The organism is Roseibium marinum, assembly GCF_002906165.1.
Taxonomy (GTDB): Bacteria; Pseudomonadota; Alphaproteobacteria; order Rhizobiales; family Stappiaceae; genus Roseibium; species Roseibium marinum.
Genome location: NZ_PPCN01000012.1, coordinates 1 through 57010 on the forward strand (window position 1 = coordinate 1; position 57010 = coordinate 57010).

Sequence of the window (57010 nt, forward strand, 5' to 3'; positions counted from 1 at the left end):
GATCGGTGGGGACAAGCTGATCGAGCGTCACCATCTCGAGAGCTGTCTGATCCGGGCCGGGTTTCTTCAACATGAAACCAGTGAATCAAAAACCCACGGCTAACGCCAGGGGTTTGTCAGCAGTCTGAAGGCCGGGACAACCGTCCCGGCCTTTATTCTTGGACTGGCAGAGGGTCGCCCTGGTCAGAACTTGTAACGCAGCGCGGCGGAGATGATGTTGACCTGACTGTCGACGTCGCCCTTATAGGTGCCGACGTTGCTGTTGTAGTCCTGATGGTTTCCGGAAATGTCGATTTTCGTATCGGCCGGAATGAGATGCGAATACCCCAGATCGAACGCCAGATGCTTTGTCGGCGCCCAGGAAAGCCCCGCCGACAGCCACAGCCGGTCATTGTCCGGCAGGCGGGTGGAGCGGATCTTCTCGTCGATGGGCGACAGCTCGTAGCCGATGCCGGCACGTAGCGTCACCTGATCGTTCCAGGCATATTCCCCGCCGACGGAGAAGAACCAGCCATCGTCATAGTTGAACTCAAGGGCCGGAAGGCCCGTCGGGTTGGTGGTGGATGTCCCCGTGCCGGAAGGATGCACGGTCTTCAACCGGCTCCAGTTGGTCCACTCGACCGTACCCGCAAGGCGGATCTTCTCGTTGACGCGATGGCTGGCGGAAAAGGTAACGGTTTCGGGCGTGACGACGGTTGCGTCGATGCCCGCGCTGTTTCCGCCAAAGTTCACGAGCCCGACACCCGCCACAAAGAAGCGTCCACCCGGATTGATGTAGGAGCCGTCGAGATCGTTCGCGACGGCCGAGCGGAAACCGAGCCCGAATTCGGTGCTTTCCCAGGGCTTGAAAGTCAATCCGGCGGTCACGCCGAAACCATAACCCTCACCCTTGAATTCGGTCGTTGCCGCGGTGGTCGAGAAAGCATAGGCGGACTTCAGCCGCACCTGCATGTACTGTAGCTGGGCCCCGATGCCCACCGCGAACATGTCGTTCACCTGATAGGCGACTGCCGGGTTAACGTTGACGGTAAACACTTCCGACGACCGTGAATAATACTGCCCCGCCCAGTTCTGCTCAGGCTTGGTGCTGAGACCGAATGGAGCGTTGATGCCCAGACCGAACACCACCTGATCGTTGAACCGGTACGCGGCATAGCTTGCCGGAATCCAGGCGTCGGACGCGACGTCCCCGCTGGGCGCCGTGCTGGTGGTCGCGCCATTCAGTGTGGTCAGCGCCCCAGGCGTAAACGTTCCGTCGATATCCGAAACAGGCGCGATGAAAGAACTATGGGATTCGACCGTCAGTCCCTGACCCGCACCGACCAGCGTCGCCGGGTTCCAGAACATCGAGGAGATCGTGTCTCCGGTCGTCGCGTTTCCGGCGAACGACATTCCCTGATAATAAGCGCTCTGTTCGCGAAGCGCGAACCCACCGGCATGTGCCGCGCCGGCAACCATAGAGAGAGCGATTGCTGTGGACGTAAATAGAACCGTTTTTTTCTTTGCGCTCGGCATGTGGTTTCCTCCCATCCTCTAGCCTCCGGATGAATCCAGATGTCTGATGAGAGAGTTTTCGAAGATCCGGTTTTGGTTTCAACCCAATAATAAAAGCAGACTGCTTGCGCCACCCTCATACTGCGCCGCAATATGCCCTGGAATTCCCGGCACCGAAGGGCCCGGCGCACACGGAAAACTGCATATTTCTGCTGTTAGGAGACATTGCGTCACGCCGCTGGCTCACTTTCATTCATTTGCCTAGGAAATAGGCAGATTAAAAAGGTGTTTCCGTTAACGGAATTAAATCGCGTGTCGTTGCGCCTTTGTCACACATTTCCTAAGGGAACATGCCAAGTTATCTACATAAGTATTTGACAAAACATTGGAAATTTTACCAAGCCCTTGACAGCCAGCGTCCAGGGTCATCCGGAAATACACCTGTCTCCACACGCGTTTTTTTCAGGAATCGCCGCGCATGGCGTTGTGTTTCCGCTGGAGCCCATCGCGTCAAAACAGAAACCCCACGACCAATCCAGGTCATCGAAAAAGCAGCTTCGAACAAACCGGAAAACTTGCCGCGTAGGGTCGTCGGCTTGCGATTTGACAGGCGATGGCACGAGTGCAAATCGCCCTGGTCAAACGGTGCAAAATATACGCAAACCGCATCAGCCGTCGCGGGCGGCCATGAAGCGGCGCATGGCAACATCGCTCCACGGCGCCAGACGGACCAGCGCGGCGGTATAACTCTCCTGAATGCGCGAGCTGAGCGGGTCTTTTTCGGCAAATTCAGCCAGAACCACAGCCGAGGTTTCCCGCAGGGCGGTCAGAACATCCTCCGGATAGGGCCTGACGGTTACGCCGTCCTCTTCCTGAAGCAGTTGCAGGCTGCCGGCGTTCTGCCAGTCGCTTTCGGCAAGGGCACGGCCGTTTTCCGCCCGGCAGGCCTCCAGAACGATTGCCCGCAGCTCACCGGGCAGACCGTCAAGAGCCACCTGGTTGAAGATCGCCTCCCCTGTGCCGTTCGGTTCGTGAAAGCCCGGTGTGTAATAGGATTTGGCGGCCTTGTGAAAGCCCATGGCCCGGTCGGACCAGGGCCCGAGAAACTCGGTCGCATCCAGAACGCCGGTCTGCAGCGCCTGGAACAATTCGCCCGGCGGCAGGCTGACCGGTGTCGCGCCGAGACGGCGCATCACCTCGCCCCCAAGTCCCGGCATCCGGATCTTGAGCCCCTTGAGATCGGCGAGGCTGTTGATCTCCCTCTTGTACCAGCCTCCCATCTGCACGCCGGTATTGCCCGCCATCACCGGTTTCAGGCCGAAGGGTGCATACAGCTCGTCCCATAGCGCCTGCCCGCCGCCCTGCTCGATCCAGGCGATATGTTCATGGGGTAGAAGGCCGAAAGGGATCGCGGTGAAATAGACCGACGCGGGGATCTTGCCCTGCCAGAAGAACGAGGCCGTGTGGGCCATCTGGGCCGTTCCGGCAGCAACTGCCTCGAACACGCCGAGCGCCGGAACCAGTTCGCCCGCCGCATAAAGCCGGATGCGCAACCGGCCGCCGGACATTTCGCCGACCCGGTCGACGATCCGCTGCGCGGTCACGCCGGGTCCCGGCAGGTTCTTCGGCCAGGAGGTCACCATCTTCCATTCGACGGTGACCATTTCCTGCGCGAGGGCGGGCGCGGCCAGGACCGCCGTTCCGGCCGCGGCGGAAGCCCCGAGCAGCGCCCTGCGGTTCATCAGCTTGGTTGCGTGTGAAGGTGTGTCGGACATGTCATTTGCTCCAGACGTCGTGAAAATGATGGACTGGCCCGTGCCCCGCGCCGATGCCGAGCCGGTCGGCGGCGGCGATAGCGGCGTGGATATAGTTTTTCGCGTCCCTGATCGCGGTTTCCAGGTCTTTTCCCAGCGCCAGTCCGGCGGCGATGGCGGACGACAGGGTGCAGCCCGTTCCGTGGGTGTTGTTCGTGGCGATCCGCTTTTGCCGCAGCCAGATTTCGGTTCCGCTCCGGTTGAGGAAAAGGTCCGCGCTTTCGTCGCTCGTGCCGTGTCCGCCTTTCAGCAATACGGACCTCGCCCCGCGCTCAAGCAGCCGTTCGGCCTGGGCGCGCATGGCGGTCTCGCTGTCCGCCACCCCAGTTTCCAGCATACGGGCGGCTTCATGGAGGTTCGGCGTGATCACATCGGCGCGCGGCACGAGCACGCTCATCAGGCCGTCGACGGCACTGTCGGCAAGCAGCGGATCTCCGGAAGCGGCCACCATCACCGGATCCAGAACCACCGGTCCGGTCTCATGGGCCGCCAGACCTTCGGCGACCGTCTCGATGACATCGACACGCGACAGCATGCCGATCTTGGTCGCGTTCACCTTCAGGTCCGAATAGACCGCATCCATCTGTGCCCGCACGAAATCGGGCGGCACCTCGTGAATGGCGGTCACGCCGAGCGTATTTTGCGCGGTCAGGGCCGTCAGAATGCTGGCGCCGTAGACACCGATTGCGGAAAAGGTCTTCAGGTCGGCCTGTATGCCGGCTCCTCCGCCGGAATCCGACCCTGCAATTGTCACCGCGATCGCGGTCATGGGCGTCTCCTCACTGTACTGAATTGGAAATTGTCGTCAGGCGGCTTTGAGCCGGGCCTCGATATCGGTAAGGCTCATCGCATAGAGCGCATCGAGCAACTCGGGTACCAAGGTGCCCGGCCCGCAGGCGCGCGCGGCCGCGATTTCCCCGGCGATATTGAACACCGACAGGCCACAGGCGGCGGCAAGCGCCCTATCGGTCTCGACACTCGCGAAGGCGGCAAGAACCGCACCGCCCGCGCATCCCGTCGCCGTGACGCGCGCCATCAGCGGATGTCCGTTCGAGAGCCGGAAATCCCCGCTTCTGCTTTCGATCTTGTCTTCTTCTCCGGTCACCGCGAAAACCGTTCCCGCCGCGATCAATTCTTCCACGCCGGCCCTTCCGGGAAACAGCGCCTCCATTTCCGCTGCGTTCAGACGCACCAGATCCGGTCCACAGGCAAGAAGTTCTGTCGCATAGGCACAGCGAACCGGCGACCGGTTGACGAAGACGGGATCGATACTGACCGGATGTCCGCCGGCCCTGGCCGCCTCGATGGCGAGCGGGATGGCAGCGCGCCGTGTCTCGTCGAGCGTGCCGAGATTGATCAAAAGCGCGTCCGCGCTCCCGGCAAAGCCGGCGACTTCCTCTTCGGCGATTGTCATCGACGGGACCGCGCCGAGCGCCAGCAGCACATTGGCGGTGAAGTTCTGGGCGACCGCATTGGTGATCGTATGGACGCGCGGCGTCTTCTCGCGCACCCGCAGCAAAAGTTCGTGAACCGTTCCGGCGGAAAGAAGCTCGGTGGACGCAGCGACAGTGAGGCTCATGAGGCACCTCCTGGAAGGGCCGCGAATGTGCCGGAATCACGATTAAAATGAAGTGGACGAACTGCCCTGAATGTCATCATCTCAAATCCCTCCGCCGGTACAAGCCGGATCAGGTTCAAGGAGTTGGCCAGCCGCCTCTCAGCCCGAAGCACTATTGCCGGGCACCCCCATGAGATATCTGACAGCTAACAAGGCTCGCCCGAATTTGCAAGTCCCCGCTCGTCACCAGGCATTGCCAATTGAAGGCGGAGACGATTGACTGGACTAGCGAGATGGGCGATGTCCTTGTGCAGAAATTTACTTGGATCAGCGGTCGTTCGATCGAAACCGAATGAACGACCGCTGATCGATCTTGAAATGGTAGAGCATCGTGCGTTCACATGAACGCACGATGCTCTACTCCCAATGTCCGGAGCGCCGCATGACCCCGTTTTTCGTGATGATCAAATGCCAGCTTGGCAAGACCTACCAGGTCGCCAACGCGATCGCCGACGCGGAGATTGCATCCGAGGTCTATTCCACCAGCGGCGATTATGATCTTCTGGTAAAGTTCTACATTGAGGACGGTGCCGATATCGGCCATTTCGTCAATGAAAAGGTGCATCCCATCGACGGCATTCAGGACACGAAAACGATCATTACGTTCAAGGCTTTTTGAGACATCCCGCCGGGCTGAGAAGACAGACCGCCAGGATGATTTTTGCAACGCTCCCTTCATCAGGAGACATCCCATGCGCATTTTGAAATCCGCCGCCCTCATATTGGGCCTCACTTTCCTGCCGCTTCCGGCAACCGCCCAGGGCATGCCGCCGGAGCAGATCAAGCAGATCCTCGATCTGACAAAGGCCAACTGGGTCGCCTTCCGCGACTGGCAGGGCCAGGAGCTGATCTATTTCACCCATCTGGAAGCGTGGAAATGCGGCATCGACTACGTATTCTACGGCCTGAACGGCGGCCCGATGGACCAGGTCTGGGAACTGGATTCCTGCGACCCGGACAGCCCGAACGCCGTCCTCAAGGAAAAGCCCTATCTGGAACGGCCCGATGGATCGACCCAGTCCATCAGCGTGCAGCTGATCTTCCCGGACGGCACCAAAAGCGCCGTCGAAACTTTCCTGTACAAGCCGTAGTAGACAAGGAATTCAAAGCATCAGGTGCCCCGGCCTTGCGCCGGGGCCTGTTCGGGAAAGGCCCCGGCTCAAGGCCGGGACAGCGCTTGCGGATTGAAGTCTTTCCGAACGGGAAAAATCAGGATTTCGACGGTGACGACGCCCGGCGGGCCTTGGTGCGGTCGATGCCGAGTTTGTGTTCGCGGTAGATGACGAACACGCCGGCGGCGATGACGATGAGTGCGCCGATCACCACTTCGGGAACCGGCATCTCGGAAAAGATCAGCCAGCCGACGATGATCGCCCACAGCATGTTGACATAGTCGAAGGGGGCGATGGTCGAGGCATCCGCGAACCGGTAGCTCTGGGTGAGCAGGATCTGGCCGACGCCCCCGGCGAGCCCGATCAGGAGCAGCAGGCCGGCCGTCGCCGCATCGGGGACGACCCAGGCAAGATCCGGCAGGACAAGACCCAGCGGCAGGGTCAGCAGCGACAGGACGGTCGCCGACCCGGCGAACCAGGTGACGATGGTCGAGGTCCGTTCCGTCTCGCACAGTTTGCGCACGGTGATCATGGCAAGCGCGCCAAATCCGGCGCCCGCCGTCCCCAGCAGCGCGCCGAGCGTGGAGGCATTGTCCAGTTCCTTCTCGCCCAGATGCGGCGACAGCACCACAAGAATGCCGAGAAACCCGACGACGACGGCGCTCCAGCGATAGATCCGCACCGGTTCCCCCAGCAGGAAAAACGCCAGCACAACCACGAAAAGCGGCGTGGCGAAGCCGATGGCCGTGGCGTCCGGCAACGGCAGCAGGTAAAGAGCGGTGAACGAGCACACCATCGCGGAAAGGCCGACGGTCGCGCGGGTCAAATGCCCTTTCGGGTTTTTCGTCTGAAAGGCCAGCACCAGTTCCCCGCGCATGGCGACCATCAGCAGAACCGGAAACAGGCCGAAGAAGTTGCGCGCGAAGACCAGTTCGCCGATGGGCACGGTTTCGGCGGCAATCTTCAGGGCGGTCGCCATCGTGAAAAAGGCGATGGTCGAGGCCAGTTTCAGGGTGATACCGATCAGGGGGGCGTGCCGGGTCATGCCGGCCTGCGCGGGCGGGCCCGAAAAGCGGGACAATACGCTCCTAAGCGTCATGCAGATCTTCCGCGGCCCGGCGCAGACAGAAGTCTCACGCGGTGCGTCGGACCGCAGAACCGCGAGGATCAGGTGGGGTAACGCCGGATCGGCGTCCCTGGTTTATGCCCCGTCCACCGGCCCGGAAACCGGGCCATCCGCACCGCGTGAAAACAGGCTTTCCCGTTCGGCGATGGAGACCTCGAAGCCTTTCAGGCGTTTGTAGATGGAGAGCAATTCGATGATCGTTGTCCAGGAATTGACCAGATATTGAAACGAGGAGGACACCTGCCCGAAAGCGGTCAGGATCTGCTGGACGATGCCATAGGTGATGGTACCGGCTACCATGGTTGGAACGAGAAGGAAATAGGTGAACAGGTTATCGGCCTGAAGGTAGACGCTGCGGGTGAGGTTGAAATAAAGATAATGGAAATAAAGGCGGAAATAGTTCCGCCGCACATTGGAGAACAGCTGCGCGAGCGTCGCGGGCTGCGCCCGGTCCTCGTGATCCTCGCCATAGACGAGTTCCTTGCGGTAGGCCGCCTCGACGCGCTGGTTGTGGAACTCCAGCCCCGGCAGCTTGATACCGACCACCGCCAGAAGAACCGTGCCGAACAGCGACCACAAGATAGCCATCGTGAACAGCGGCGCCGGAATTACCCCGATGATCGGCAGGGTCTGCACATAGCCGGACAGGGCGAACAGGACCGGCAGGAAGGCGATCAGGGTCATGACCGCATCGATCATGGAGACGCCCAGCCCTTCCATGATCAGCGCGAAGCGCATCGTATCTTCCTGAATACGCTGCGAGGCCCCTTCGATGTGGCGCACATTGGACCATTTGCTGACGTAATAATCGTTCATCGCGGTGCGCCAGCGGAAGATGTAGTGACTGACGAAAAACCGCGTCACGATATAAAGCGTCACGCTCAGCGAAACGATTTCCGCGAAGCTCAGCATCAGCGAGTAGAAATCTCCCGCGGTAACGCCCTTGTCCCCCTGCAGGGCATTTTGCAGCGTGTCGCCGAACGGCCGCCGCCAGTTGTTGATCGCCACCGAGACCTGCACGGAAAAATAGGTCGTGAAGATGATCAGCGCGGATCCCCAGACCGACCACAGCCGCCAGGGGTGGTTCCGCGCCAGGAGCGACCAGACCCCGCAAAAGATCCCCGTACAAACCGCGTAATAGACGTAAAACCACAGGAAGCCCGGCGTGATGAAGAACCTCAGGCCGACCGGCGGCAATACGTCCTCCGGCATGGTGCCGAAACCGAGCGGTCCGCCGAGGTCGTCGGCAAAGCCGTACCATGCAAGAACGGCGGCCAGGGACCAGATGACGGCGGAGGTAAAAAACAGGTGGGGTCTTGGAAAGAAGGACTTGAACACAGGGAGGATCCTGTTTCTGGAAAGAGGTGAATCGCGCCACACACGACAGGGATAGCTCAGATTGCGGCAAGAACCCGCCATTTCAAACGTATAATTGAAACAAACCACAGACACATTCGCGCGAGTCTATTCACGCGCGGATAAACACCCGGGCGACTGGCAGGAGTACCCGGTCAGGACTTGCTCGCGGGCGGATCTTCTCCTTTCGCCAAACGTTTCTCAGCGCAGAAAAAGGCCGGCGTCCAGCGCCGGCCTCGGATTGCTGACAAAAGTTTGTTCTCATCGTTGTCGCCCCGGCCAGGCGAAGCACGAGCCCAGAGGACAAACGGGTAAACCTAGCCTGCCCCCTGGATCGCGTCCCAGACCCGAAGCGGGGTCGCGGGCATGTCGATCACTTCGGTAACGCCGGCTCCCTCCTTGAGGGCCATCTGAACCGCATTCATCACGGAGGCGCAGCCGCCGATGGATCCGGCTTCTCCAGCCCCCTTGATGCCCATGGCGTTGGTCGTGGAGGGAATATTGCGGGTCTCGAAATGGATGTCCGGCAGATCGCCCGCGCGGATCATCTGATAATCCAGCAAAGACGCCGTCAGGAGCTGACCCTCGTCATCGTAGACCGTGTGTTCGCAAAGCGCCTGACTGATCGCCGAGACTGTGCCGCCGTAAACCTGACCGGCGAGCAGGATCGGGTTCACGGTGACCCCGAAATCGTCGACGATGACATAGTTCTCAACCAAGACATCGCCGGTCTCCGGATCGATCTCCACCTCGCAGATATGCGTGCCGTTGGGATAGGTGGCTTCGTTCTGGCGGACCTCTTCGCTGGCCTTCAGCGTTTCGCCAGCCGACGCCACGATCTCGGCCAGCGTCACCTGCTGGTCGGTTCCCACGACCCGCACGACACCGCTTTCCAGTTCAAGATCCTCGATCCCGGCTTCCAGCTTGTCGGCGGCCAGTTCCTTGACCTTCTTGACCAGTGCCACGCTGGCGTCGCGCACCGACGGCAGGCCGATCGGGATCGAACGCGAGCCCCCCGTGCCGCCGCCCTTGCGCACCCGGTCGGTATCGCCCTGAATGACCTCGATATCGTCGATGGAAACGCCGAACTGCTCCGCGACGACCTGACTGTAGGCCGTTGCGTGCCCCTGGCCGTTGGTCTGGGTGCCGATCAGCAGTGTCAGGCTGCCTCCCGCGTCGAGTTCAAGCGTCGCTTCCTCGCTGCCGGGAAAGGCGCAGGCCTCGACATAGGAGCAGATTCCGATGCCGCGGTATTTTCCCGCAGCAATGCTGGCTTCCTGGCGCGCCCTGAAACCCGCCCAGTCGGCAACCTCCAGGGCCTTGTCCAGATGGCCCGCGAAATCGCCCGTGTCATACATGCGGCCGGTCCCGGTCGTATAGGGCAACTGCTCCGGCCGGATGAAATTGCGCTTGCGGATTTCCACCGGGCCGAGCCCGGTTTCCTCACCGGCCTTTTCAATCAGCCTTTCGATGAGATAGGCGGCTTCCGGCCGTCCTGCCCCGCGAAAGGCGTCCGTCGGCACCGTATGCATGTAGACGCCTTCCACCTTCGCGAACACGGCGGGAATGTCATAAAGGCCTGAGGACATGGACGTGCCTACAAAGGGAATGAACGGACCGAACTGGTGCAGATAGGCACCCATGGCCGCCTTGACGTCCACCTTCAGCCCCAGGATCCGGCCCTCGCGGTCGAGAGCCAGCTCGGCATGGCTGAGATTGTCGCGGCCGTGGGCATCGGTGACGAAGTGATCCATGCGGTCCCCCGCCCAGCGCACCGGATGGCCGAGTTCCTTCGCGGCGATCATGGTCAGCGGATATTCGCGGTAGCAGAACCCCTTCGTGCCGAAACCGCCCCCGACTTCCGGCGTGATCACCTGCAGGTCTTCTTTGGGCAGATCCAGAATGCCGCAAATGGTGTCGCGCATGCCGTGGCCGCCCTGGGTTCCCAGGGTCAGCTTGAAGCGGCCGCTTTCGGAACTGAACTCGGCGACACAGCCGCGCAATTCCATATAGTTGGCGACGATGCGGTTATTGACCAGATCGATGGAGACGACCTTGTCGGCCACCGCGAAGGCCTCGTTCGTCTTTGCCTCATCGCCCTGACCGAAAGTGAAGGAGACGTTGGAGTCGAATTCGGGCCAGACCTTCACCGCGCCGGGAGCGAGCGCGTTTTCTATGCCGACAACCGCATCCAGCGGATCGTAGTCGACTTCCAGCATTTCAGCCGCGTTGCGTGCTGTATCGAGATTGTCGGCGACAACGAAGGCGATCGAATCGCCCACATAGCGCACAGTATCCGAACACAGGACCGGCTGCTCGGGGATCGGAAAGTTCGTCCCGTCGATCTGCTTGGGCCGCCCCAGGCAGGGCATGGATTTGCCGGCGAGTTCCGCGCCGGTCAGCACGAGACGCACACCGTCCATCGCGCGAATGTCTTCCACATTGCCGAGGCTTATCTTCGCGTGCGCCATGGCCGAACGCAGGACATATCCGTGCAGGCACCCTTGCGGCGTATAATCGCCCGTATAGATGCCGTGCCCTGTCAGGAGCGGCTCGTCTTCCTTACGGCGCAATGGAGCGCCAACACCGAATTTCGGAGTGACCATCTGGTTCATGAAACTGGACCTGCAGTTTTTGGGAAGATCTTCCCGGGAATTCCGAACACCAGGAGCGATGGCTCGATCATAATGCGCAATGGCGGATGAAACCAGAGGGCAAAATCAGATCAATCGCATCAATACCAACCGCGGTTGATAGGAACCTCATGGCTCCGGGCAGTGAGAAAAAGGCACGCCGATGAACGCGGCTTGGGTTCAGTCTAGATGATTTCATCCTCATCGAACAAGGGATCAGCTTCAAGCTGCGAGGCGAGACTGTCAAGGGTCAGCTCGGCATCGTATTTCTCGCTGACATCGGCAATATGAAACAGGCCGTCGCCTTCGTTGACGACCGGCAAAATTGAGCGTCCGACGATCAGCCCGCCGTACTCCGCGACAACATTGCGCTCACTCTCGCCGAACGGGTCCGACACGATGCCGAGCAGCATCTGCGGTTCCACGACATCGCCGGTCGACTTGAACGGTCTGAGCAGGCCGCCTGCCGGAGATCGGACCCAATAGCTGGATGTGGTCAGGATGGAGCGGACTTTCGGCCTGGTAATGCCTTTCGGACCGAGCATCTTCACCGTCCGCATCACCCGCAAGATACCGGAAACACCGGCGCGGATGGACATTTCGTCGAAACGCAGCCCTTCACCCGCCTCGAACACCAGAACATCCTTGCCCTTGGACTGGGCGGCTTCGCGCATCGAGCCCTCGCGGACCTTGGATGTCAGGATGACCGGAGCACCGAAGGCCTTCGCAAGGACCAGGGTTTCGGGTTGGGACGGCGAAACCCGGATTTGCGGCAGGTTCGTACGGTGAACCGCCGCGGAATGCAGGTCGATTCCATAGTCGGCGCGGTTGACGATCTCTGTCATGAACAGGTTGGCCAGACGCCCCGCCAATGATCCCTTGAGGCTGCCGGGGAAAGACCGGTTCAGATCGCGGCGGTCCGGCAGATAGCGGGAATGGTTGAGAAAACCGAAGGCATTGACGATCGGCACGACCATCAAGGTACCCTTGAACTTCTCCAGTTCCGGCGCGTCAAGCTGGGGCGCCTTCAGGAGCCGTCTTGCAATCTCCACACCGATCACTTCGTCGCCATGGACCGCCGCGCTGACGAACATCACCGGTCCAGGCCGCCGGCCGTGCAGCACATGCACCGACATGGTCACCGGCGTGTGGTCGGAAAGAACACTTACCGGCAAATCCACCGTGCGCCGGGTTCCCGGCGCCACGACATGTTCACCAATGTGGAATGAACTGGCCTGCATGTCTCACACTCTCATTTCTTGCACAACATTCGGGGAGACGGAGGCAGGCTGACTTAGCCGCGTCCCTTTGTTTTGGTTTTCCCCACCTCGGCATTCTTGGCAAGAAAAGTGATGATCTTCCCGGCCACATCGATGCCGGTCGCCTTCTCCACGCCTTCCAGACCGGGTGAGGAGTTGACTTCCATCACCACCGGTCCGTGATTGGAGCGCAGCATGTCGACGCCGCACACGTTGAGACCCATGGATTTGGCCGCCCGGATGGCCGTCGAGCGTTCTTCCGGAGAGATCTTGATAGCCGCGGCGCTGCCGCCGCGATGCAGGTTGGACCGGAATTCCCCCTCCGCGCCCGTGCGTTTCATTGCCGCGATGACCTTGCCGCCGACAACGAGCGCACGGATATCGGTTCCGCCGGCTTCCTTGATGAATTCCTGCACCAGAATGTTGACGTTGGCGCCCCGGAAGGCCTCGATCACGGATTTTGCCGACCGTTCCGTATCCGCAAGAACCACCCCGATCCCCTGCGTTCCTTCCAGCAGCTTGATCACCACCGGCGCGCCGCCGGCGGTGCGCAGAACTTCTTCCGTCATCTTGGGGTCGTGGGCGAATGTGGTCACCGGAAGACCGATCCCGTCGCGCGCCAGCAACTGCGTGGAGCGCAGCTTGTCGCGCGACCGGCCGATCGCGACCGATTCGTTCAAGGGATAGACACCCATCATTTCGAACTGCCGCAGAACCGCAAGACCGTAGAAAGTGATGGAAGCCCCGATCCTCGGAATCACCGCGTCGAAACCGGTCAGCTTTTCGCCGTTGTAGTACATCTCGGGCCGCCGTGAGGCGATGTTCATGTAGCATCGCAGCGTATTGACGGTCACCAGTTCATGCCCGAGTGCCTCCGCGGCTTCCTTGAGACGCCTGTGTGAATAGAGATCGGGATTCCGTGCCATCATTACGATTTTCATTGAATTCGGTCCTCTTGGTTCAACTCGGTCATGCCGGCCGGTCCCGGAATCTTTTCCTGGCGGCCTTGTTTGCACGCCAGCAAATGACGGTCAGTGTTTTGTCGCCAACGCGGGTTTGCCGGCCAGGAAAGACCGGCCCGCATCCACCAGAACCTTGTGCCGCCGGATGGCCGTGCGCCCGAGGATCATGTCGAAGCCCATATTGGCGCGGTTCGCCAGCGAAACGTCCACATGCCAGTGGTGGCTTCCAAGGTGCAGCACGGTTCTGATCACGATCCGGCGCTCTGGAACACCGCTGGTATTCTTGATATCCCGCTCATCCAGAACCGGCACCTCGACCTTGAAATCCGCATGGTGGCGGGAAGCGGGTACCCGGAACCGGACCCACTTCGCCCCGTTCCGTTCGAAGATCTCCTGATCCTCCGCGTGGAGCGCCGACGTGCGCGCTCCGGTATCGATCTTGGCCCGCATGTCGAAAACGCCCAGCTCCGGCAGACTGACGACTTCGCGCCAGCCGATAACATCCGATGCGACTACGGCGTGACCCTTTTTCAACCTTGTCATTCACTGGAGTCCTGGCGGCATTCCCGATCCGTACGCCGGAAAGCCTGTCCTTCATGAGACCATTACATGACGCCGAAACAAGCGCAATATGGTTACGGTTCCTGTCGCCGCCTTCCGTTGGGTTAGTCCGGCCCGGGCATCCCCTGACCGCTCCCCGCAACCTTGCCCGGCCGGCGGTCCAAAAGGCACATCGCGTGGCAGAAAACAGCGGCGGAAAACCAACCTACCCGGAATAGGGATTCTTTGGCTCCCTGTCGTCGGACAGGCTGCGACGGGTCTCTCTCGTCAGGTTCTCGATCGCATCCGCAAGGTGCACTTCCTGAATGTTGTAGTCGCCGCGCGCCACCCGCAGCTTGTGGGCCTCCAGCATGACCTCGCCTATCAGCACGCCTGCGGGCGGTACGAACCGGTAGCTTGCGAGCTCTATCAGGAAACCGAGCGGATCTCGGAAATAGAGAGAATCCATAAACCCGCGATCCACCGGTCCGCTATGGTCGATCCCGCGCGCATCGAGCCGTTCGGCGATCTGCCGGAAGGTCGCCTGCGAGACATCCAGCGCCAGATGATGCACGCAGCCCATCGTCTGGGGCGCAGGGCTTGCATCCGGTTTGCGGTCCTCGCTGGTGAAGATGGTGATCAGCCGGCCGTCGCCCGGATCGAAATAGAGATGGCTCTGCTCGGCATTGTCCAGATTGGGTTGTTCGAACACGAATGGCATGCCCAGGAGCCCCTCCCAGAAATCGATGGATGTCTGCCGGTCGGCACCGACCAGGGTGATGTGATGAATACCCTGGGTCTGGATCTTGCGCATCTCGTTCCTCCCTGGATTGGCTGCGGCATCCGATATTTAGGTCCATCCCCAGCGGAAAGGCAAACTTGCGTACCCCCTCTTTCCTTCTTCTTGAAAAACGGTAAGTTGATCCAATCGCTACCAAATGCCCGACCTGACACTCACCATTGCCCGGGCGCACGTTGCGCCGGCCCTTCCACGAGGCTTCCGGGCCAGGACCCAACATGGATATGCACCAGAAAGATCCGGAGCCGTCCCAGGCTGCCGGCGTCTCCGCCCCCCCACACGGTAACCGCCTTAACAGGAAGTTTGCCGAATTGACCGGGCATCTGCCGTCCAACACCGTCGGCGCAATCTGGATCCTGCTGGCGGCTTTCCTGTTTTCCATCATGGTCACGCTGATCAAGTTTGTCGGCCAGGACCTCAGCGTCTTTCAGATCCTCGTCGTCCGTCAGGCGATCATGCTGGTCATCGTCGCCCCCAAAATCCTCAGCGGTCTGCCCACATCCCTGGCAACGAAACGTCCGGGCCTCCAGATCACCCGTATCGTTTTCGCGACAGCGGCCATGCTGTTCGGGTTCACGGCCATCATCGAGCTGCCGCTGGCCGACGCGACCGCGATCAGCTTTTCCAAAACCTTCTTCCTGACGATCTTCGCCATCTGGCTGCTCGGCGAAAAGGTAGGAATACACCGCTGGGGCGCGACCATCGTCGGTTTCCTCGGTGTTCTCCTGATGCTGCGTCCCGATGGTGAAGGCCTGATCGATCCCTTTGCCCTGTCCGCCATCGCGGGGGCGGCCTGCGCCGGCATGGTGATGATCGTGGTGCGCATACTGACGCGGACCGACGCGCCGGTCACCATCCTCACCTATCAGGCCTTCGGGGTCGGGTTGATCATGCTGGTTCCCGCCGCGCTCACCTGGCAAGCGCCGACCCTGGTGGAATGGGGACTGCTGCTCCTGGTCGGCATCGTGTCCTGGGCCGCCCAGATGGCCAACATTCAGGCCTTCAAGGCGGGAGAGGCCACGGCCATCGCCTCCCTCGATTACACGCGGCTTCTCTATGCGACCATCTTCGGAGCGCTGGTCTTCAGCCAGTGGCCACGGCTCGAAACCCTGATCGGTGCCGCCGTCATTATCGCGGCGTCAATCTATACCGTGCGCCGGGAAGCCAAACGCGGCCGCGAACTCGCCCGCGCCGCCGACGGGCGCGGGTATAACAACTGATAGAAATCTTTGGTCAGAGCGTAAGGCAATAGATAGGAAGGCCGCCCCGGCCTTGAGCCGGGGCCTCAGCCGCCAGGCTCGGCAGGTTCCGGATCAGGTCCGGGACGGCAGACTCAACAAGCAGTGCAAAAAAGCCCTTAACATTCATTTCAAAGCGACCGGGTTCTGAAGGGTCCGGGCTTCGTGCTCAGGCGGCCCCGGCGTCAATGCCCGCCCGTTTTCTGGTTTCTTCCTCGACCAGTTCCTTTTTCGACAATTTGCCGACCATGGTCTTCGGCAACTCGTCGCGGAACTCGAATTCCCGCGGCATTTCGATGGTCGACAGATGGTCCTTCAGGAAGGTTTTCATGTCGACGGCCGTGGTGGAACAGCCTTCCTTCAGCTTGATAAAGGCCTTGGGCGACTGGCCGCGATATTCGTCCGGAATGGCGATGACGATCACCTCGTCGACGGCCTCATGCAGATAGATCGCTTCTTCGATGACACGCGGATAAACGTTATAGCCGGAGCACAGGATCAGGTCCTTGATCCGGTCGACCAGATAAATGAACCCGTCGCCGTCCTGGTAACCGACATCGCCGGTATGCAGGTAACCGTCTTCGGTAATGCTGTCCGCTGTCGCGTCCTGCCGCTTCCAGTAGCCCTTCATGACCTGCGGACCGTGGAGCAGCAATTCGCCCTTCTCGCCCTTGCCGACTTCGCTCGTCCGGTCCTCGATGCTGACAAAACGCGCCTTTGTCCCTGGAACCAGCCGGCCGATGGAGCCCGCGCGGCAGCTCCTGTCCAGCGGATTGACAGCGGCCACGGGGGACGTTTCCGTCAGGCCGTAGCCTTCCGCGAGAATGCAGCCGGTGAGTTTTTCGAAACTCTCCTTCACCTCCACGGGAAGCGGCGCACCACCCGACAGGCACAGGTTGATGCTGGAAAGATCGTAGTTCGCGGTCAGGGTCGAATTGTTGATCGCGGTGTAAATGGTCGGCACGCCCGGAAACAGCGTCACCTTCTTGCGCTTGATCGCTTCTAACAGCGCCTTCAGCTCGAAGCGCGGCTGCAGCACCATTTCCGCGCCCAGGATGATCGACAGGTTCTGCGCCACCGTCATGGCGAACACGTGGAAGAACGGCAGCACGCAAAGCATCCGCTCCTCTCCGGGCTGCGCCTTTTCGAACACGCAGCGCATCTGCTCGATATTCGCCGAAAGGTTTTTGTGGGTCAGCATCGCTCCCTTGGGAACGCCCGTGGTGCCGCCGGTATATTGCAGTACCGCGATGGCCTCGGCCGGGTCGATTTCCACCGGTGCCGGATGCGCGCCCCTGGTTTGCAGGTCGGCAAAGCGGATATGCGCCTCGTCCTCGGCGATAGCGGCGATTTCCTTGCGCTTGAACAGAGCGAACAGCACCTTCTTGACGGTCGGAAGACAGAAGCTCATCGGACAGACGATGATCTTGTCGAGCCCTCGTTCCTCGCGGACCCGCTCGACCTTGTCATAGATCACCCTCAGATCCATCGTCACCATGATGCGCACATCCGCATCGCGCGCCTGGAAGGCGATTTCACGTTCGACATAAAGCGGATTGAAATTGGCGACCGTGCCGCCGATCTTGAGGATCGCGAAATAGAAGATAGTGTAAAAGGGCGTATTCGGCAGGCACAGTCCGACATGAACGCCCGGCCCCACGCCCATGGCCTGAAGCCCGGCTGCCGTGCTGTCCACCAGCTTACCGAGTTCGGCATAGGTCCAGCCCTTGCCCATGAAGTCGGCGGCAGGCCGCGAGCCGAATTTCGCGACAGTTTCTTCCAGATATTCGTGTACCGGACGGGGCCTGAAGGCCGCGGTCCACTCCTCCGCAGTCGTCATTACGTTCTCCAACGCGTCTTTATCGCGTTACCGCGCGGTTCGGCTGCGATCCTGAAATTCCCGGAGATTCAAAGATCTTCCCGGAAATTCCTTCCTCCATCGCACCCGGGCGCCGGCAAAGCGTCACCTCTTTGGGGTCCTTCTGACATGACGCAAGCTTCCGTTCGCGTCAACTCGCGACGCAGCGACACCCGCTCATTTTTTACGGCGGAACAAACATCACACTTAGATAAGCCGCCTGTAACAGTTGGCAATAGTTCCACCAATTCAAAAACTTATCGATCACACCGCGCTAGCGGGAAATTATCGCTTCGGCCAGTTCCATTTGGGTGCATCGGCGCCGTCCACAACTGTTTCGCCAAGTTCCTTGCGCAGATCGTACCGGACGCAGCCGTGTTCGGATGCCAGTTCGCTCACCAGAGGCTGCGCGTGCGAAACGACGATCACCTGAGTCTTTTGCGCCGCCCGGCCGATAAGACGCGCGAGAGGTTCCAGAAGAGCCGGGTGAAGGCTGGTTTCCGGTTCGTTCAATACGACGAGCGGCGCCGGCCTTGGCGACAAAAGCGCCGCCGTCAGCAGCAGATAGCGCAGCGTGCCGTCCGACAGCTCGCTCGCCCTGAGCGGCCTGAGCAGCCCCTTTTGCCGCATCAGCAGTTCGAAATATCCGTCATTGACGGAAATCTCGATGCCGGCTCCCGGAAAAGCGTCGTCGATCGCATCCGCGAGCGAGCGCTCGTCGCCAATCTCCAGAATGGTCTGAAGCGCTGCCGCCAGATCGCCACCGTCGCCGCTGAGAACCGGCGTCCTGGTGCCGATCTTCGGAAATCTGGCCGGCGCGTCCCGGTCGGTCCTCAGATGATCGTAAAACCGCCATGCGCGCATGCGCTCGCGCATCACCAGCAGCTCAAGCCCGTCTTTGGGATCCGCGGCATGGGTCATCATGCTGTCGAACCGGGCGAGGTTCTGAAAAACCGGTATTCTCTGCCCCTGGCCGTTCAGCACGCGCACGGTCGGACCGTTGCGGCTGGCAATCTCATTCGACCGCGACAAGGCCTCCCCGGCCCACAGGGCCTCGACCTTTATCTCCGGATCCATGGAAAACATCGAGCGGCCCGCATCGGCCGGCAGGCCAAGATCGATGGCGTAGCCGTAGTCTTCGTCGGCGAATCCGAGCTTCAGGCTGACAACGCCCTTGCGGACAGTTCCCTGCACCGGCTGCTCGCCCATTTTCATCGCCCGCGAGAACGCCTCCGGACCAGCCCAAAGCGTTGAGTTCAGCCCCCCTTCCGCGGCCAGCGAGGCAATCGCCTGCCCCTGCGCAACATCTGCCAGCAGGCGGATCGACCTGTAGAGGCTCGATTTGCCGCTGCCATTGGCACCGGTCACCAGCGTGATCCGGTCCAACGGCAGGACAAGATCACGCAAGGAACGATAACCGGAGACCGCGAGGGTCAAGATCATGACGGACGCCCCCCTTTTCTGGTTTCCCCGGGTCAGGATCCCTGCTCGATCAGTTCAAACCTGTTGACGTCGAACATGCCGAAATCGGTAATCTTCAGATGAGGAATGACGGGAAGCGGCAGGAAGGCCACCTGAAGGAAAGGCTCCGCAAGGGTGCAGCCGAGCTCCTTGGCGGCGGCGCGCAGCTTTTCAAGGTCGGACTTCACGGTCTCGAACGGTTCCAGGCTCATCAGACCGGCAAGCTGCAGGGCAAGTTCCGCCTTGACCCCGTCGCTGTCGGCCACCGCGAAACCGCCTTTCATCGCAATCACCCGGTTGACCGCATGCGCCATGGCCTCTTCGTCTGCCCCGACGACGCAGATATTGTGGCTGTCGTGACCGACGGAGGAGGCAATCGCGCCCCGCTTCATGCCGAAGCCGTTGACGAAGCCCAGGCCGATATTTCCGGTGCCCTTGTGGCGCTCGACGACGGCCACCTTGAGCACGTCCTGATCCAGATCGGCCAGCGTCTTGCCGCCGGCAACCGGCAGGGTTCGTTTAAGGTGCTCGGTGATGATCCTGCCCGGAACGACACCGATGACATCCGCTTCGCTGTTGCGGGCCGGAATTTCGAATTTTTCCGCGGTGACCGGACCTACCTTGACGCTGTCGAGGCCGACGGGTGCAACGATAGTGCGTCCGGCGAACACCTCGTCACGGACCAGAACGCCGCCACTGATAACCTCGGCGACACGGCAGTCTTCAAAATCGTTCAGAAGCGCAATGTCCGCCCGCTTGCCTGGAGCGATCACGCCCCGATCCTTCAAGCCGAACGCATTGGCCGCCGACCAGCTCGCCGCCCGGTAGGCGTCCAGCGGTCTTATGCCCTTGGCGATCAGGCGGCGGATCATGCTGTCCAGATGGCCTTCCTCGGCGATGTCCAGCGGATTGCGGTCATCGGTGCACAAGGCCACGAAGGCTGACATGTCCGGCGTCAGGATCGGCGCCAGTGCCTCCAGATCCTTCGAGACCGACCCTTCCCGCATCAGGATGGTCATGCCCTTGGACAGCTTTTCGAGCGCCTCTTCCGCCGAGGTGGCTTCATGGTCGGTGCGGATGCCGGCGGACAGATAGCCGTTGAGCCCCAGCCCCGCAAGCAGGGGCGCATGGCCGTCGATATGGCCGTCCTGAAACGCGGCGAGCTTGGCAAGCACCTTGGGATCGCGCGCCAGAACTCCGGGAAAGTTCATGAATTCCGCAAGACCGATGACACTGGGATGGTTCCGGAACGGCAGAAGATCCTCGATTTCCAGACAGGCGCCGGCGGTCTCGAATGCCGTGGCCGGAACGCAGGAGGACAGATTGACCTTCAGGTCCATCACCGTCTCAACCGAACTGTCGAGGAAATAGCGGATACCCTGCGCACCGAGCACATTCGCGATCTCGTGCGGATCGCAGATTGCCGTGGTGACCCCGTGCGGCAGCACGCAGCGGTCGAATTCAAACGGTGTGACGAGAGACGATTCGACATGAAGATGGGTGTCGATGAAGCCGGGAACCGCTGTCAGTCCTTTGCCATCCACGGTGATTTCGCCGCTATATTGCCCATGCGTGCCGACAATCCGGTCGCCCACGATTGCGATATCGGTGTCAACCGTGCTGCCGTCGATCACACTGAAGAGACGGACGTCCTTGACCACCAGATCGGCGGTGATTTCGCCCGAGCCGGCGGCAATCGCGCGAGCAAGAAACGCTTCATCATGTTTGACCGGCATAAATATTCTCTCCGATTCCTGTTATGTCCCCGACAATACGGAACTTGCGCCTGCTATCAACGCTTTCGGCGCGATTCCCTCCCCCCGGACATCACCGGCGCCTCGCCTGCCAACGATCCGGGCACGAGATGAACATTTCCTTGCGGCCGGCTCGCCCGAAAATCTTACCTAACGGCAGAAATTGAAATCCGGCGGCGGAAAAATAGGATATTTCAGTCAGCGACTTACCGCAGGACAACACGAAACGCTGCAACGCAAACGCAAATTCGAATTGACAGAACCGGGCCGCAGGCAAATAATTTAATCAAAATAAGTTATTATCGACCCGTCGGAAATGACGGGCGCACGCTGGAGGAGCGAGAGCGTTGGAGGAGATCCGCAAAAGCGGCCGCGGTTCGAATTCCGCGCAGTTGCGGCGTTATAACGAGCGCATCGTCCTGCAGATTCTGCGGCGTGCCGGCGAAGCCTCCAAGGCCGAACTCGCCCGGGCGGTGCAGCTCACCAACGCGGCCATCGGCGCCATCATCCAGGACCTGATCGAAGAGGGTCTGATCGTCGAGGCCGGCAAGCGCCATGACGGCAGCAGGGGACAGCCGGCAACCATTCTGCGGCTCGCCGCATCGGGCGCCTTTTCCTTCGGTGTCCGGCTGGACCGGACCAACATGGAAACGGTTTTGATGGATTTCGCCGGCCGGATCATCGACCGGCGCCTCCATGACAGGATCCTGCCCGCCCCCGGGCAGGCGCTGGAAATCCTTGTGGAAGATCTCGACAGTCTGCGCGGACACCTGAGCGAACAGGATCGGGCCCGCATCACCGGGATAGGACTGGCGCAGCCATTCAATCTCGGGGCCTGGCTGCACGAGCTTGGCCTGCCGGAAGCGGACTTCAGGAAGTGGGAAGATTTCGACCTCGCCGGGGCGCTTGAGGAAGCCACAGGCTTACCCGTCTTCAGCGAGAACGATGGCACCGCCGCCGCCGTGGCCGAACTTTTCTACGGCCTTGGACGGCAAAAGGACGACTTCCTCTACCTGTTTCTCGGACCGGCCATCGGCGGAGGCCTGATACTGAAGGGCGATGTGGTCCGGGGCAAGACAGGCAATGCGGCGGATGTGGCGATGATACCCGTCCCCCCCAGCAGCCTGCCGACCGCCCCGCCTTCCAGGCACAATTGGGATCTTCTGCTTTCCCGCGCCTCTCTGGTGTCGCTGGCCCGTCATCTGGATCCTGGCAACTTTCCCGATATGAGCCGTAAGGATCTGCACCACGCCTTTGAACGCAGCAAGGCCAGGTTCGAGGAATGGATGGAAGATTGCGTCGCCGCCCTGGCCCTGGCCCTGCGCTCCGCCTTCTCGCTTCTCGACATGCCGCTGGTGGTCATCGACGGGGATCTCGAGGAGCCCTTCCGCGAAAGGTTCCGCCAGGCCCTGAAAATCGCCGTCGAGGCGACCGCTCCCGAGATGCGCAAGTCACCGGATATCCAGATCGGCAGCTTCGGACATGATGCGGGTGCGATCGGAGCGGCCAGCCTGCCGCAATTTTTCAACTTCTCGCCGCGCGCCGCGATCCTGACGGGCGGGAAAGACACCGGCCCCGCCGGAGCCGGGCGCACGGAGGATCGTGCCGGTTTTCCGGCACGGGCAGCACGGTTGGGATCACATCTGGCCACGCCCGACCGTTCCGACTGAACAATGGCCAGGGAGGAGAAACGAAATGATCCGCAAATTACTCGCGACGGGGTCCATCCTTGCCGTCATGACGGCCGTCCCGGCCGCCGCCGCCGACATTACCGCCTGCCTGATCACCAAGACGGACACCAATCCGTTCTTCGTGAAAATGAAAGAGGGCGCGACCGCCAAGGCGGAGGAGCTGGGCATTGAACTGAAATCCTTTGCAGGCAAGATCGACGGCGATCATGAAACCCAGGTCGCCGCCATCGAAACCTGCATCGCGGACGGTGCCAAGGGTATCCTGCTCACCGCATCCGACACATCCTCGATCGTCCCGGCCGTTCAGCAGGCCCGCGACAACGGCATTCTGGTGATCGCGCTGGACACCCCGCTGAGCCCGATCGACGCGGCGGACGCGACCTTCGCGACCGACAACTTCAAGGCCGGCGAACTGATCGGCAAATGGGCGGCGTCCAGCCTCGGCGACAAGGCCGCCGATGCGAAGATCGCCATGCTCGACCTGGCCATCAGCCAGCCGACCGTCGGTGTGCTGCGCGACCAGGGTTTCCTGCAGGGCTTCGGCATCGAGCTTGGCGATCCGAACAAATGGGGTGACGAAACCGATCCGCGCATCGTCGGCAACGACGTGACCCAGGGCAATGAGGAAGGTGGCCGCCGTGCCATGGAGAACCTTCTTGCCAAGGATCAGTCGATCAATGTCGTCTACACCATCAACGAGCCCGCCGCCGCGGGAGCCTACGAGGCGCTCAAGTCGATCGGACGCGAAAACGACGTTCTGATCGTTTCGGTCGATGGCGGTTGCCCCGGCGTGCAGAACGTCAAGGACGGCGTTATCGGCGCAACCTCGCAGCAATACCCCCTGCTGATGGCCTCGCTGGGCATTGAAGCCATCAAGACCTGGGCCGACAGTGGCGCGAAGCCTGAACCTACTCCCGGCAAGGACTTCTTCGACACCGGTGTCGCCCTGGTTACCGACAAGCCGGTCGACGGCGTGGAGTCCATCGACACCGCGAAGGGCACGGACCTGTGCTGGGGCTAAGCCCGGCTTGAGACGATACCGGGAGGGGGCATGGGCAACCCTGCCCCTTTCCGACCGGTTTTTGGGAGGGTTACGGGCATGAACTCAGACACGAAAACAACGGGCGGGCCAACACCCGGGGGACCGGCGGATTTCGAAACCGCGGCGGCTTCCGGTCCCAGGGCCGTCGCGGCGTTCGACGATCACCATCATGGATTTGGGTACAGGATCCAGCACTCGCTGCACCAGACCCCGTCACTGGTGCCACTTGTGGTTCTGGTTCTTTCCATTGCCGTGTTCGGTCTCCTGCTCGGGTCGAAATTCTTTTCGCCTTTCGCGCTCACCCTGATCCTGCAGCAGGTGCAGATTGTCGGTATCGTCGCCGCCGCGCAGAGCGTGGTCATCCTGACCGCCGGGATCGACCTGTCCGTCGGCGCGATCATGGTGCTGTCCTCGGTCGTCATGGGTCAGTTCACTTTCCGCTATGGCCTGCCGGTCGAGATCTCCATCGTCTGCGGCCTTCTCTGCGGCACTCTGTGCGGATACATCAACGGGTTCCTGGTCGCGGTCGTGAAGCTGCCGCCCTTCATCGTCACGCTCGGCATGTGGCAGATCGTTCTGGCGGCGAATTTCCTCTATTCGGCCAATGAGACCATCCGCTCGCAGGACATCTCCAGTACCGCTCCCCTGCTGCAGTTTTTCGGCAACAAGGTGAATGTCGGCGGAGCGGTCTTCACCTATGGCGTCATCTTCATGGTGCTTCTGGTGCTGGTGCTTGCCTACGCGCTGCGCCAGACCGCATGGGGCCGGCATGTCTATGCGGTGGGCGACGACCCGGAAGCCGCAAAGCTGTCGGGCGTGCAGGTCAAAAAGACCCTGATTTCCGTCTACATGCTTTCCGGGCTCATCTGCGCCTTCGCCGGCTGGGCAATGATCGGACGTATCGGCTCGGTCTCGCCGACCAGCGGCCAGCTCGCCAATATTGAGTCCATCACCGCCGTGGTGATCGGCGGAATATCGCTCTTCGGCGGCAGAGGATCCGTTCTGGGCACCCTGTTCGGCGCCCTGATCGTCGGTGTGTTCACGCTCGGTCTGCGCCTGCTCGGCGCCGACGCGCAATGGACCTACCTGCTTATCGGCTTGCTGATCATCGCGGCGGTCGCGGTCGACCAATGGATCAGAAAGGTATCGGTGTGATGGAACCTGTTCTGCAAGCGCGCAATCTGGTCAAGCGCTACGGCCGCGTCGTGGCCATGGACCATACCGATTTCGAACTCTATCCGGGCGAAATCCTCGGCGTGATCGGCGACAACGGCGCGGGGAAATCGACGCTCATCAAGGCTCTCAGCGGCGCTGTGCAACCCGACAGCGGCGAAATCCTGCTGGATGGCAAGCCGGTGCACTTCACCTCGCCCATCGACGCGCGCGAAGCGGGGATCGAGACCGTCTACCAGACCCTCGCCATGTCACCGGCCCTGTCGATCACGGACAACATGTTCATGGGCCGCGAAATTCGCAAACCCGGTTTCCGCGGCAAGTGGCTGCGGCAGCTCGACCGCAGGAAGATGGAGGAAATCGCCCGTGACAAGCTCAACGAGCTCGGGCTTTTGACCATCCAGAACATCAACCAGGCGGTGGAGACCCTTTCCGGCGGCCAGCGCCAGGGGGTCGCCGTGGCCCGCGCCGCCACATTCGGTTCCAAGGTTGTGATCATGGATGAACCGACGGCCGCACTCGGCGTGAAGGAAAGCCGACGTGTGCTGGAGTTGATCAAGGACGTGAGAGCCCGTGGCCTGCCGATCGTGCTGATCAGCCACAACATGCCGCATGTGTTCGAAGTCGCCGACCGCATTCACATTCATCGGCTCGGCCAGCGCGCCTGCGTCATCAGGCCCGCGGATTTTTCCATGTCCGACGCCGTGGCCATCATGACAGGTGCGATGGACCCGCCGGAGAGCCGCGCGGCATGACCGGTTGCCTATTTATCCCGCAGCCCGAACCATTGCCTTTTGAAAACGCTGGCAATAAACACCTGACGAGCCTGCTTTCATCCAAAAACGTCAGAAAGCAGCCGAGTTGATCGGTCTCAAGATTCTGGAGCGTCATGTCTGCGTTCGCCCGGACGCAAGATGCGCCGAACGCGGACAATGCTCTGAGAATCCCCTCCGGCCGGTACCTTTCGAACAACCGACGAACTGTATGGATAATTGATGTTTCTGATTTGCGGCGAAGCCCTGTTCGATCTCTTTGGCGGATCCACGACCGGCGACGGTCTTACCTTCGATGCCAGGATCGGCGGTTCGCCGTTCAATGTCGCCACGGGCCTCGCCCGGCTGGGCGAAGAGGCCGCCTTTTTCGGCGGCATCTCGAAAGATGCGTTCGGCGAAAGACTGATCCAGAAACTTCGCGACGAAGGTGTCTCGGACCGGCATATTCTCAGGACCGCTTACCTGACCACCCTGAGTGTGGTCCAGAAAGACGATCACGGCCATCCCGCCTATACGTTCTATGGCGCCGACGCGGCGGACCGGATGGTAACGGCCGACGATCTGCCCACCTTTGCCGAACCGCCAATGTTTCTGCATATCGGCTCTTATACCGCCCTAGTGGAACCGGTCGCCACGGCGTTCAAGGCGTTGATCGGGCGCGAAAAGGGCAACACGCTGGTCTCGTTCGATCCCAACATACGCCCTACCGTAGTGCCAGACATGGCGCGCTGGCGCGCAAATACCGAAGCTCTGGTGCCCCTCACCGACATCGTCAAGGTCAGCGATGAGGATCTGGCCCAGATCGCGCCGGGCGAAGATCCCGGTGAGATTGCCCGCAACTGGCTGTCGCTTGGCGCCGGGCTTGTCATCGTCACCAGGGGACCGGATGGCGCAACGGCCTTTACGCACAATACCGAGATCAGTTGCCCGGGTGTTACAGTGAAGGTCGAAGACACAGTCGGCGCAGGCGACACGTTCCAGGCCGCGCTTCTGGCCGGCCTGAAGGAACTCGGTGCGACCGACAGGAACATGCTCACGGCCCTTGACGAAGCGAAGCTGTCGCGGCTTGTCGGGTTCGCGGTGAAGGCCGCCGCCGTCACCTGTTCGCGGCGCGGGGCCGACCTTCCCACGCGGGGCGAACTGGAAAAAGAATGGGCTACCTTGAAATGAGGGGCTGACAAGGAAATTAAACCGATTTAAAACCCGGATCGAATCCGATCACGGCATCTGGGTCTGCTGCTTAGAAGGGGTGTGATTATGGCGGTACGCGTCATCGAAGTTGAAGAGTTCGATCTGGTCGTATTCGGAGCATCCGGGGACCTTGCCCACCGCAAGCTGCTGCCGGCCCTTTATCACAGGGATGCCGACGGTCAGCTCCCGGCAAATGCCCGCATCATCTGCAGCGCTCGACGCGACTACACGGACGATGATTACCGGAACTACGCCAAGGCGGCGCTCAAGGAACACGTCAAGGATCTGGACGACGAGCATCTGTCGCTGTTTCTGGACCGTCTCCGCTATGTCAAAATCGACGTTGCGTCCGGTGAGGGCTTTGACGACCTCAAGACGATCCTGGACGAACGGACGGACGTCGTGCGGGCGTTCTACCTGGCCGTTGGCCCCGATCTTTTCGGCACGATCTGCGAAAACCTGGGCAAGGCCGGCGCGGTCAACGACCATTCCCGCGTCGTGATCGAAAAGCCGATCGGCAAGGACGGAGCCTCGGCGAAGGCGTTGAACGAAACGGTTGGTTCCGTCTTCAAGGAAGAACAGATCTTCCGTATCGACCATTATCTGGGCAAGGAAACCGTCCAGAACCTCATGGCCCTGCGTTTCGCCAACGCGCTTTTCGAACCGCTCTGGAACGCCGCCCATATCGATCACGTCCAGATCACCGTCGCTGAATCGCTCGGCGTCGGCGGACGGGCCGGTTACTACGACACCGCGGGCGCCCTGCGCGACATGATCCAGAACCACCTGCTGCAGCTTCTCTGCCTCGTTGCCATGGAGCCGCCGGAATCCATGAACGCGGACAGCGTCCGCGACGAGAAGCTGAAGGTGCTCAAGGCGCTTGCCCCGATCGACGAACACAACGTGGACAAGATGACCGTCCGCGGCCAGTACCGGGCCGGGGCTTCCGCGGGCGGCGCCGTTCCGGGCTATCTGGACGAACTCGGCAATGACGAAAGCCGGACGGAGACATTCGTTGCCCTGAAGGCGGAGATCGCCAACTGGCGTTGGGCCGGCGTGCCGTTCTACCTGCGCACGGGCAAACGCCTGGCGCAGAGGGTTTCGGAGATCGTCGTTCAGTTTCAGCCCATCCCGCATTCCATCTTCGACGCGGAGGCCGGTGCGATCACCGCGAACCGCCTGATCATCCGCCTGCAGCCGGACGAAGGCGTGCAGATGCAGATCATGATCAAGGACCCCGGCCCCGGCGGCATGCGCCTGCGCCAGGTTCCGCTCGACATGAGCTTCGCCGACGCCTTCAAGGTGCGCAATCCGGATGCTTACGAGCGCCTGATCATGGACGTCATCCGCGGCAACCAGACGCTCTTCATGCGTCGCGACGAAGTGGACGCGGCCTGGGCGTGGATCGACCCGATCCAGAGCGCCTGGGCTTCCTCGAAGAACCTGCCGAAGGGCTATACGTCCGGCACCTGGGGTCCCTCGGCCTCAATCGCGCTGGTGGAGCGGGACGGCCGCACCTGGACGGAAGACGACGGGAAATAAGAGAAAGCTGTGGGGACCGCGCTGCCCTGAGCCCCTTGTCTCTTAAATCGATCAGCGAGCTGCAAAAGGGCACGCGCGCCCTATTTGTCCGTGCAAGCGCAGCCAGACCGGTTTCCGGTTAGCAAAGGATTTGAAGCCATGACCATCCAGGACCGCATCGGCGACGTCACCGAACGGATCGTCAAACGCAGCCACGACAGCCGTTCCACCTATCTGGAGCGGATCGGCAAGGCGGCTGAGCAGGGCCCGCAGCGGTCCCGCCTCTCCTGCGGCAACCTCGCGCACGGGTTTGCCGCCTGCGGGCTTTCCGACAAACAGGCGCTTGCCGGCGATGTCGTTCCCAACCTCGGCATCATCACCGCCTACAACGACATGCTGTCGGCGCACCAGCCTTACGAAACCTATCCGGCGCTGATCCGGCAGGCGGCGCATGAGGTCGGCGCCGTGGCGCAGGTCGCCGGCGGCGTTCCGGCCATGTGCGACGGCGTCACCCAGGGCCAGGACGGCATGGAACTGTCGCTGTTCTCCCGGGACGTGATCGCCATGGCGGCGGCCGTCGGCCTGTCGCACCAGATGTTCGACGCGGCTGTGTTCCTGGGCATCTGCGACAAGATCGTGCCGGGCCTTGCGATTGCCGCCCTGTCCTTCGGTCACTTGCCGACGGTGTTCATTCCAGCCGGTCCGATGACAACCGGCATTTCGAACGACGACAAGTCCAAGGTCCGCCAGCTTTATGCGGAAGGCAAGGTCGGCCGCGACGCGCTTCTGGAAAGCGAGTCGAAAGCCTACCATTCCCCGGGCACCTGTACCTTCTACGGCACGGCGAATTCCAACCAGATGCTGATGGAGATCATGGGCCTGCACATGCCGGGCGCCTCCTTCGTCAATCCGGGCACCCCCTTGCGCGATGCCCTGACCAAGGAGGCCGCCAAGCGCGCCCTCGCCATCTCGGCGCTCGGCAACGAATACACCCCGGCGGGCGAAATCATCGATGAAAAGGCGATCGTCAACGGCGTCGTCGGCCTTCATGCCACGGGCGGTTCCACCAACCACACCATGCATCTGGTCGCCATAGCCGCGGCGGCCGGTATCCGCCTCACCTGGGACGACATCTCGGACCTCTCCGACGTGGTGCCGCTGCTGGCCCGCGTTTATCCGAACGGCAAGGCGGACGTGAACCATTTCCAGGCAGCCGGCGGGCTTGCCTTCCTGATCCGCGAACTCCTCGGCGAAGGCTATCTGCATCAGGACGTGAAGACCGTCCACGGCACGGATCTCTCCGGGTACACCGTGGAAGCCAAACTCGATGCGAACGGCAATGTGACACGCGAAGAAGTCCCGGCGATGTCCGGCGATGAAGCGGTGCTGGCCCCTTTCTCCAAGGCTTTTCAGCCGACCGGCGGCCTGAAGATGCTGACCGGCAACATGGGCAAGGCCGTTATCAAGATCTCGGCCGTCGCCAGGGAACGCCATATCATCGAAGCGCCCGCGCGCGTCTTTCACGACCAGAACGACTTCCTGACCGCCTTCAACAACAAGGAACTCACCGGCGACGTTGCCGCCGTGGTTCGTTTCCAGGGCCCCAAGGCCTGCGGCATGCCGGAACTGCACAAGCTCACCCCCTGCCTTGGCATCCTGCAGGACCGTGGCTACAGGGTTGCGCTGATCACCGACGGCCGCATGTCCGGCGCGTCCGGCAAGGTCCCGGCCGCCATCCATGTGACGCCGGAAGCCGCTGACGGCGGCCCTATCGCGAAGATCCGTGACGGCGACATGATACGGGTGGATGCGGTCAGCGGCCAGTTGACGGTTCTGGTCGATGAAGCTGAATTCAACGCCCGCGCGCCTGCCAAGGCCGACCTGAGCCACCATCATTTCGGTGTCGGCCGCGATCTTTTCGCCGCCTTCCGCAACAATGTCGGCACGGCCGACACAGGCGCGCACGTCTTCGGCAACTGAGCGAAACCAAAAGAACCAGGAGGCAGAGTTGGCCCAGGACAAAGCGAAAATCGAAGAAGTGATGTGCGCGGCACCGGTCATTCCGGTTCTGATCGTCGAAGATCCGAAAAAAGCCGTTCCCATGGCCCGGGCCCTGGTGCGCGGCGGTCTGCCTGCCATCGAAATCACCCTGCGCACCCCCCATGCCCTGGAAGCGATCGACGCGGTCAACGAACATGTGGAAGGCGCCATTGTCGGCGCGGGCACCGTGCTGGACGCAAGACAATACGATGCGGCTGTATCCGCCGGGGCGCGTTTCGTCGTTTCCCCCGGCGCGACGGAAGCGCTGCTCGATGCCGCGGACCAGCACAGCGTTCCGCTGCTGCCCGGCGCGGCAACGGCATCCGAAGTCATGTTCCTGCTGGAGCGCGGTTATGAGCGGCTGAAGTTCTTCCCCGCGGAACAGGCAGGCGGCGCTTCCTACCTTAAATCGCTGTCCTCACCTCTCGCTGCGGCGAAATTCTGTCCGACCGGCGGCGTCAGCCTGGACAAGGCTCCGGACTATCTGAAGCTGCCCAACGTGCTGTGTGTCGGCGGATCCTGGATCGCCGATGCCAAGGCCATTGCCTCTGAAGACTGGACAGGCATAGAGGAGCGTGCGCGCGCAGCGGCGGGCCTCAAGGGCTGAGCGGAGCCCCCGGCGTGTGGAAGACGAATGCAGGTTGAGCCGGCCGGCAGGCAGAACGCCTTTGTTCAGGCGTCCTGAGTTTCCTCGTCGTTGCTGAATTCCTCAAGTGTCCGGTTCCACAAAAGGCGCAGGCCGGCGGCATTCGCCGTCCGCCAGGCGAATTCGGCAATCACCGGCCTCTCGATTTTCCCCATGCTCAGGACCACTTCCTCGGGAAGCGCGGCAAGTCCCTTGGCGGAAATCCGGCAGCCGTTTTTGCCGGCATCGACGATAATACCGCTGATCTCGGTGATCCCTTCAAGATCGGCGACCTTGACCGGAATATTGACGTTGTTGCGCTTTTCGCGGCGCTTGTCGGTGACGATCTTGTCAGTCTTGAGGAAAAGAACGGCCGCGTCGTTGCCTCTTACTGAAGTCACTTGTGCCTTCATCAGCCTGCCCGTATCCCCGACCCGGATGCCGACATTCTTGTAGAGTTCACTGATGTCCACCGACGTCAGGCGGCATCCCCATTCGCTGACATTGGAAACCACGACATTGATGACGGCCAGATTGTCGAAATCCACCACGAGGGCTTCTTCTTCCGCATCCGGCTGGTCTTGAAGATGGGCAAGGCTGTGTTTGTTGTTGTCCGCGCTCATGCAACAACTTTACTGTGACATCGCTTGAAATTTACTTAATGAACCCGTCTTTTTCTGTGTTTTCTCGCTTGTAGAAATACATATCCGTAATTTTAGCAGGTCAACGTGCCGGTCCGAGCGACTTTCCTCAAATCTAATCTACTGTAACATTGCCAGGGATGGCTGCCATGGAACTCGACCGTGAAACGCGCCGCCTGTTCCGGCGTCCCTTCCGGTCCGCTCCTCCGGCCCCTTGGAATTTCTTCTCCCCCTTGAGAAATTGCTGTGCTATCTGATGCGCGGTGTCCGCAAAGACGCCGATCCAGGTGAATTCGATCGATTTCAGGGGATTTTTTCATGGCGCTCGAAGCAGCTTTTGTCTCACTCGGCCGGCAGGCTGAAAAGCTGAAAGACACCACGCTCCGGGACCTGTTCGCCGCTGACCCCGCCCGGTTCGAGACGTTCAGCGTCCGCTGCGACGATCTCCTTCTCGACTACTCCAAGTCCAGGATCGATGCCAAAGCATTCGAGTTGCTGATCGCGCTCGCCAGGGCGGCCGATGTCGAAGGCAGGCGCGCGGCGATGTTCGCGGGCGAAAAGATCAACGGTACGGAAAAGCGCGCGGTGCTGCATACCGCCCTGCGCAACCGGTCCGGCGATCCCGTGCTGGTCGATGGCGAAGATGTAATGCCCGATGTCATTGCCGTGCTGGATGCCATGGCGGATTTTTCCGAAGCGATCCGCTCCGGCGAGCTCACCTCTTCCACGGGAGACGCGTTCACCGATGTCGTCAACATCGGCATCGGCGGTTCCGATCTCGGCCCGGCCATGACCACGCTGGCGCTGGCCCCCTATCACGACGGTCCGGAATTGCATTATGTCTCCAACGTGGACGGCGCCCATATCGCAGATACGCTGGAAAAGCTGGACCCGGCAACCACGCTGATCATCGTCGCCTCCAAGACCTTCACCACCATCGAGACGATGACCAATGCGCAGACCGCGCGTAAATGGATTGCCGGTGCCCTGGGTGAAGACGCCGTGGGCGATCACTTCGCGGCCGTCTCCACAGCGCTCGACAAGGTCGCGGCCTTCGGCATCGACGAAGCCCGCGTCTTCGGTTTCTGGGACTGGGTCGGCGGGCGCTATTCCGTGTGGTCCGCCATCGGCCTGCCGCTGATGATCGCCGTCGGACCCGACGCCTTTGACGACTTCCTGGAAGGCGCGCACGCGCTCGATACCCACTTCAGGCAGGCGCCCCTTGAAGAGAACCTTCCGGTTCTGATGGCCCTGATCGGGATATGGAACCGCGATGCGCTCGGTCTTTCGTCCCGCGCGATCCTGCCCTATGACCAGCGCCTGGCCCGGCTGCCCGCCTATCTGCAGCAGCTCGACATGGAATCCAACGGCAAGCGGGTGAAGCTTGACGGCAGCCCGGTGAGCCAGGAAACAGGACCGCTGGTCTGGGGCGAACCCGGCACGAACGGCCAGCACGCCTTCTATCAGCTCCTGCACCAGGGCACGACCGTGATCCCGTGCGAGTTTCTTGTGGCCGCCAACGGCCATGAAGACGATCTGAAACATCATCACGACCTTCTGGTCGCAAATTGTCTCGCCCAGTCCGAAGCCCTGATGCTGGGCCGGACGCTGGAGGAGGCAAAGGCGCTGCTCGGGGCCTCGGGAATGCATGACGAAGACGCCGAGCGTCTGGCGCCCCACAAGGTCTTTCCGGGCAACCGGCCCTCCATTACGCTGGTCTACGACATGCTCACGCCCTATGCGCTCGGCCGTCTTGTCGCCCTTTACGAGCATCGCGTCTTCGTCGAGGGCGTTATCTGGGAAATCAATTCATTCGACCAGTGGGGCGTCGAACTCGGCAAGGAACTCGCCACGGCCCTGCTGCCGATGGTCAAGGGAGACGTCCCGGCGGATTCGAAGGATTCCTCCACCAGGGGCCTGCTGGCCGCACTCAAAAGCTGAGCGTTAGGAACCTTTTAAGAAACCACGCGTTATAGAGCGTGAAAGTCCGCCTTATTTCTGCCCCACGTAGCCTATCTGGTTCACAACGTTGAAGAACTCTGATCGGAATACTTTTTCACCGCTGGCCGGTTGCGGCAATGAGCGTTTGCCCGCGAATGCAAAGCAGCTTACCTTCGGTGATACGAATTCGGAAGAACGCACCGTGATACGCGGTCCGGAAGGGAGAATGATTCTATGAAGAAGCTTGTTCTGCTCGCAGCGGTCGGCCTTGCGCTCGCCGGATGTCAGTCCGACAGTCAGCGTGACCGCGCCCTTATCGGCGGCGGTCTGGGTGCCGCGACCGGCGCTGCAATCGGTGCCGCCGCCACGGGCGATGTCGGCGGTGCGCTTGTAGGTGCGGCGATCGGCGGAGCCGGCGGTGCGATCGTCGGCGGTGCCACGACACCGAAAAACTGTGTCGCTTATGACCGATACGGCAACCCTTACCGTGTCGCTTGCCCGTAAGTGCTCTTAAGTGAATGAGACACGCATTTTATACCGGTGACTTTACCGCCAGGAAGTATGTGATGAAGAAAATACTTATGATTACCGCTGCGGCGGCCTTGCTGGCAGGTTGCCAATCCGACAGCCAGAGAGACCGTGCGCTTGTCGGCGGCGGTCTTGGTGCAGCGACGGGCGCCATCATCGGCGCTGCTGCCGGTGGCGGCGTCGGCCCTGCCCTGGTCGGAGCCGCGATCGGCGGCGCGGGTGGCGCCATCGTCGGCGGCGCCACGGCACCGAAAAACTGCGTAGCCTATGACCGCAACGGCAATCCCTTCAGGGTCGCCTGCCCGTAACCGGCACGCCGTATCCTTGGATAACCGGGTCCCGGTAAGGATCTGTTAACCATAAGTGGCCACCTTTGGCGGACGTCTATCTTCGCCAAAGGATTCCGGATGAAATCCATCCTTGCCGCCACGGCGCTCGTGCTCTTGCTGAGCGGATGCGTCAACACCGAAAGCCAGAGGGACCGGATGCTGATCGGCGCCGGTCTTGGAGCCGCGACGGGTGCCACCATCGGCGCCGTCGCCGGATCGACTGTGAACGCATCACTGGCGGGCGCGGCTCTCGGCGCCATCGGCGGCGGCCTCATCGGCGTGGTCACCACTCCGCGCAACTGCATCGCGCAGGACGAATACGGCACGCCCTACAAGGTGCGTTGCCCATAGCCGACAGCCCGAGAGAGATACACCACTTCCCGCTTGCCACACATGGCTGAAACCGAATACTCATATGGGACATTCAGTCACTCAGTATTCCAGACTATTGGCAAATCATGTTTTTAAAGAAAATTCTACCCGCACTCGCGCTGTCGATGCTCGCCGGCGCCTGCCAGACCGGCGCTGATGTTCCGACCGATCTCGGCGGAAACACGATCCTGTTCTACAATCAAGCGCATGGCGTTCAAGTCGAGTATTTCTCGAAGTCCGGTCGCACCTCCCTCTGGTACCCGGGCAACACCGGCAGCCTGCCCGGCAGATGGACAACCAAGATGGACGGAAACCTGATCTGCTTCGGGTATCCTAAGAATAGCTACAACCCGGTCACGAAAGAACTGGGCGGCGGCTTGAAGTGCCGGCTGACGGCCGATTTCAAGCGCAATGTGAGGCAAACCTGCAAGGGTGACGTTTTTAACCTAGCCTCCGGAAAGATCCCCTTCGTTCTGACGAAGAGCCGTTCGCAGATCAGCACCCTCAAAAAATCCTGCTCCTGAAACAGACAGGCCGGCCCCCGGCCGGCTTGTCTTCCCAGTTCGCTTCACGCCGCCCGGGTGGTCTTGTCGCGGGCAAGCGCGGTTTCCGGAGCCAGGTAGTCGTAGCCGAGCGCGGAGGCGACGGCTTCGCAAGTCACCTGCCCCTGATACACATTCAGGCCCGGCAGGAAATGCGGGTCGTCGAGGAGAGCCTTTTTCGCGCCCTTGTCGGCAAGCGCCAGAGCGAAGGGCAGCGTGGCGTTGTTCAGCGCATGGGTGGATGTCTTCGGTACGGCGCCCGGCATGTTGGCAACGCAGTAGTGCACGACCTCGTCAACAATATAGGTCGGATCGGAATGGGTCGTCGCCTTTGACGTTTCAAAGCAGCCGCCCTGATCGATGGCCACATCCACCAGCACGGAGCCCGGCTTCATCCGGCGCACCAGATCGGCGGAAACCAGTTTCGGCGCCGCTGCGCCGGCGACCAGAACGGCGCCGATCACCAGATCGGCGGCCAGCACCTGGGCTTCCAGAGCCGCCTTGGTGGAATAGATGGTCGTCAGGGCCGGGCCGAAAATCTGGGCCAGATTGCCCAGAACCGCGGTGTTGCGGTCAAGCACCCTGACATCCGCGCCCAGGCCGATCGCCATGGTGATGGCATGGGAGCCGACGACACCGCCACCGATCACCACCACCTTCGCCGGCTCCACACCGGGAACGCCGCCGATCAGGATCCCGGAGCCGCCATGCGCCTTTTCCAGCGCTGTAGCTCCGGCGGTCACCGACAGACGGCCCGCGACCTGCGACATGGGCACCAGCAGCGGCAGGCCGCCGCGCGCATCCACAACCGTCTCATAGGCAATGCAGGTCGCACCGGACTTCACCAGATCTGCGGTCTGGGCCGCATCCGGCGCCAGATGCAGGTAGGTAAAGAGGATATGGTCGGGACGAAGCATGGCGCGTTCGGCGGCCTGAGGCTCCTTCACCTTGACGATCATCTGCGCCGCGTCGAAGACGTCCCGCGCGCCCGGCAGGATTTTCGCGCCGGCAGCCTCGTAATCCGCATCGCTTGCCCCGATACCGGCGCCGGCATTGGTCTCCACGACCACCTCATGCCCGTGAGCGACCATCTCATGAACGCTGTCGGGAGTCAGACCGACCCGGTATTCATGGTTCTTGATTTCCTTCGGCACACCAATGCGCATTATCCCGTCTCCTCTGGAAGCGTTGTTGTTGGCAAAGAGTGTACGCCTGCAGGCGCCGCATGTGCTTGCGTAATCACCAGCATTGAAAGCACGTTCTGCAATTTTCTTGCGTCATTTCGTTGAATGTTCAAATATTCCGCCGAACATAGCCTGAAATCCAGCAACATGTGCGATGCAGCAAATGAACCTCGATCGTCTCGACCGGAAAATCCTCGATGTCCTGCAAAGCGACGGCCGCATCGCCAATGCGGATCTAGCCGAACAGGTGGGCCTGTCCGCTTCCGCCTGTCTGCGCCGCATGCGGGCCCTGGAAGAGGCCGGCATCATCGAGAAATACGTGGCGCTTCTGGACCAGCGCAAGCTGGGACGGCGCATGGATATCTTCGTCGAAATCTCCCTGACCGGCCAGTCGCGCGAGACGCTGGAAAATTTCGAACGCGCCGTGGCCCGCTCCGGTGAAATCATGGAGTGTTTCCTGATGGCGGGCGACGCGGATTATATCCTGAGGCTGACCGCCGAGGACCCGGTGGATTTCGAACGCATCCACCGCGATCACCTGGCCCGGCTTCCCGGTGTGCTCAGGATGAAATCCTCCTTCGCCATCCGGCCCGTCGTGCGCCGGACGGCGATCCCGCTTGACAGGGATGGCTGACCGGGCGAGCGGGACAACGAAGTCCGGCGGGCGTAAACAGGCCTCCAGACGCGGTCAGATGTGTCATAATCGACACTCGTTGCTATGAGCGCCCCATGGGGTGGGCCATCGGGGCGCCAGCAGTCTCGACGCCGGATGCACTGACCGCTATAGTCCGCGTCCATTGAATAGATTGGCCCTTCAAGGAACCCGTTCCGGTGTCCCACACGATTACCCGTTTTCTCGACACGACCTATCAGCTCGCCGAATGCCCGACATGGGATGACAGAACCAACCGCCTGCTCTGGACGGATATCCAGGGCCGGACCATCCAGTCGATGGACTGGGCGAGCCGGGACATCACCACCTGGCATTTCGACAATGAGGTCGGGTCCTTCGGCCTGACGGAGGACGACCGTCTGATCGTCAGTGTCTGGGACGAGGTTCTGCTGTTCGATCCGCAAAGCGGCTCAAGCGAGGTTCTGGCGCAAGTCCAGGCGGACGAACCGCGCACCCGGCTGAACGACGGCAAGGTCGGCCCGGACGGCGCCTTCTGGGTCGGCACCATGGACACCAGCTCCCCGCGCGAACCCATCGCCGGTCTCTATCGCGTTACCGCCGGCGGCGAAGTCGCCGAGATCCGCGACGGCCTGCAGTGCTCGAACGGCCTCGCCTGGACGCCGGACGGCACCTTCATGTACCACTCGGACAGCTCTCCGGGCTGGATCGAATATTACGGCTTCGATCCGGTGACCGGCACGCTCGGCTCCAAGATGCTCTTTGCCCAGCAGACCAACAAGACCGGCCGTCCCGACGGAGCGGCGGTGGATACCGACGGCAACTACTGGAGCGCCGGCGTCTCCGCCGGACTGCTGAACTGCTTTGCCCCGGATGGCAGCCTGCTTGAAGCGATCCCGATGCCGGTCGACAAACCGACCATGCCCTGCTTCTGCGGCCCCGATCTGGACCACCTGATCGTCACCAGCATCAAACAGCCGGCCGACCCGGCGGCAGTCGAACCGGACACCTTGTCCGGCGGCCTGTTCCTGCTGGAAGGCCACGGCCGCAAAGGGCTCAAGACGTACCGGTTCAAGGCCTGAGCGTCAGCGGCGGATCGCGAAGAGATCGCTTGACGCCGCCGCCCCGGCCTTGAGCCGGGGCCTCCTCCAGAGCGCAAAAAATGGTCCCGGATCTCGTCCGGGACAGCGCGGAGAATGTGGAATGGGCGTGCTTCACGCTCCGGATCATCCCCGAGCCGATCGAGGTTTCAATCGTTCCCTGAACCTGTGATTGGAAATGAGGCGACCGCTTGACGCGTGTCGCGTTAAATTGAATTCAGGAAATCGCCCAAACGCATTTGCAATGCAAACGCTGCCTCGGGCGTCCTCCTAAATCCATGAATCCGCTTAAACGCGACATGCTCTAATTCGAACTATCGTTGCTGTCCGCGCAATTCCTCAGCGCCTCGATCACCTGCTGCGCGGTCACTCCGGGCAACTGGATCTTGGTCTCGCCGTAAAGATGCACGACCGCCGTTTCGCCTGTGGCTGTGGTCTCGTTGAAGACCCGCACCGACTGGTCTTCGGGAATGAGAACCGCCATCGACCCGTCCCCGACACTCAGCAGGATGGAAGACGCAATCAGAGTACAGATCATGTTTCGGTTCCAGGTTCGCGCTTCAGGATCAGCGTATGGGATCGGTGTATCGGGATCGGCGGATCAGTACCGGCAACCACGGATACGCACGGGCCGCCAGACGGTCCGCGAGGGCTGAACCAGGACCTGCCGGCTGACTGTGCGGTAGACAGCGGGATTTTGCACCACCTGCCTTGTCGCTGGCTGGACAAGCACCTTTTCTTTCACATGGCTGTAGACCGCCGGCTGGCGCACCGCGACGCGGGAAGCCGGCTGGACGAGAACCTGCTGGCCGACCGACCTGTAGACAGCCGGATGCTTGACCTTGCACAGGATGTTCCTGCCCTTGATCACCCGGTATTCCCAGCCGATGCTCGCCGGCTGCACCTGAACCTTGCGGTATTGGGTCTGGTAGACCGCCGGAGAGGCGCGGTAGCTGACCCGTTCGGGCTGCACCAGCACGCGCCGGGTCTGGTAGCTGTAGACCGCGGGCTGCTTCACAACGTAATTGCTTGCCGCCTGAACCAGCACCCGCTCCTGCACGGTCCGGTAGACAGGCGGGACCGTCGCCTGCTCGTAGCAGGACAAGGCGCGGCCTCCGGCCGAAACGGATGAAACGAAAAACGGGCTGAACGCCAGAACGGCGAGCGCGCTCCAGAACCTGTGACGCATGAACTGTTCCCCCAAGTCCGGTGCGGAAACCAAAGATACGGAAATCCGCTCTGCACTTTGACTTTAGGGAAGATCCTCAAGGGGTTAAAGGAAAAAAGTTAATTTTCGTTAACAAATGGCACAAGGTGCGCCTTCAGGAGCCGCTGCCGGACCCCTGCCCCTTGTCGTAATCGGTGTCTTCGTTGATGACATGCCGGGCTGCCTCGGGCACCCATTCGCCCCAGCGCGGCTGCAGCTTGTGATCGACGGAGACCCGGTCGTCAAAGACGAAACACTCGCCCTTCCACAGGCTGCTCGCCTCCGGAACCTTCTCCAGATAGTTCAGGATGCCGCCTTCCAGGTGGTAGACCTCGCTGAAGCCGTTCTTCAGCATCCAGGCGGTCGCCTTTTCGCAGCGGATGCCGCCGGTGCAGAACATGGCGACCTTCGGCTTCTTCCTGAGGTCGTCCTGGCTTTCCACCCAATCGGGGAACTCGCGGAAGGACTGGGTCTGCGGATTGACCGCGCCCGCGAAGGTGCCGAAGGCATATTCATAGTCGTTGCGGGTGTCGACGACGACCACGTCCGGATCGGAAATCAGCGCGTTCCAGTCCTCCGGCGGCACATATTCCCCGACAATCTCGTTCGGATCGACACCATCGACCGCAAGGCGCACGATCTCCTGCTTCAGCCGCACCTTCATGCGCTTGAACACATGTCGGTCGCACCAGGATTCCTTGTGGGAGAGGCCCGAAAGACGCGGGTCGGCGCGCAGATGCGCCAGAACCGCGCGCACCCCGGCCTCCGGCCCGCAGATCGTGCCGTTGATGCCTTCGCTCGCAAGCAGCAGACTGCCGCGCACGTCCCGCGCCTCGCAAAAGGCCTTCAACGGCTCGCGCATCGCCTCGAAGTCATCGAGCGGGGTAAACATGTAAAGAGCGGACACGAGAAAGTCGTTCATCGGACGTGTTCTTTTTCTTGAAAGGCACCGGGTCGGTCAGGATGCAACTGCAATCCCTCCACGAGCTTCTGCTGGCGCCCTCTATACATCCTCGGCCCCTTGTGTGCCAAGTCCGCAGTTTCTCTGATCTGTTCGTCGCTGAAAACCGGCCAGGACCGGAAAGGGCGGGACACAGGCAAATATGCTTTCAGGACATTCTGCTACCGGCTGTCTTCTTCCCCGGTTGAAGATGCCTGTTTTTCCGCACGAATTCCGGATCGTCCAGAGTGAACAGCCCATCTTCCTGCCACGCGCCGATGACAGTCCCCTCGCCCACGGCCGGAAAAGACGCACCGTCAGGTTCCTCGATCCGAACCGCAAGCGCCTCCTGGAGCGCCGCCTCCTGTTGACCGTCGTGAACGGCCCTGATCCTCAGGCCCTCAGGCACGCCGAATTCGCCGTTCAGAAACACCGGCTTGAGGCCGGATGCGCCCGGACCGACCGGATACCCGGCAATGCGGACAAGATCCGGAAACGTGGGATGATTGATCAGGTCCCCGGCGAAGGTGATGTCGAGCACCTCCCAGAATTTCGTGAACCGCTTCTTCTCCACCTGTTTGACCGCGTCCCAGTCCGCCGCGGGATCATGCGGAAGCCGCCAGTCCTTGCCGAACGGCGCGGCCGCGTCGGTGTGCGCAACGGGATCGTTTTCGACATAGCCGACAACATTGTTCATGTGGATCAAATTAGAGATCCGCTTTTTCTTGAAGACAGGCCCCCGCAGGACAAAGGTGTTGAACATGATGTAGTGCGGGCCGATAGCCTCGTGGATCCCGCCGAGTTTGAAGGATCTGCCCCTGTTGCGGTCGTCATCTGCCGGTCCCGGCCGGTGCAGGTTCCAGCACAGATTGCCGTAAATGTAGAAATAGCCGGAGCGTTCCGGCTCGAAGGAAAACGGCGCGAAACAATCGGCGAAACAATTGTGCCGCATGGTCCAGTTCACCGCGTAATATTCAGGCTCAATCGCATTGTCGCGCAGCCGCACGAACCAGTTCTTTTCAATCAGCACGCTGCGCGAATAGGCCTCCTGCTCGTCCTTGCGCGCGGTGTTGAAAAAATGAATGCCGTTGAAGGCATCGAGGATGCAATTGTCCCGGAAAACGGCATAGCCGGCGACATTCCAGGCGCGGAAGAAATCGCCGTCATAGGCCCGCGCGTCGTTTTCGATATCGACCGGTCCGCCCGTTTCCTCGGCGTAGCCGTGAACGCGGGTCCAGTCGAGCTCGGACCACAGCTTCCCGCCCGGCGCTGTGTGAGCCACCGGCAGTTTCCCGTCGCGGCGCAGGACCAGCAGATCGTTCTCGCCCTGACCCGAAGGGTCCTGTATCCAGTCGCAACCCTCGACAAGCAGATGGCGGGTGTCGGTACCGATCGCCCCGATCGCGATCGTCCCGCCCCGGAAATGCAGATTGCGCAGGGTGACGTTCTGGCAATTGTCGATATAGACGGCGGTCGGCCAGCAGTTCAGAAAACTCAGGTTTTCCACGATGACCCACTGGCAATCCTTTAAGAACAGCGCCGTCTCGTCAGCGATATAATGCAATCCGGGAACCCTGCCGGCCGCCTGCTCGACCCGCGCGATTTCATTGCCCCGTTTTCGGTAGTCCTCGAATTCGGGCCCGTTGCCGAGGATGGCCGCGGACCAGATGTCCTGCTTCACATCGCCCGCGGGAAGGCCGGTTCCGCGCAGAATGACCGGATTGTCCGGCGTTCCCCGAATGCCACTGAGCGTGATCGGCCGCCGGTAAATTCCCGCAGCCAGTTGGAGTTCATCACCGGCAGCAAGGGCCAGCACGGACCGATGAATATCTTCCGGTGTCGCTTCCAACCCCATGACGCCCCCACTAACCGCCCTGAAAGAACACAACCGTTCCTTGCAAGCAGACTACAACCCGTTCCGGCCGGTTTTGCAAGTAAGCGGGTCAGGATTGGAAGAAGGATAAGGAGCCCTGCTCTGAATCGAGGTCTCAGGCAGCTGGACGCGAAGTCAAAGAGAAGAAAATGGTGGGTGAGTGGGGGCTCGAACCCCAGACCCGCTGATTAAGAGTCAGCTGCTCTACCAACTGAGCTACACACCCATAGGCGAAACGCCGCGGAGATTGTGCGGCGCGCCGAATTCGGGGTGTATATAGCGCCTCCCCTTCCGGCGCAATGGGTTTGGCGAGACTTTTTTTCATTGCCGTCATGCGGCGGGCGCAAACCGGGACGGACGGGAGATCCGCAGCGGGATCGCGGTTCCGCGATCCTTTCTCATGGCCTTTCTCACAACCTTTCTCACGACCGTTTCCGGCAATTTTCAGAAACATCGCGCGGCTTTGGCGCAATTTTCGAAATTAGCGCTTGACCGTATAAATCCGCCTCTCTAGGGTGCGGCGCATCAAGTCCGGGTGGATATGACCGGCTTGTGCTGGCTTTCCGAACGGGTGATCCCGCCGGACGACCGGCGTGGAAACCGCCACATTTGCTATCCGGCAGGGCCATCGGGCCTGCAGCATCAAAGGACCGGGACGGCATGATGATGTCGCTCATTCTAGTAGTGGTAGGAAAGCGCGCCTCCGAAGCGGGATAACCCCGTTTGGACAGGATGGCGCGCGACCAAGGCTCCCTCAGGGGCCTTTTTTTGTACCCGCCTCCTGAAAACGCTTCCCGGCACCACCCGGATCTTCGATGCCGCATGCGCGTGGCCGAAAGAAAAACAAATCGTGAGCCAAAGCCTGAAAATTCAGGCGGTCAATGCAAGGACGGAACGAATGACACGGGAAATGACCGGCGCCGAAATGGTCATCCAGGCGCTGAAGGATCAGGGAGTCGATACCATCTTCGGCTACCCGGGCGGTGCTGTGCTTCCCATCTATGACGAGATCATTCAGCAGGAAGGCCTGGAACACATTCTGGTGCGGCACGAACAGGGTGCCGGCCACGCGGCGGAAGGCTATGCCCGCTCGACCGGCAAGCCCGGCGTTGCCCTGGTGACCTCCGGTCCGGGCGCCACCAACATGGTGACCGCGCTGACCGACGCGATGCTCGACAGCATTCCGCTCGTCTGCATCACCGGCCAAGTGCCCACCCATCTGATCGGCAACGATGCCTTCCAGGAATGCGACACGGTCGGCATCACCCGGCCCTGCACCAAGCACAACTGGCTGGTGCGCGATGTCGACGACCTGGCGCGCGTCCTGCACGAGGCTTTCTATGTCGCTACCTCGGGCCGTCCCGGCCCCGTCGTGGTCGACATTCCCAAGGACGTCCAGTTCGCCACCGGCACCTATCAGGGCCCGACGCCGAACCCGGCCGCGGCCCACAAGAGCTACCGGCCGCAGATGAAGGGCGACGCCGCCTCGATCCGCGCCGCGGTGGAGCTGATGGCGGCCGCCAAGAAGCCGGTGCTTTATACCGGCGGCGGCGTCGTCAATTCCGGCCCGCAGGCGTGCCAGTTGCTGCGCGAGCTGGTCTCTCTCACCGGATTTCCGGTCACCTCGACGCTGATGGGCCTCGGCGCCTATCCGGCGTCCGGCGAGAACTGGCTCGGCATGCTGGGCATGCACGGCACCTATGAAGCCAACATGACCATGCATGACTGCGACGTGATGGTCTGCATCGGCGCCCGTTTCGACGACCGCATCACCGGCCGCACCGATGCCTTCTCCCCGAACTCGCGCAAGATCCATATCGACATCGACCCGTCTTCGATCAACAAGACCGTCAATGTCGACCTGCCGATCATCGGCGATGTCGGCCATGTCCTTGAGGATCTGGTCCGCATCTGGCGCTCCTCCGCCCTGAAGACCGACAAGCCGGCCCTGAAGGACTGGTGGACGCAGATCGATGCCTGGCGGGCGCGCAATTCGCTGGCCTACAAGCCGAACAAAGACATCATCATGCCGCAATACGCGATCCAGCGGCTGTATGAACTGACCAAGCACCGCAAGACCTTCATTTCCACGGAAGTCGGTCAGCACCAGATGTGGGCGGCCCAGTTCTACGGTTTCGAGGAACCCAACCACTGGCTGACCTCCGGCGGTCTCGGCACCATGGGTTACGGCCTGCCGGCGGCCATCGGTGCGCAGGTCGCCCACCGCGACGCGCTGTGCGTCGATATCGCCGGCGACGCGTCGATCCTGATGAACATCCAGGAGATGTCGACCGCGGTTCAGTTCGGCCTGCCGGTCAAGGTGTTCATCCTGAACAACCAGTACATGGGCATGGTGCGCCAGTGGCAGCAGCTCCTGCACGGCAACCGCCTCTCCCATTCCTATACCGACAGCCTGCCGGACTTCGTCAAGCTGGCGGAAGCCTATGGCGGCGTGGGGTTCCGGGTGGAGAAGCCGGGCGATCTGGATGGCGCGATCGAGGAAATGATCGCCGTCGACAAGCCTGTGCTGATGGACTGCCGGGTGGCCAATCTCGCCAACTGTTTCCCGATGATCCCCTCGGGCAAGGCTCACAACGAAATGCTGCTGCCGGACGAGGCCAATGACGAAGCACTCGCCAACGCGATCAGCGCCGAAGGCAAGTCCCTCGTTTAAGGCAAGGCACAAGGATAGTATCGAAAATGAACGCTCAGAATGTGGATGCGCCTTCCGCCTATTTCCTGGCCGAAGTCAGCAACGAAGTTGAAACCCATACCCTCGCGCTTCTCGTCGACAACGAGCCGGGCGTCCTTGCCCGTGTGATCGGTCTTTTCTCCGGCCGCGGCTACAACATCGACAGCCTCACCGTATCGGAGACCGAGCACGAGAATCACCTCTCGCGGATCACCATCGTGACCACCGGCACGCCGATGATCATCGAGCAGATCCGCCACCAGCTCGACCGGCTGGTGCCGGTTCACCGGGTGACGGACCTGACCGTGCGCGCGCTGCGCGCCAAGCAGGACAAGCCGCTGGAACGCGAACTCGCCCTTGTGAAGGTGACGGGAACCGGAGAGAAACGCCTGGAAGCCCTGCGCCTCGGCGATGCCTTCCGCGCCACGGTGATCGACGCGACGACGGAACATTTCGTCTTCGAGATCACCGGCAGAACCTCGAAGATCGAGCAGTTCATCGCCATCATGAAACCGCTCGGCCTGGTGGAGGTTTCCCGCACGGGTGTCGCCGCCGTTCAGCGCGGCACGGAAGGGCTTTAACGCCCGGACGCCACACGGACCAGCGCCAGCAACCCGCGGCGCTGGTCATCGCAGGTCATTCGGCCGGTTCAGACGGCGGCAATGGATCGCCCGAAGCCTTATCGACATGCATCCCGGCCCGCCTGCCGCCAAAGATCCTGCGAACCTCACTGAACGAGGACTGGACCGGTTCGATGAACGACTTGCGCAGGGTCGGATGAGGCTGTTCCATCAGGTTGCCATCGGCATCGGCCAGCCCGAAGACAAGGTTCTCCCGTTTTTCGGGAATGTAAAGCGATCCGAAAATCCAGTCCCAGAGGGCGAATATCTCACCATAATTCTTGTTGTGATGCTCGACCGCGGCGGAGTGATGGATCTGGTGTTGAGCGGGCGAAATCAGGATATGTTCCAGTGCCCGTCCGTAGCTGATCCAGACATGCGAATGGCGGAAGTTTGCGCCGAACAGATTGAACACGACGTAGATGACGTTCGCCTGACCAATCTGCAGATAGGTCACCTTTTCGAAGACCGCGTAGAGCACACAGCCGGTGACCAGACCGATCCCCAGGCTCCGCACGAACCCGTTGATCAGATCGTAGACCGGATGCTTGCGGTAGGCCGTGATCGGCGTCATCACCTCGGCTGAATGGTGCTCCGCGTGAAATGGCCAGAACACCGACCATTCATGATGCAGCCGGTGAACCCAATAGGTACAAAAGTCAGCGACGACGACAAGGACCACCGTCACCAGGAAAGTCTGCGCCAGGGGCGATTGCGCCATCGACCCTGGATCCGCCTCGCCGCCTGTGGCCGCCAGTGCGTCCAGGCTCTTCATCACCGCAAAAATTGTCAGCGGACTGACGAAAATCAGATTGAAGAGCCCGAACAGCACGAGCAGGCGCCCGGCGAAAAAAACCTTGATATCGTTGAGATGAGAGGCGTGCAGATAGATGTCCCTGGGAAACAGCCAGGAGAAGAACCCTTTCAGTCCGGCCCCGCGCTCCCTGACGAAATAGATTGCCGCGCCGACGACCACAGTGGCGAAGACATAGACAGGTGCAATCCTGAGGAGATAGCTTCCCAGAAAAGTCTCATAGATCTGATCGAGATACCCCATGCCGGCGCTGTCCTCTTCGTCGAAACCGGCATCAACCAATCAGACCCGGTAATTTTGACAAGTTTAGACACCGGCGCTTAACCGTTGGTAACGGGCCTCGAATTGAGGGGCTGGCTCCTTTGCCTGCGGGAAATCCTCCCGGGATGAGCGATGGCTTGCGGGACCGGACCTCTCACCGGACGGCAAAGCGCGTCCCGCTGCCCAGCGGGATCCGGATGGGCATTAAAGCGTGTCGCGTTAAATTGAATTCAGGAAATCGCCCGAACGCATCTGCAATGCAAACGCTGCCTCGGGCGTCCGCCTGAAACCATGAATCCGCTTAAACGCGACACGCTATAAACCCCTCAGGCCTTTAACAATCCGGACCCGCCGCCTACATACGGCGGGTCGTTGTTTTTTAGCCCGGATGTGCCGATGCCCTTTGATCTCCCCGCCTATCTCCAGCGCATCGGATTAGAGGCCTGCACGACGGACGAAGCCGGGTTGAAGAAACTGCAAGCCGCGCAGATTGCTGCAATTCCGTTTGAAAACGTCCTGCCTTTTCTGGGTCAGGTGCCGGTTCTCGATCCGGACAGCCTCTGGCGAAAACTCGTCATGCAACGCTGCGGCGGCTACTGTTTCGAGCTGAATGCGCTGCTGAGCGACGCCTTGGCCGCGCTCGGGTTTTCCGCACGAAAAGTGCTCGCCCGCGTTCGTATGGGCGCCGCCGAGGGCGGCGCGCGGACCCACCTGGCTTTTGTGGTCACGATGGACGGCGGCGAATGGCTGGTCGATGCCGGCTTCGGCGGCCAGGCACCGGCGCATCCCGTCAGGATTTCCGCCGGCGAACAGCAGATCCGCGATCAGGTCTACCGGATCCGCTTTGAGGAGGGTTCCGGTGAACACGTTCTGGAACGCAAAACCGACGAGGGCTGGTTTCCGCTTTACGGCTTCGACCGGGTGGAGGTCCGCCCGGCGGACATCGAGGCATCCAATTTTCTCTGCGCGGCCTCACCGGAACAGGCCTTTGCTGGAAGCATGAAGTTCTACCGGCTGACGGAGAACGGCTTCCTCAGTTTTCTGGATGGACGCGCCCGGCTGGTCGGCAACGATGAAAGACGCGAATGGCAGATCCGGGACGCGGACGAACTCACGCGGTTCATGCGGCAGGACCTCGGTCTTGGCTACGGTGACGACACCATCCGCGCCATCGCCACCCGTCTTGAAAGCCTGTTGAAGACAGCGGGAGCCGGTTGATCCGGTTACGTGTGGAAGCCTTCTCTCAGGTTGATGCCGTGCTCCAGCCCGGTCTTCATCGCGCAGAGCATCCGGGTCCAGGCTTAGCAATTGCCAGAGGACGCCTTCAGTCCTCCGGACGTATCGCCCCCCTCCTCGCTGATCGTCACCCATTGCGGGTCAGCGGTTGAACCCGCTCAGACCCTGCTCATGATGTTGATCGTCAGCGTCTTGCGCATCGGTCCCGTCTCCGGTCCGGTGATCGGCGCGACGTGGTGCCAGGAATTGTAGGTCTTCACGAACAGCACGCACTGGTTCGGCTCGAAGGGAAATGTCTTCAGCGTATCGACCTCGTCGAACCGCATGGCCTTGTTGAGATGGTTGAAGATCTTCGTCCGGTCCTTCGGCAGGCAGACGGATGTTCCCCCGCCCCAGTCGTTGTTCCACTCATCGGGCTCCATCATCGACAGGACCAGGGTGACGAGTTTGTTGGGCGCGTCGGTGTGCGGCACGATCTGGCCGCCGTCGGCCGGCATCATCGAAAATTCGAAACGGGCGTGCAGTTCCGTCTGCCGCCGCACCCGGCTCATGAAACTCGCCCGGTGAGACGCGCGCCCGGAAAGCACGCGCAGCCGCCTCAGGCCGAGATCGATATTGTTGGCGGCGAGCATCGACAGGACATTCTCGACAAATCCGGGCGATTTCACATGGTCGTAAAAGGATTTCCAGACCGGCGTCTGAGACAGGAACTTGTCGTAATTCTCCGGATTGTTCAGTTCGGACAACGAATATTTATGTCCCAGATTGGGCTTGTACTCGAAGAGTTCCTTGGCCGGGTAGGCTTCCACAAGCGCCCGGTAAGCGTCCGCATCGAGAACGTCTTTGACGTAACAGACCGGATAAGGTTCATAATCGAATTGCGCATTTTCGTATTTGAGCATAGGTCCCGGACGCCTTGGAGGTTGTGATGCGGAGTGCGGCAAAGCCGTATCCCGGATAAGCGCCGGATTCAATAAAAGTTTTCTCTCCCCGCGGCCGCCTGGACGAGACTGTTTTGGCGCATGAGGCTTGTCATGGATCTAGACGCGACACGGATGAGCGCGTATACGACAGCGGCAATTCGCGCCTCTCCCGGTGCGCTTTTTCTGACAGGTTCAAGTTCAAGACAAAGGCTTCACGCCCATGATCCACGGTCTGTCCCGGCCGAAGAACCAGATCCGCTGGCTGCTGCTGGAGGGCATTTCGCCGACAGCGCGCGCGATTCTGGACAAGAACGGTTACACCAATGTGGAAGTCCTTCCCGGCGCGCTTGAAAAAGACGCGCTGATCGACAAGCTGCAGGGTGTCCAGATCCTCGGTATCCGCTCCCGGACACAGTTGACGGAGGAGGTCCTGGAAGCGGCGAAAAGCCTCGTCGCGATCGGCTGCTTTTCCGTCGGCACCAATCAGGTGGATCTGAAAGGGGCGTTGACCCGCGGCATTCCGGTCTTCAATGCCCCCTTCTCCAACACCCGCTCCGTTGCGGAACTGACGATCGCCGAAATCGTCATGCTGATGCGCGGCGTCTTCACCAAATCCTCCGCCGCCCATCAGGGCCGCTGGCTGAAGAGCGCCGCCGGCTCCCACGAGGTGCGCGGCAAGACACTCGGCATCGTCGGCTACGGCAATATCGGCACCCAGTTATCGAACCTTGCCGAAGCCATGGGAATGCGCGTCATCTATTTCGACCTTGTCGACAAGCTCCAGCACGGCAATGTCATGCCGGCGGAAAGCTTCGACGGCTTGCTCGCCGCCTCCGACGTCGTCTCCCTGCACGTGCCGGACACGCCGACAACGCACAACATGTTCCGCGCCGAACACATCGCCAAGATGAAAAAAGGCGCGTTCCTCATCAACAACGCCCGCGGCAAGGTGATCGATATCGACGCCCTTGCCGAGTCGCTGAAATCCGGCCATCTGGCAGGCGCCGCCATCGATGTGTTTCCGGTCGAGCCGAAATCCAACAAGGATGAGTTCATCTCGCCCCTGCGCGGTCTCGACAACGTCATCCTCACCCCGCATGTCGGCGGTTCGACGGAAGAGGCCCAGGACCGGATCGGCGAGGAAGTCTCCAGGCGTCTGGTCGAATATTCCGATGTCGGCTCCACCATCGGCGCGATCTCCTTCCCCCAGGTTCAGCTTTCCAAGGGGACTGAAGCGACGCGCTTCATCCAGGTTCACCATAACGCTCCCGGCGCCATGCGCACCCTGAACGACCTCTTCACCCGGCACGATCTCAATATCTGCGCCCAGTACCTGCAGTCCCATCAGGATATCGGCTACGTGGTTCTGGATGTCGACAGCATGGTCGATGAGCCGGTGAAGATCCTCGAAGAGATCCGCGCCCTGCCGAATACCATCCGCGCAAGGCTGCTCAACCGGGTCTGATCGGCTCGCCGCTTCAGGCGCCTGGAGACGGGCCGCAGACCTGGTTCCGGCCACCTTTTTTGGCTTCGTAGAGCCTGAGATCCGCGCGCTTGAAAAGGGCCTCCAGCGTCCTGCCGTCCTCCGGCGCGCTGGATACGCCGATGCTGACGGTGACCTTTTCCGGCAGGTAGACCTTGCTGAAGCGTTCGATCATCCGGCGCAGCCGGTCCGCCAGGGAGGCCGCACCGTCCACCGGCAACCGTTCGCACAACAGCACGAATTCCTCGCCTCCGACCCGGTAAAGATGGTCGTCCGTACGCAGGTTCTCCGTCAGCAGCCGCGCAACCAGTTTCAACACTTCGTCGCCGGCCTGATGTCCGTAGCGGTCATTGACCAGCTTGAAATGATCGATGTCGATCACCAGAAGCGACACCGGCCGCTTCTCCTCAAGGTTCTTGGCGATAATTCCGGGGCCTTTTTCGGCATATTGGCTGCGGTCCAGCGTCCCCGTCAGGTGATCGCGGATGGAGGCCTCCAGAAGCTGCTTGTAGCGCTCGCGATAGGTCAGCACCTGAAAGACGTCCCGCAGCGGCCGGTTCGAGAGCCAGCTGTCCTCGTTGTCAAAATATTTCAGGTAGGCCAGCAGCAGCCCCGAATAGACGATCGTCGCCACCATCTTGGCCACCCAGCCGCCGAAGAACACATGCCATGGCGCGCTGGAGACATAATGAAGAGCCAGAAAGAAGCCGGCCTGATCGAAGGTCAGCACCAGCGCACCGCAGACCAGGAACCGCAGCCCCAGATTCCCTGCGAACCATTTACCGATCCGCTCGTACAGCACGATGATTGCAATTGCGTCGATAAACAGCAGCAAGGTCCCCCACACCATCAGGAAACCCATCTCGTCCACAAAGGCGATGTCGGGGCTGCGGCCTTCGGTGACGACGATCGTCTCATGGTTGCGCAGGATCATCACCAGGGCGACGATCAGGAAATTGCCGATCAGAAGTCCGTAGATCGGCTGGCGCACCACCAGCGCGTCCTCGCGAATATAGAGCAACAGGATCATCAGCAGCTTTCCGGAGAACAGCACCGTGGAGCCCGGCGAGACGATGCCGAAGGGCAGTTCTATGTAGAAAATGCTGGCGAGATAGGTTTCCAGGAAATGCATGACGCCAAGGGCGCACATGAAGACGCCGATGCCGATCACCCTGCGCGCTCGGAGCAGCGCCATCATGACAGTGAAATAGACGGCCGCCTGGGCGAAGAGAAGAAACGCGTTGAAAATTGCCATATCCAAGGTCAGCTTTTCCCGGCGGACCAGATCATGGTCTCCAAGACACCGAAAATGAGATGAATTTCAGAATCGGAAGACAGCGCCGCGTCTTCACTCCAGCTTGCCTCACGTAGAGTATGCCATGATTGTTTTGACAAGCCATTTTGGCGAGTATTCGGCCTGACAGTGGTCATTGTCCCCTGATCCCGTCAGATTGCAACCGAAACGACATGAAGGCTGTCCGGTGCACCAAAGGCCGGAAGTACGCCTCCCTCAGGCAGGGGCAAGATATTGGCGGCTCGCGATCGAATTGGGCCTGTTCCACACATCGGCAAGCAAAACGCGCCTTGTCCAATGCTCAACGCCGGCAAGGCCCAGGGCATTTCTGCCCTGAGCCTGCTCATCCCTTAATACAACAGATTTTCTAATCCCCGGCCGCCTCCAGCCGGAGGTCCGTGCCCCGAGGCACCGGCCATCAGGCCGCCAGAGCGTTTGCGTCCGCGCCTGCGGTCTGGCTCATCGGGCAGTCGGGGTCGATCATCGCCCGCCAGATTGCTGCGACGACATCCTCGGCATGGGTGATGTCCGCGTTCGCGGCAGCAGCCGCGGCGGCGAAAACCTGTTCCGCCTGAGCGCGGTAGGCTTCGGGAATGCCGCCCGCCTCCGTCATCAGAACCTTCGCATTTGCCCCGAAGCTGGTACCCGGCGCCCGGCCGGGAAGGACCAGCCTTGTGCGGATGCCGAAAGGTTCCAACTCGAGCGCCAGGCATTCGGTGAAGGCATTCAGCGCGGCCTTGCTGGCCGTATAGACCGACAAAAGCTGCAGCGGCTTCAACGTGGTGCTGGAGGAGACATTGACGATCGTTCCGGCCCCGCGCGCGCGGAACTGCGGCAGGACGGCCCGGATCATCTCCATCGTGCCGAATGTATTCGTCTCGAAAATGGTGCGGATCGTATCCGGCGGCGTGCCCTCAAGCGGCCCCATCCATCCGATCCCGGCATTGTTGACCAAAGCATCGACGGGTCCGGCCGTCTCGACCGCACGGGCAATCGAGCCACTGTCGGTCACATCGAGCGGCAACACACGCAAACGGTCCGATGCGCCAAGAAGGCCCTCACGCGGATTGCGCATCGTGGCAACGACGGACCAGCCCTCGCCGAGGAAATGCCGGGCGGTTTCCAAACCGAAGCCCGAGGAACATCCGGTGATCATCACGGTTTTCATGAAGCGTTCTCCTGTTCGTGGAAGACCGCACTATCGACAAGACAGATCGTACTTTCTATAATCAGAAATCCGTGATGATTTAGCAAAAGTCCGAAATGTCTGATCCCCTATCCGAAATCATCGCCCTGCTGCGACCGCGCGCGCCCTCCTCCAAACTGGTCGATGCGGCCGCTCCCTGGCGGGCGCGGCGAACCGAAGTCGGGCTGGTCTATTACTGCCTGCTTCTTTCGGGCCGGGCGCGCCTCGAGGTCGACGGCAAGCCGCCACTCGATCTGAAGGAAGGCGATTTCGTTCTGATTCCGGCAACCCAGGCCTACACCATGTCGAGCGTTGACCCCGCTCCTCTGCCCGGATTGGAGAGCCAGCGGCATATGCGCAACGATGGAAGTGTAAGGTTGGGACATCCCGAGGGACCGGCCGGAGAACAGCTTCTCATAGGTCATTGCAGCTTCGGTTCGCCCGATGCCGGGCTTCTCGTCTCGCTACTGCCCGATATGATTGTCGTGCGGGGAGAAAAACGGCTCGGAGATCTTGCGGGGCTGATCCGGGACGAAGCCCGGGCGGATCGCCCCGCGCGGGATATGGTTCTGGAACACCTGCTGCAGGTTCTGATGATCGAGGCGCTACGCTCGGGCGCCGACACCGAGGCTACCCCCGGTCTCCTGCGCGGACTGGCGGACGACAGGCTTTCGAGCACGCTGCGCGCCATGCATGCGGCGCCGGGACACTTATGGAGTGTCGCCGACCTGGCGCGGGAAGCTGGCCTCTCCCGCTCCGCCTTTTTCACGCGGTTCAACCGGATCGTGGGCATGCCGCCGATGGACTACCTGCAGAACTGGCGGATAACGCTGGCCAAACACATGCTAAGAACGCGCCAGAACAGCATTGCAGAAATTGCGGAAAAGGTCGGTTACGGTTCGACGAGCGCCTTCAGCGTCGCCTTTTCCCGCCGCGTCGGCCAGCCGCCGGCCCATTACGCGCGAACGGCTGCGACCGCCATGCAGATGCCCCAGGATGTATAGGGCCAGAAAGATTTAACGCCAGATATCGCCCGAAGCCGCGACCCGCAATTTCGAGGCCAGCGCGTTCAACGCAATCTTGTGCACGGCCTCGGTGGGCGCGGCACACAGGTCGCCTATGACGGTAACGTCGAATGCTTCGGCCGAACGAGACATTGCCGTGAACACCACGCAATTCTGCGTCATCATTCCGCAGATCAGCAGCTCGGTCACCCCTTCCAGATATCCGGCCAGATCCGTGTCCTGAAAGGCATCGGCCACCTGCTTGACCACCACGGGCGCCTCACCGGCAGCCGCCAGGATCACCGGCCGGATCGCGGTTCCGCTTGCGCCGTCTGCGAACAGTCCCGTCGGTGCGTTCGAGACATGCTGCACCAGAACGACGCGCTCCCCGGCTTTTCGAGCCTGGGCGATCGCGGCAACGATGCGCGTCTCCACCTCCTCGGCCTGATACAGCGGCAGGGCACCCCCCTCAAAATAGGCATTCTGGATATCGATCACGAGAAGGGCACGGCGCATCTGTGTAACTCCTTTTGCTGTCCCTCCGCTCTACTGCCTCGATCCGGTGTTTTTCAGTGGCCCGAAGGACATGTTCGGACTAAATTGGGCCAATGCGCATCGCCATCATCGCCTATCAGGGCATCAGCCCCTTCATGCTCTCGACACCGCTTGCTGTTTTCGGCGAACCCTTTCTCGCCAGCGGCCACGACGTGATGGTGTGCGGTGAAAGCAACCGGATCTCGGCGTCGAGCGGCCTCGTCATCGAAACCGCCCATCCGCTTGCGGCCGCCAGCCAGGCGGATGTCGTCATCCTTCCCGGATGGCGCGATAGCGCGGAACCGGTCTCGCCCGCCATCGTGCGGCAACTCCGTTCGGCCCATGAGCGCAACGCCCTCGTCGCCGGCCTGTGCCTTGGCGCCTTCGGGCTGGCGGAGGCCGGACTTCTTGACGGGCGGCGCGCAACGACCCACTGGGCTCGGGTCGCGGAACTCGGCGCGCGTTACCTGGCGGTCCAAATCAATCCGGAGGCGATATATGTCGACGACGGCCAGGTGGTTACCTCGGCGGGTATCGCGGCCGGGCTCGATTGCTGTCTGCATCTGCTTGCCCGCCTGTCCGGCGTTGCCGAGGCCAACCGCGTTGCCCGCCATCTTGTCGTCGCGCCGCAACGGAGCGGCGAACAACCGCAGCTGATCGAACGGCCTGCCCCGGCCACGTCGGCGGAGCGCCGTGTTGCGGATATCCTTGAACAGCTGTGGGCCGATCCCTCTCAAAATCCGTCACTCGACGAGCTGGCTTCGCGCGCCAGGGTCAGCCGCCGCAGCCTGAGCAGGCATATACGCGCGCGCACCGGCGGAAGCCTGGGGGGCTGGCTGCGCCGTGCCAGGATCGCCCGTGCCCAGGATATCCTGCTGCGCGGCGAAAAGGGACTCGAGCGCATCGCGGCCAGAAGCGGTTTTGCCGATGCCCCGTCGCTGCGCAAGGCGTTTCGCGGCGAACTGGGCATGACGCCAACACAATGGCTGGCCAGGCAGCGAATCGGATAAGGCTCAGGACCGGAAACATTGTCCCTAGAGACAATTCCCCGTTTGACATCAATGGCTTTCAAAATAATCTTGCAGGAATGATCCAGACGCTTAAAGCGGACTGGCAACAATTTCATCCGGATTTCCGACAATGGCCGCTGTTTCCCGCCTCTCCGTCAACGTCAATGCCGTCGCCATGTTGCGCAATCGCCGCGACCTGCCCTGGCCGAGCGTCACCGGACTTGCCGCGATTGCCATGGAAGCAGGCGCGAAAGGAATTACCGTCCACCCGCGTCCGGACGAGCGGCACATCCGCAAGACGGATGTCTTCGAGCTGTCCGAACTGATCGAGGACCGGTTCCCGAACAAGGAGCTGTGCCTGGAAGGCTTTCCGACCACGGATTTCATGCAACTGGTCGAGGCGGCCCGGCCGGAGCAGGTCCTGTTTGTGCCGGACGATCCGGAGCAGACCACCTCCGACCATGGCTGGGATTTCTTGAAGGACACCGCAGCGCTTGAAACCGCCATCGCCGCAGCGAAGGAATGGTCGGTGACGGTGTCTCTCTTCTGCGACCCGGATCCCGCCGCGCCGGAACATGCCGCCCGGCTGGGTGCGGAGCGGATCGAGATCTACACCGGCCCCTATGGCGCCTGCTACGACGACACTGACAGGGCCACACGGGAACTCGACAAGGTTGTCGCCGCGGCGGAGGCCGCCCGCGCCTGCGGCCTCGGCGTCAATGCCGGGCACGACCTGACGGTCGACAACATCCCGGCGCTGCTTGCCCGCGCTCCCTTCATCCGGGAGATGTCCATCGGCCACGGCTTCACCGCCGACGCACTGGTTTACGGCTTCGCCGAAAGCGTCAACCGCTTCCGCAAGGCGATGGGCGAAGTCTGAATTCCGCTAATGTCGCGGCACCACAATCTGGACAAGAAGCCTGTGCCTCATTGACCTTTTAACGGGCAAACCGCACTCTGCTCCGGATCACTGCGGAACGGGGCTGCCAGATGAACACCATCACATCCCGCGAATACAAGCTGATCCTGAATTCCGGCCGGTTTCAGGACCGCAACGCCGGCAGCGAGGCCTTTCAGGACCTGATCGATTTTCTCGCCGGACAACTCGGCGGCGAGATCAAGCGGCAGCAAAAGGAAGAGATGCGCCGCACCACCTATCTGGACACACAGGATTTTGAACTCCGCCGCGCCGGATATGCGCTGCGGCTGCGCCATGAGAAAGACGACGACGACTACAAGCTGACGCTCAAGTTCCGCTCCCCTGACCTGATCCTGGCCGAAGATGCCTCCGTTGAGACCACCGACGACAGACGGGCGGAGATGAAGTTCGAGGAAGACCTGATGCCGCCCTTCCGGAGCGTGTTTTCCCGCTCCAGCGCCATCCGGTTCAAGAAGGAGCCGGAGCTTTCAACGGTACATGACGCCACCGGTATTTTCCCGGCTCTCAAGCGGCTGGGCCTGGCGGAAAAAACAAAGCTGCTGACCGTCAACGGCTTCCGGCCGGCCGAAATCTTCCGCAAGCTGTGCAAGGTCGATTTCAGGAAAGCAGACCCGATCAAGCTTGGCTTGAGTTTCTGGTACGCCG

General features: G+C 61.2%; 51 protein-coding genes, 1 tRNA gene and 1 riboswitch (1 of these 53 cut by a window edge). Of the genes, 26 read left to right on the forward strand and 26 right to left on the reverse strand.

Annotated elements, in window-relative coordinates:
- Positions 1-183: 183 nt before the first annotated feature.
- The 4 genes from CLV41_RS22045 to CLV41_RS22060 all read right to left on the reverse strand — a co-directional run bounded on the left by CLV41_RS22045 (position 184) and on the right by CLV41_RS22060 (position 4887).
- Positions 184-1515 (reverse strand): OmpP1/FadL family transporter, encoded by a 1332-nt coding sequence (locus CLV41_RS22045; RefSeq protein ID WP_170107288.1) that lies wholly within the window; start codon positions 1513-1515, stop codon positions 184-186.
- 647 nt (positions 1516-2162) lie between these two features.
- Positions 2163-3269, reverse strand: coding sequence for a TRAP transporter substrate-binding protein (locus CLV41_RS22050; protein ID WP_103224645.1), 1107 nt, complete (start codon positions 3267-3269; stop codon positions 2163-2165).
- A 1-nt stretch (position 3270) separates the two neighbouring features.
- Positions 3271-4077 carry a bifunctional hydroxymethylpyrimidine kinase/phosphomethylpyrimidine kinase gene (thiD, locus tag CLV41_RS22055; protein WP_103224646.1) on the reverse strand — a complete coding sequence of 269 codons (807 nt, stop codon included), beginning with the start codon at positions 4075-4077 and terminating at the stop codon, positions 3271-3273.
- A 36-nt stretch (positions 4078-4113) separates the two neighbouring features.
- Positions 4114-4887, reverse strand: coding sequence for a hydroxyethylthiazole kinase (locus CLV41_RS22060; RefSeq protein ID WP_103224647.1), 774 nt, complete (start codon positions 4885-4887; stop codon positions 4114-4116).
- 68 nt (positions 4888-4955) lie between these two features.
- Positions 4956-5066, reverse strand: a riboswitch (TPP riboswitch).
- A 242-nt stretch (positions 5067-5308) separates the two neighbouring features.
- Between CLV41_RS22060 and CLV41_RS22065 the strand changes: the two genes are divergently transcribed.
- Together CLV41_RS22065 and CLV41_RS22070 are read left to right on the forward strand one after the other, a co-directional pair.
- Positions 5309-5545: an Lrp/AsnC ligand binding domain-containing protein gene (locus CLV41_RS22065; RefSeq protein WP_103224784.1), complete on the forward strand. Its 237-nt coding sequence runs from the start codon at positions 5309-5311 to the stop codon at positions 5543-5545.
- Positions 5546-5618: 73 nt separating this feature from the next.
- Positions 5619-6017, forward strand: coding sequence for a hypothetical protein (locus tag CLV41_RS22070; RefSeq protein ID WP_103224648.1), 399 nt, complete (start codon positions 5619-5621; stop codon positions 6015-6017).
- Between the two features lie 118 nt (positions 6018-6135).
- On the opposite strand, the gene CLV41_RS22075 is transcribed toward CLV41_RS22070, so the two are convergent.
- The 7 genes from CLV41_RS22075 to CLV41_RS22105 form a co-directional block, all read right to left on the reverse strand.
- Positions 6136-7137 (reverse strand): DMT family transporter, encoded by a 1002-nt coding sequence (locus CLV41_RS22075; RefSeq protein WP_103224649.1) that lies wholly within the window; start codon positions 7135-7137, stop codon positions 6136-6138.
- Between the two features lie 102 nt (positions 7138-7239).
- Positions 7240-8502, reverse strand: coding sequence for a peptide antibiotic transporter SbmA (sbmA, locus tag CLV41_RS22080; RefSeq protein WP_103224650.1), 1263 nt, complete (start codon positions 8500-8502; stop codon positions 7240-7242).
- Positions 8503-8837: 335 nt separating this feature from the next.
- On the reverse strand, positions 8838-11135 hold the full coding sequence (locus tag CLV41_RS22085) for a xanthine dehydrogenase family protein molybdopterin-binding subunit (RefSeq protein ID WP_103224651.1): 2298 nt from the start codon (positions 11133-11135) through the stop codon (positions 8838-8840).
- Between the two features lie 203 nt (positions 11136-11338).
- Complete coding sequence (locus CLV41_RS22090; protein WP_103224652.1) at positions 11339-12394, reverse strand: succinylglutamate desuccinylase/aspartoacylase family protein; 1056 nt, start codon at positions 12392-12394, stop codon at positions 11339-11341.
- Between the two features lie 53 nt (positions 12395-12447).
- Positions 12448-13353 carry a 30S ribosomal protein S6--L-glutamate ligase gene (gene rimK / locus CLV41_RS22095; RefSeq protein WP_103224653.1) on the reverse strand — a complete coding sequence of 302 codons (906 nt, stop codon included), beginning with the start codon at positions 13351-13353 and terminating at the stop codon, positions 12448-12450.
- 90 nt (positions 13354-13443) lie between these two features.
- Positions 13444-13917: an ATP-dependent zinc protease family protein gene (locus tag CLV41_RS22100; protein ID WP_103224654.1), complete on the reverse strand. Its 474-nt coding sequence runs from the start codon at positions 13915-13917 to the stop codon at positions 13444-13446.
- Positions 13918-14140: 223 nt separating this feature from the next.
- A complete protein-coding gene (locus CLV41_RS22105; RefSeq protein ID WP_103224655.1) occupies positions 14141-14728 on the reverse strand; it encodes a VOC family protein in 588 nt (195 codons plus the stop codon).
- 209 nt (positions 14729-14937) lie between these two features.
- Between CLV41_RS22105 and CLV41_RS22110 the strand changes: the two genes are divergently transcribed.
- A complete protein-coding gene (locus CLV41_RS22110; protein ID WP_208987671.1) occupies positions 14938-15933 on the forward strand; it encodes a DMT family transporter in 996 nt (331 codons plus the stop codon).
- A 187-nt stretch (positions 15934-16120) separates the two neighbouring features.
- Here CLV41_RS22110 and CLV41_RS22115 read toward each other — a convergent pair whose 3' ends face one another.
- From CLV41_RS22115 to ade, 3 genes are all read right to left on the reverse strand, one after another.
- The gene (locus CLV41_RS22115; RefSeq protein WP_103224657.1) at positions 16121-17791 is read right to left on the reverse strand and encodes a long-chain-fatty-acid--CoA ligase; all 1671 of its coding nucleotides are present in this window, start codon (positions 17789-17791) and stop codon (positions 16121-16123) included.
- A gap of 303 nt (positions 17792-18094) precedes the next feature.
- A complete protein-coding gene (locus CLV41_RS22120; protein ID WP_103224658.1) occupies positions 18095-19252 on the reverse strand; it encodes an AAA family ATPase in 1158 nt (385 codons plus the stop codon).
- A 32-nt stretch (positions 19253-19284) separates the two neighbouring features.
- Positions 19285-21006 carry an adenine deaminase gene (gene ade / locus CLV41_RS22125; protein WP_103224659.1) on the reverse strand — a complete coding sequence of 574 codons (1722 nt, stop codon included), beginning with the start codon at positions 21004-21006 and terminating at the stop codon, positions 19285-19287.
- A 365-nt stretch (positions 21007-21371) separates the two neighbouring features.
- Here ade and CLV41_RS22130 point away from each other — a divergent pair, with 365 nt between their 5' ends.
- The 8 genes from CLV41_RS22130 to eda all read left to right on the forward strand — a co-directional run bounded on the left by CLV41_RS22130 (position 21372) and on the right by eda (position 31062).
- Positions 21372-22694 (forward strand): ROK family transcriptional regulator, encoded by a 1323-nt coding sequence (locus CLV41_RS22130; protein WP_103224660.1) that lies wholly within the window; start codon positions 21372-21374, stop codon positions 22692-22694.
- A 25-nt stretch (positions 22695-22719) separates the two neighbouring features.
- Positions 22720-23736: a sugar ABC transporter substrate-binding protein gene (locus CLV41_RS22135; RefSeq protein WP_103224661.1), complete on the forward strand. Its 1017-nt coding sequence runs from the start codon at positions 22720-22722 to the stop codon at positions 23734-23736.
- Positions 23737-23814: 78 nt separating this feature from the next.
- Positions 23815-24912: an ABC transporter permease gene (locus tag CLV41_RS22140; protein ID WP_103224662.1), complete on the forward strand. Its 1098-nt coding sequence runs from the start codon at positions 23815-23817 to the stop codon at positions 24910-24912.
- Positions 24888-25685, forward strand: coding sequence for an ATP-binding cassette domain-containing protein (locus CLV41_RS22145; protein ID WP_208987672.1), 798 nt, complete (start codon positions 24888-24890; stop codon positions 25683-25685). Before CLV41_RS22140 ends, CLV41_RS22145 begins: the two co-directional genes overlap by 25 nt.
- Before the next feature lie 240 nt (positions 25686-25925).
- Positions 25926-26873 (forward strand): carbohydrate kinase family protein, encoded by a 948-nt coding sequence (locus CLV41_RS22150; RefSeq protein ID WP_103224664.1) that lies wholly within the window; start codon positions 25926-25928, stop codon positions 26871-26873.
- An 87-nt stretch (positions 26874-26960) separates the two neighbouring features.
- Positions 26961-28436 (forward strand): glucose-6-phosphate dehydrogenase, encoded by a 1476-nt coding sequence (zwf, locus tag CLV41_RS22155; protein ID WP_103224665.1) that lies wholly within the window; start codon positions 26961-26963, stop codon positions 28434-28436.
- 138 nt (positions 28437-28574) lie between these two features.
- Entirely contained in the window at positions 28575-30395 is a 1821-nt protein-coding gene (edd, locus tag CLV41_RS22160) for a phosphogluconate dehydratase (RefSeq protein WP_103224666.1), read from the forward strand.
- Between the two features lie 28 nt (positions 30396-30423).
- Entirely contained in the window at positions 30424-31062 is a 639-nt protein-coding gene (gene eda / locus CLV41_RS22165) for a bifunctional 4-hydroxy-2-oxoglutarate aldolase/2-dehydro-3-deoxy-phosphogluconate aldolase (RefSeq protein WP_103224667.1), read from the forward strand.
- A gap of 65 nt (positions 31063-31127) precedes the next feature.
- Here the strand turns inward: eda and CLV41_RS22170 are convergent, their stop codons facing one another.
- Positions 31128-31703 (reverse strand): PilZ domain-containing protein, encoded by a 576-nt coding sequence (locus tag CLV41_RS22170; protein ID WP_103224668.1) that lies wholly within the window; start codon positions 31701-31703, stop codon positions 31128-31130.
- Between the two features lie 336 nt (positions 31704-32039).
- Here CLV41_RS22170 and pgi point away from each other — a divergent pair, with 336 nt between their 5' ends.
- From pgi to CLV41_RS22195, 5 genes are all read left to right on the forward strand, one after another.
- Complete coding sequence (gene pgi / locus CLV41_RS22175; protein WP_103224669.1) at positions 32040-33662, forward strand: glucose-6-phosphate isomerase; 1623 nt, start codon at positions 32040-32042, stop codon at positions 33660-33662.
- A 234-nt stretch (positions 33663-33896) separates the two neighbouring features.
- The gene (locus CLV41_RS22180; protein WP_103224670.1) at positions 33897-34166 is read left to right on the forward strand and encodes a glycine zipper domain-containing protein; all 270 of its coding nucleotides are present in this window, start codon (positions 33897-33899) and stop codon (positions 34164-34166) included.
- 62 nt (positions 34167-34228) lie between these two features.
- Complete coding sequence (locus CLV41_RS22185) at positions 34229-34498, forward strand: lipoprotein (RefSeq protein ID WP_103224671.1); 270 nt, start codon at positions 34229-34231, stop codon at positions 34496-34498.
- Positions 34499-34597: 99 nt separating this feature from the next.
- Positions 34598-34870, forward strand: coding sequence for a glycine zipper domain-containing protein (locus CLV41_RS22190; RefSeq protein WP_103224672.1), 273 nt, complete (start codon positions 34598-34600; stop codon positions 34868-34870).
- Between the two features lie 107 nt (positions 34871-34977).
- Positions 34978-35415, forward strand: coding sequence for a hypothetical protein (locus tag CLV41_RS22195; protein ID WP_103224673.1), 438 nt, complete (start codon positions 34978-34980; stop codon positions 35413-35415).
- Between the two features lie 44 nt (positions 35416-35459).
- Here CLV41_RS22195 and ald read toward each other — a convergent pair whose 3' ends face one another.
- The gene (ald, locus tag CLV41_RS22200; protein WP_103224674.1) at positions 35460-36599 is read right to left on the reverse strand and encodes an alanine dehydrogenase; all 1140 of its coding nucleotides are present in this window, start codon (positions 36597-36599) and stop codon (positions 35460-35462) included.
- A gap of 181 nt (positions 36600-36780) precedes the next feature.
- On the opposite strand from ald, the gene CLV41_RS22205 reads away from it, so the two are divergent.
- Positions 36781-37251 (forward strand): Lrp/AsnC family transcriptional regulator, encoded by a 471-nt coding sequence (locus CLV41_RS22205; RefSeq protein ID WP_103224785.1) that lies wholly within the window; start codon positions 36781-36783, stop codon positions 37249-37251.
- 197 nt (positions 37252-37448) lie between these two features.
- The gene (locus tag CLV41_RS22210) at positions 37449-38330 is read left to right on the forward strand and encodes an SMP-30/gluconolactonase/LRE family protein (RefSeq protein WP_103224675.1); all 882 of its coding nucleotides are present in this window, start codon (positions 37449-37451) and stop codon (positions 38328-38330) included.
- A 322-nt stretch (positions 38331-38652) separates the two neighbouring features.
- On the opposite strand, the gene CLV41_RS22215 is transcribed toward CLV41_RS22210, so the two are convergent.
- From CLV41_RS22215 to CLV41_RS22235, 5 genes are all read right to left on the reverse strand, one after another.
- Positions 38653-38886 (reverse strand): hypothetical protein, encoded by a 234-nt coding sequence (locus tag CLV41_RS22215; protein WP_103224676.1) that lies wholly within the window; start codon positions 38884-38886, stop codon positions 38653-38655.
- A 63-nt stretch (positions 38887-38949) separates the two neighbouring features.
- Complete coding sequence (locus tag CLV41_RS22220; protein ID WP_103224677.1) at positions 38950-39537, reverse strand: hypothetical protein; 588 nt, start codon at positions 39535-39537, stop codon at positions 38950-38952.
- 133 nt (positions 39538-39670) lie between these two features.
- Positions 39671-40477 (reverse strand): oxygen-dependent tRNA uridine(34) hydroxylase TrhO, encoded by an 807-nt coding sequence (gene trhO / locus CLV41_RS22225; protein ID WP_103224678.1) that lies wholly within the window; start codon positions 40475-40477, stop codon positions 39671-39673.
- Positions 40478-40664: 187 nt separating this feature from the next.
- The gene (locus CLV41_RS22230) at positions 40665-42350 is read right to left on the reverse strand and encodes a right-handed parallel beta-helix repeat-containing protein (RefSeq protein ID WP_103224679.1); all 1686 of its coding nucleotides are present in this window, start codon (positions 42348-42350) and stop codon (positions 40665-40667) included.
- 168 nt (positions 42351-42518) lie between these two features.
- A tRNA-Lys gene (locus CLV41_RS22235) sits at positions 42519-42594 on the reverse strand.
- A 672-nt stretch (positions 42595-43266) separates the two neighbouring features.
- Here CLV41_RS22235 and CLV41_RS22240 point away from each other — a divergent pair.
- Both CLV41_RS22240 and ilvN read left to right on the forward strand, forming a co-directional pair.
- Positions 43267-45042 carry an acetolactate synthase 3 large subunit gene (locus tag CLV41_RS22240; protein ID WP_103224680.1) on the forward strand — a complete coding sequence of 592 codons (1776 nt, stop codon included), beginning with the start codon at positions 43267-43269 and terminating at the stop codon, positions 45040-45042.
- A gap of 26 nt (positions 45043-45068) precedes the next feature.
- A complete protein-coding gene (gene ilvN, locus CLV41_RS22245; RefSeq protein ID WP_103224681.1) occupies positions 45069-45641 on the forward strand; it encodes an acetolactate synthase small subunit in 573 nt (190 codons plus the stop codon).
- Positions 45642-45696: 55 nt separating this feature from the next.
- On the opposite strand, the gene CLV41_RS22250 is transcribed toward ilvN, so the two are convergent.
- Positions 45697-46776 (reverse strand): sterol desaturase family protein, encoded by a 1080-nt coding sequence (locus tag CLV41_RS22250; RefSeq protein ID WP_103224682.1) that lies wholly within the window; start codon positions 46774-46776, stop codon positions 45697-45699.
- A 375-nt stretch (positions 46777-47151) separates the two neighbouring features.
- Between CLV41_RS22250 and CLV41_RS22255 the strand changes: the two genes are divergently transcribed.
- A complete protein-coding gene (locus CLV41_RS22255) occupies positions 47152-47973 on the forward strand; it encodes an arylamine N-acetyltransferase family protein (protein ID WP_103224683.1) in 822 nt (273 codons plus the stop codon).
- 176 nt (positions 47974-48149) lie between these two features.
- Here the strand turns inward: CLV41_RS22255 and CLV41_RS22265 are convergent, their stop codons facing one another.
- Positions 48150-48893 carry a 2OG-Fe(II) oxygenase gene (locus CLV41_RS22265; protein ID WP_103224684.1) on the reverse strand — a complete coding sequence of 248 codons (744 nt, stop codon included), beginning with the start codon at positions 48891-48893 and terminating at the stop codon, positions 48150-48152.
- A gap of 241 nt (positions 48894-49134) precedes the next feature.
- Here CLV41_RS22265 and serA point away from each other — a divergent pair, with 241 nt between their 5' ends.
- Positions 49135-50379 carry a phosphoglycerate dehydrogenase gene (serA, locus tag CLV41_RS22270; RefSeq protein ID WP_103224685.1) on the forward strand — a complete coding sequence of 415 codons (1245 nt, stop codon included), beginning with the start codon at positions 49135-49137 and terminating at the stop codon, positions 50377-50379.
- A 13-nt stretch (positions 50380-50392) separates the two neighbouring features.
- Here the strand turns inward: serA and CLV41_RS22275 are convergent, their stop codons facing one another.
- Positions 50393-51652, reverse strand: coding sequence for a GGDEF domain-containing protein (locus tag CLV41_RS22275; protein ID WP_103224686.1), 1260 nt, complete (start codon positions 51650-51652; stop codon positions 50393-50395).
- Between the two features lie 457 nt (positions 51653-52109).
- Entirely contained in the window at positions 52110-52859 is a 750-nt protein-coding gene (locus tag CLV41_RS22280) for an SDR family oxidoreductase (protein WP_103224687.1), read from the reverse strand.
- 95 nt (positions 52860-52954) lie between these two features.
- Between CLV41_RS22280 and CLV41_RS22285 the strand changes: the two genes are divergently transcribed.
- Positions 52955-53881, forward strand: a complete 927-nt coding sequence (locus CLV41_RS22285) for an AraC family transcriptional regulator (RefSeq protein ID WP_103224688.1) — start codon at positions 52955-52957, stop codon at positions 53879-53881.
- 12 nt (positions 53882-53893) lie between these two features.
- Here the strand turns inward: CLV41_RS22285 and CLV41_RS22290 are convergent, their stop codons facing one another.
- Positions 53894-54397: an isochorismatase family protein gene (locus CLV41_RS22290; RefSeq protein WP_103224689.1), complete on the reverse strand. Its 504-nt coding sequence runs from the start codon at positions 54395-54397 to the stop codon at positions 53894-53896.
- Positions 54398-54489: 92 nt separating this feature from the next.
- Between CLV41_RS22290 and CLV41_RS22295 the strand changes: the two genes are divergently transcribed.
- From CLV41_RS22295 to CLV41_RS22305, 3 genes are all read left to right on the forward strand, one after another.
- Positions 54490-55425 carry a GlxA family transcriptional regulator gene (locus tag CLV41_RS22295; RefSeq protein WP_103224690.1) on the forward strand — a complete coding sequence of 312 codons (936 nt, stop codon included), beginning with the start codon at positions 54490-54492 and terminating at the stop codon, positions 55423-55425.
- 130 nt (positions 55426-55555) lie between these two features.
- On the forward strand, positions 55556-56305 hold the full coding sequence (locus CLV41_RS22300; protein ID WP_103224691.1) for a pyridoxine 5'-phosphate synthase: 750 nt from the start codon (positions 55556-55558) through the stop codon (positions 56303-56305).
- A gap of 110 nt (positions 56306-56415) precedes the next feature.
- Positions 56416-57010, forward strand: partial view of a CYTH domain-containing protein gene (locus tag CLV41_RS22305; RefSeq protein ID WP_103224692.1) — the 5' portion only. Its footprint extends 191 nt past the window's final position; only the first 595 of its 786 coding nucleotides appear in the window; it begins with the start codon at positions 56416-56418; its stop codon lies off the right edge, out of view.

Excerpts from the sequence above, each read along its gene's own strand:
- CLV41_RS22045 (WP_170107288.1), bottom strand. The coding sequence starts at position 1,515 with ATGCCGAGCGCAAAGAAAAAAACGGTTCTATTTACGTCCACAGCAATC.
- CLV41_RS22050 (WP_103224645.1), bottom strand. The coding sequence starts at position 3,269 with ATGTCCGACACACCTTCACACGCAACCAAGCTGATGAACCGCAGGGCG.
- thiD (WP_103224646.1), bottom strand. The coding sequence starts at position 4,077 with ATGACCGCGATCGCGGTGACAATTGCAGGGTCGGATTCCGGCGGAGGA.
- CLV41_RS22060 (WP_103224647.1), bottom strand. The coding sequence starts at position 4,887 with ATGAGCCTCACTGTCGCTGCGTCCACCGAGCTTCTTTCCGCCGGAACG.
- CLV41_RS22065 (WP_103224784.1), top strand. The coding sequence starts at position 5,309 with ATGACCCCGTTTTTCGTGATGATCAAATGCCAGCTTGGCAAGACCTAC.
- CLV41_RS22070 (WP_103224648.1), top strand. The coding sequence starts at position 5,619 with ATGCGCATTTTGAAATCCGCCGCCCTCATATTGGGCCTCACTTTCCTG.
- CLV41_RS22075 (WP_103224649.1), bottom strand. The coding sequence starts at position 7,137 with ATGACGCTTAGGAGCGTATTGTCCCGCTTTTCGGGCCCGCCCGCGCAG.
- CLV41_RS22085 (WP_103224651.1), bottom strand. The coding sequence starts at position 11,135 with ATGAACCAGATGGTCACTCCGAAATTCGGTGTTGGCGCTCCATTGCGC.
- CLV41_RS22090 (WP_103224652.1), bottom strand. The coding sequence starts at position 12,394 with ATGCAGGCCAGTTCATTCCACATTGGTGAACATGTCGTGGCGCCGGGA.
- rimK (WP_103224653.1), bottom strand. The coding sequence starts at position 13,353 with ATGAAAATCGTAATGATGGCACGGAATCCCGATCTCTATTCACACAGG.
- CLV41_RS22100 (WP_103224654.1), bottom strand. The coding sequence starts at position 13,917 with ATGACAAGGTTGAAAAAGGGTCACGCCGTAGTCGCATCGGATGTTATC.
- CLV41_RS22105 (WP_103224655.1), bottom strand. The coding sequence starts at position 14,728 with ATGCGCAAGATCCAGACCCAGGGTATTCATCACATCACCCTGGTCGGT.
- CLV41_RS22110 (WP_208987671.1), top strand. The coding sequence starts at position 14,938 with ATGCACCAGAAAGATCCGGAGCCGTCCCAGGCTGCCGGCGTCTCCGCC.
- CLV41_RS22115 (WP_103224657.1), bottom strand. The coding sequence starts at position 17,791 with ATGACGACTGCGGAGGAGTGGACCGCGGCCTTCAGGCCCCGTCCGGTA.
- CLV41_RS22120 (WP_103224658.1), bottom strand. The coding sequence starts at position 19,252 with ATGATCTTGACCCTCGCGGTCTCCGGTTATCGTTCCTTGCGTGATCTT.
- ade (WP_103224659.1), bottom strand. The coding sequence starts at position 21,006 with ATGCCGGTCAAACATGATGAAGCGTTTCTTGCTCGCGCGATTGCCGCC.
- CLV41_RS22135 (WP_103224661.1), top strand. The coding sequence starts at position 22,720 with ATGATCCGCAAATTACTCGCGACGGGGTCCATCCTTGCCGTCATGACG.
- CLV41_RS22140 (WP_103224662.1), top strand. The coding sequence starts at position 23,815 with ATGAACTCAGACACGAAAACAACGGGCGGGCCAACACCCGGGGGACCG.
- CLV41_RS22145 (WP_208987672.1), top strand. The coding sequence starts at position 24,888 with ATGGATCAGAAAGGTATCGGTGTGATGGAACCTGTTCTGCAAGCGCGC.
- CLV41_RS22150 (WP_103224664.1), top strand. The coding sequence starts at position 25,926 with ATGTTTCTGATTTGCGGCGAAGCCCTGTTCGATCTCTTTGGCGGATCC.
- zwf (WP_103224665.1), top strand. The coding sequence starts at position 26,961 with ATGGCGGTACGCGTCATCGAAGTTGAAGAGTTCGATCTGGTCGTATTC.
- edd (WP_103224666.1), top strand. The coding sequence starts at position 28,575 with ATGACCATCCAGGACCGCATCGGCGACGTCACCGAACGGATCGTCAAA.
- CLV41_RS22170 (WP_103224668.1), bottom strand. The coding sequence starts at position 31,703 with ATGAGCGCGGACAACAACAAACACAGCCTTGCCCATCTTCAAGACCAG.
- pgi (WP_103224669.1), top strand. The coding sequence starts at position 32,040 with ATGGCGCTCGAAGCAGCTTTTGTCTCACTCGGCCGGCAGGCTGAAAAG.
- CLV41_RS22180 (WP_103224670.1), top strand. The coding sequence starts at position 33,897 with ATGAAGAAGCTTGTTCTGCTCGCAGCGGTCGGCCTTGCGCTCGCCGGA.
- CLV41_RS22185 (WP_103224671.1), top strand. The coding sequence starts at position 34,229 with ATGAAGAAAATACTTATGATTACCGCTGCGGCGGCCTTGCTGGCAGGT.
- CLV41_RS22190 (WP_103224672.1), top strand. The coding sequence starts at position 34,598 with ATGAAATCCATCCTTGCCGCCACGGCGCTCGTGCTCTTGCTGAGCGGA.
- CLV41_RS22195 (WP_103224673.1), top strand. The coding sequence starts at position 34,978 with ATGTTTTTAAAGAAAATTCTACCCGCACTCGCGCTGTCGATGCTCGCC.
- ald (WP_103224674.1), bottom strand. The coding sequence starts at position 36,599 with ATGCGCATTGGTGTGCCGAAGGAAATCAAGAACCATGAATACCGGGTC.
- CLV41_RS22205 (WP_103224785.1), top strand. The coding sequence starts at position 36,781 with ATGAACCTCGATCGTCTCGACCGGAAAATCCTCGATGTCCTGCAAAGC.
- CLV41_RS22215 (WP_103224676.1), bottom strand. The coding sequence starts at position 38,886 with ATGATCTGTACTCTGATTGCGTCTTCCATCCTGCTGAGTGTCGGGGAC.
- CLV41_RS22220 (WP_103224677.1), bottom strand. The coding sequence starts at position 39,537 with ATGCGTCACAGGTTCTGGAGCGCGCTCGCCGTTCTGGCGTTCAGCCCG.
- trhO (WP_103224678.1), bottom strand. The coding sequence starts at position 40,477 with ATGAACGACTTTCTCGTGTCCGCTCTTTACATGTTTACCCCGCTCGAT.
- CLV41_RS22230 (WP_103224679.1), bottom strand. The coding sequence starts at position 42,350 with ATGGGGTTGGAAGCGACACCGGAAGATATTCATCGGTCCGTGCTGGCC.
- CLV41_RS22240 (WP_103224680.1), top strand. The coding sequence starts at position 43,267 with ATGACACGGGAAATGACCGGCGCCGAAATGGTCATCCAGGCGCTGAAG.
- ilvN (WP_103224681.1), top strand. The coding sequence starts at position 45,069 with ATGAACGCTCAGAATGTGGATGCGCCTTCCGCCTATTTCCTGGCCGAA.
- CLV41_RS22255 (WP_103224683.1), top strand. The coding sequence starts at position 47,152 with ATGCCCTTTGATCTCCCCGCCTATCTCCAGCGCATCGGATTAGAGGCC.
- CLV41_RS22265 (WP_103224684.1), bottom strand. The coding sequence starts at position 48,893 with ATGCTCAAATACGAAAATGCGCAATTCGATTATGAACCTTATCCGGTC.
- serA (WP_103224685.1), top strand. The coding sequence starts at position 49,135 with ATGATCCACGGTCTGTCCCGGCCGAAGAACCAGATCCGCTGGCTGCTG.
- CLV41_RS22275 (WP_103224686.1), bottom strand. The coding sequence starts at position 51,652 with ATGGCAATTTTCAACGCGTTTCTTCTCTTCGCCCAGGCGGCCGTCTAT.
- CLV41_RS22280 (WP_103224687.1), bottom strand. The coding sequence starts at position 52,859 with ATGAAAACCGTGATGATCACCGGATGTTCCTCGGGCTTCGGTTTGGAA.
- CLV41_RS22285 (WP_103224688.1), top strand. The coding sequence starts at position 52,955 with ATGTCTGATCCCCTATCCGAAATCATCGCCCTGCTGCGACCGCGCGCG.
- CLV41_RS22290 (WP_103224689.1), bottom strand. The coding sequence starts at position 54,397 with ATGCGCCGTGCCCTTCTCGTGATCGATATCCAGAATGCCTATTTTGAG.
- CLV41_RS22295 (WP_103224690.1), top strand. The coding sequence starts at position 54,490 with ATGCGCATCGCCATCATCGCCTATCAGGGCATCAGCCCCTTCATGCTC.
- CLV41_RS22300 (WP_103224691.1), top strand. The coding sequence starts at position 55,556 with ATGGCCGCTGTTTCCCGCCTCTCCGTCAACGTCAATGCCGTCGCCATG.